The 48,174-nt window shown below is 44.8% G+C and carries 36 protein-coding genes, 1 pseudogene and 1 riboswitch (1 of these 38 cut by a window edge); of the genes and pseudogenes, 31 read left to right on the forward strand and 6 right to left on the reverse strand.

Going from position 1 to position 48,174, the window contains the following annotated elements; genetic code table 11:
• The 12 genes from A8O23_RS18355 to lysA all read left to right on the forward strand — a co-directional run.
• Positions 1-672: the 3' portion of a tetratricopeptide repeat protein gene (locus A8O23_RS18355; protein ID WP_066624595.1), read on the forward strand. The gene continues 240 nt to the left of window position 1, outside the view; the window shows 672 of its 912 coding nt (coding positions 241-912); its start codon lies off the left edge, out of view; the stop codon is at positions 670-672.
• 333 nt (positions 673-1,005) lie between these two features.
• Positions 1,006-2,190, forward strand: a complete 1,185-nt coding sequence (locus A8O23_RS18365) for an acetyl-CoA C-acyltransferase (RefSeq protein WP_066624600.1) — start codon at positions 1,006-1,008, stop codon at positions 2,188-2,190.
• 71 nt (positions 2,191-2,261) lie between these two features.
• On the forward strand, positions 2,262-3,596 hold the full coding sequence (locus A8O23_RS18370; protein ID WP_066624601.1) for a toxin-antitoxin system YwqK family antitoxin: 1,335 nt from the start codon (positions 2,262-2,264) through the stop codon (positions 3,594-3,596).
• A gap of 285 nt (positions 3,597-3,881) precedes the next feature.
• Entirely contained in the window at positions 3,882-4,931 is a 1,050-nt protein-coding gene (gene bioB / locus A8O23_RS18375) for a biotin synthase BioB (protein WP_066624603.1), read from the forward strand.
• Between the two features lie 9 nt (positions 4,932-4,940).
• The gene (locus A8O23_RS18380) at positions 4,941-6,101 is read left to right on the forward strand and encodes an aminotransferase class I/II-fold pyridoxal phosphate-dependent enzyme (RefSeq protein WP_066624605.1); all 1,161 of its coding nucleotides are present in this window, start codon (positions 4,941-4,943) and stop codon (positions 6,099-6,101) included.
• On the forward strand, positions 6,050-6,700 hold the full coding sequence (bioD, locus tag A8O23_RS18385) for a dethiobiotin synthase (RefSeq protein ID WP_066624611.1): 651 nt from the start codon (positions 6,050-6,052) through the stop codon (positions 6,698-6,700). Before A8O23_RS18380 ends, bioD begins: the two co-directional genes overlap by 52 nt.
• A complete protein-coding gene (bioA, locus tag A8O23_RS18390) occupies positions 6,693-7,982 on the forward strand; it encodes an adenosylmethionine--8-amino-7-oxononanoate transaminase (protein WP_066624613.1) in 1,290 nt (429 codons plus the stop codon). Before bioD ends, bioA begins: the two co-directional genes overlap by 8 nt.
• Positions 7,983-8,013: 31 nt before the next feature.
• The gene (locus tag A8O23_RS18395; protein WP_066624616.1) at positions 8,014-9,231 is read left to right on the forward strand and encodes a beta-ketoacyl synthase N-terminal-like domain-containing protein; all 1,218 of its coding nucleotides are present in this window, start codon (positions 8,014-8,016) and stop codon (positions 9,229-9,231) included.
• A gap of 587 nt (positions 9,232-9,818) precedes the next feature.
• Positions 9,819-13,757 carry a T9SS type A sorting domain-containing protein gene (locus A8O23_RS18400; RefSeq protein ID WP_153042275.1) on the forward strand — a complete coding sequence of 1,313 codons (3,939 nt, stop codon included), beginning with the start codon at positions 9,819-9,821 and terminating at the stop codon, positions 13,755-13,757.
• A 319-nt stretch (positions 13,758-14,076) separates the two neighbouring features.
• A complete protein-coding gene (locus A8O23_RS18405; protein ID WP_066624622.1) occupies positions 14,077-20,937 on the forward strand; it encodes a T9SS type A sorting domain-containing protein in 6,861 nt (2,286 codons plus the stop codon).
• Positions 20,938-21,200: 263 nt separating this feature from the next.
• Entirely contained in the window at positions 21,201-22,535 is a 1,335-nt protein-coding gene (locus tag A8O23_RS18410; protein ID WP_066624624.1) for an aspartate kinase, read from the forward strand.
• Positions 22,528-23,673: a diaminopimelate decarboxylase gene (gene lysA / locus A8O23_RS18415; RefSeq protein WP_066624628.1), complete on the forward strand. Its 1,146-nt coding sequence runs from the start codon at positions 22,528-22,530 to the stop codon at positions 23,671-23,673. The genes A8O23_RS18410 and lysA overlap by 8 nt, the downstream gene beginning before the upstream one ends.
• A 433-nt stretch (positions 23,674-24,106) precedes the next feature.
• On the opposite strand, the gene A8O23_RS18420 is transcribed toward lysA, so the two are convergent.
• The 3 genes from A8O23_RS18420 to A8O23_RS18430 are packed head-to-tail and all read right to left on the reverse strand — an operon-like array spanning position 24,107 to position 27,731.
• On the reverse strand, positions 24,107-25,354 hold the full coding sequence (locus tag A8O23_RS18420) for a homoserine dehydrogenase (RefSeq protein ID WP_066624630.1): 1,248 nt from the start codon (positions 25,352-25,354) through the stop codon (positions 24,107-24,109).
• Positions 25,333-26,388 carry a homoserine O-acetyltransferase MetX gene (gene metX, locus A8O23_RS18425; protein ID WP_066624633.1) on the reverse strand — a complete coding sequence of 352 codons (1,056 nt, stop codon included), beginning with the start codon at positions 26,386-26,388 and terminating at the stop codon, positions 25,333-25,335. The genes A8O23_RS18420 and metX overlap by 22 nt, the downstream gene beginning before the upstream one ends.
• 8 nt (positions 26,389-26,396) lie before the next feature.
• Positions 26,397-27,731 carry an O-acetylhomoserine aminocarboxypropyltransferase/cysteine synthase family protein gene (locus A8O23_RS18430; RefSeq protein WP_066624634.1) on the reverse strand — a complete coding sequence of 445 codons (1,335 nt, stop codon included), beginning with the start codon at positions 27,729-27,731 and terminating at the stop codon, positions 26,397-26,399.
• A gap of 263 nt (positions 27,732-27,994) precedes the next feature.
• Positions 27,995-28,106: riboswitch (SAM riboswitch) on the reverse strand.
• A 629-nt stretch (positions 28,107-28,735) separates the two neighbouring features.
• Here A8O23_RS18430 and A8O23_RS18435 point away from each other — a divergent pair.
• From A8O23_RS18435 to trpS, 9 genes are all read left to right on the forward strand, one after another.
• Positions 28,736-29,671 carry a phosphoribosylaminoimidazolesuccinocarboxamide synthase gene (locus A8O23_RS18435; protein WP_066624635.1) on the forward strand — a complete coding sequence of 312 codons (936 nt, stop codon included), beginning with the start codon at positions 28,736-28,738 and terminating at the stop codon, positions 29,669-29,671.
• A 68-nt stretch (positions 29,672-29,739) separates the two neighbouring features.
• Complete coding sequence (locus A8O23_RS18440; protein ID WP_066624636.1) at positions 29,740-30,117, forward strand: STAS domain-containing protein; 378 nt, start codon at positions 29,740-29,742, stop codon at positions 30,115-30,117.
• Between the two features lie 18 nt (positions 30,118-30,135).
• Positions 30,136-31,053: a ribonuclease Z gene (locus tag A8O23_RS18445; protein ID WP_066624638.1), complete on the forward strand. Its 918-nt coding sequence runs from the start codon at positions 30,136-30,138 to the stop codon at positions 31,051-31,053.
• A 157-nt stretch (positions 31,054-31,210) separates the two neighbouring features.
• Complete coding sequence (locus A8O23_RS18450) at positions 31,211-31,975, forward strand: queuosine precursor transporter (protein WP_239693446.1); 765 nt, start codon at positions 31,211-31,213, stop codon at positions 31,973-31,975.
• Between the two features lie 115 nt (positions 31,976-32,090).
• Positions 32,091-33,536: an MBOAT family O-acyltransferase gene (locus A8O23_RS18455; RefSeq protein ID WP_066624642.1), complete on the forward strand. Its 1,446-nt coding sequence runs from the start codon at positions 32,091-32,093 to the stop codon at positions 33,534-33,536.
• Position 33,537: 1 nt separating this feature from the next.
• Positions 33,538-34,506 (forward strand): hypothetical protein, encoded by a 969-nt coding sequence (locus tag A8O23_RS18460; protein ID WP_066624645.1) that lies wholly within the window; start codon positions 33,538-33,540, stop codon positions 34,504-34,506.
• Positions 34,507-34,553: 47 nt separating this feature from the next.
• A complete protein-coding gene (locus A8O23_RS18465) occupies positions 34,554-35,012 on the forward strand; it encodes a YciI family protein (RefSeq protein ID WP_066624647.1) in 459 nt (152 codons plus the stop codon).
• 5 nt (positions 35,013-35,017) lie between these two features.
• A complete protein-coding gene (locus A8O23_RS18470; protein WP_153042276.1) occupies positions 35,018-35,668 on the forward strand; it encodes an alpha/beta fold hydrolase in 651 nt (216 codons plus the stop codon).
• 247 nt (positions 35,669-35,915) lie between these two features.
• Positions 35,916-36,890, forward strand: coding sequence for a tryptophan--tRNA ligase (gene trpS / locus A8O23_RS18475; protein ID WP_066624657.1), 975 nt, complete (start codon positions 35,916-35,918; stop codon positions 36,888-36,890).
• Positions 36,891-36,950: 60 nt separating this feature from the next.
• Here trpS and A8O23_RS18480 read toward each other — a convergent pair whose 3' ends face one another.
• Both A8O23_RS18480 and A8O23_RS18485 read right to left on the reverse strand, forming a co-directional pair.
• Positions 36,951-38,111, reverse strand: coding sequence for a hypothetical protein (locus A8O23_RS18480; protein ID WP_066624665.1), 1,161 nt, complete (start codon positions 38,109-38,111; stop codon positions 36,951-36,953).
• A gap of 159 nt (positions 38,112-38,270) precedes the next feature.
• A complete protein-coding gene (locus A8O23_RS18485; RefSeq protein ID WP_066624668.1) occupies positions 38,271-38,675 on the reverse strand; it encodes a hypothetical protein in 405 nt (134 codons plus the stop codon).
• 162 nt (positions 38,676-38,837) lie between these two features.
• Here A8O23_RS18485 and hppD point away from each other — a divergent pair, with 162 nt between their 5' ends.
• The 10 genes from hppD (at position 38,838) to A8O23_RS18535 (ending at position 47,440) form a co-directional block, all read left to right on the forward strand.
• A complete protein-coding gene (gene hppD / locus A8O23_RS18490; protein ID WP_066624671.1) occupies positions 38,838-39,938 on the forward strand; it encodes a 4-hydroxyphenylpyruvate dioxygenase in 1,101 nt (366 codons plus the stop codon).
• Positions 39,939-40,145: 207 nt separating this feature from the next.
• A complete protein-coding gene (locus tag A8O23_RS18495) occupies positions 40,146-41,894 on the forward strand; it encodes a phospho-sugar mutase (protein WP_066624672.1) in 1,749 nt (582 codons plus the stop codon).
• Positions 41,895-42,336: 442 nt separating this feature from the next.
• Positions 42,337-42,870: a DUF1877 family protein gene (locus A8O23_RS18500; protein WP_066624673.1), complete on the forward strand. Its 534-nt coding sequence runs from the start codon at positions 42,337-42,339 to the stop codon at positions 42,868-42,870.
• A gap of 105 nt (positions 42,871-42,975) precedes the next feature.
• Positions 42,976-43,428: a hypothetical protein gene (locus A8O23_RS18505; RefSeq protein ID WP_153042277.1), complete on the forward strand. Its 453-nt coding sequence runs from the start codon at positions 42,976-42,978 to the stop codon at positions 43,426-43,428.
• Between the two features lie 92 nt (positions 43,429-43,520).
• A complete protein-coding gene (locus A8O23_RS18510) occupies positions 43,521-44,114 on the forward strand; it encodes a hypothetical protein (RefSeq protein ID WP_066624679.1) in 594 nt (197 codons plus the stop codon).
• 74 nt (positions 44,115-44,188) lie between these two features.
• Complete coding sequence (locus A8O23_RS18515) at positions 44,189-44,641, forward strand: hypothetical protein (protein WP_066624682.1); 453 nt, start codon at positions 44,189-44,191, stop codon at positions 44,639-44,641.
• A 97-nt stretch (positions 44,642-44,738) separates the two neighbouring features.
• A complete protein-coding gene (locus tag A8O23_RS18520) occupies positions 44,739-45,647 on the forward strand; it encodes a hypothetical protein (RefSeq protein WP_066624685.1) in 909 nt (302 codons plus the stop codon).
• A gap of 43 nt (positions 45,648-45,690) precedes the next feature.
• On the forward strand, positions 45,691-46,095 hold the full coding sequence (locus tag A8O23_RS18525) for an energy transducer TonB (protein ID WP_066624688.1): 405 nt from the start codon (positions 45,691-45,693) through the stop codon (positions 46,093-46,095).
• Between the two features lie 139 nt (positions 46,096-46,234).
• Positions 46,235-46,909, forward strand: a complete 675-nt coding sequence (locus A8O23_RS18530; protein WP_066624691.1) for a hypothetical protein — start codon at positions 46,235-46,237, stop codon at positions 46,907-46,909.
• A 33-nt stretch (positions 46,910-46,942) separates the two neighbouring features.
• On the forward strand, positions 46,943-47,440 hold the full coding sequence (locus A8O23_RS18535) for a hypothetical protein (protein ID WP_153042278.1): 498 nt from the start codon (positions 46,943-46,945) through the stop codon (positions 47,438-47,440).
• 595 nt (positions 47,441-48,035) lie between these two features.
• On the opposite strand, the pseudogene A8O23_RS21785 reads toward A8O23_RS18535, so the two are convergent.
• Positions 48,036-48,174: pseudogene (locus tag A8O23_RS21785) on the reverse strand (IS110 family transposase); the annotation flags it as partial.

Genomic DNA, 48,174 nt, shown 5'->3' on the forward strand with positions numbered 1-48,174 from the left:
CCACTTTATAGAGCCTTGCTTAAAGTCACCTCCAATAATAACACCCTTTCGGTGGTAGCAACCCAGCTTGCTTTGATTGAAGCTGAAGAAGGCAATTTTTTAAAAGCAGTTGAGCTATGTAAGCAGGCATTAAAGGCAGATGAAACAAACCAGGAAGCTCGCTATAATTATGAGCTGCTTCAGAAGTACCTGATCCTCCACCCTGAAAAGCTAAAAACACCTCCTCCCCCACCTAGAAAACCCGACCAAGGAAAAGGAGGCACCCAAAGCCCAAATCAGAAAGGCACCCCTTCCAACGGAGCATCTGGAGAGGCTGATGGATTGGGAGGAAACGGAAATATTCCGGATGGAGCCGCTTCTTCATCTAAGACTGGAGCCAATGGTCCGGAACAAGAACAGGCAAAGGGAGACAGCCCAGGCAACACCCGCAGCACTGGAGAGAATGGCTCTGGCCAGAACGCTACTGGCCAGAATGGCCGCGGGGGCAATCAGGCAGGAACAGACAGTGACGCTTTACTTCAGACCCGCTTTGAGCGACTTAAAAAACTTCAGCTTAGCCCAGAGAAAGCCCGGCAGCTTTTAGATGCTATGCGGCAGGAAGAAGCGCAGTATCTGCAACAACTGCCTCGCCGCAGAACACGAAAGGCAAATGATGACGGGCCTGATTGGTAGTTAGCGAAAGAATCTCAGCTGCCACCATAGCGGCTATTCTTTTCTATTTTAGGTGTGATTTTCGAAAAACAGCCCTAAAACAGATATAAAATGTTGTTTCATCAGTAAAACTGTATTGATGAGGCTTAGGCTGTGCTCCTAACTAGTCTGTGAAATGAGTAGAAAAGAACTTCACTATCAGTAAAAGTGGTGAACACGGTACCATCGCCTACGTACATTGGTTGTTTCAATGTTTCTCTTTTATTAGAATCAAAGTAACCCAGCTTGCTAACAACCGTTTGTTTTTCTTTTCCAGAACATATATCTTCACCTGAAAACCAGAACTGACTTACCATGCAAATCAAAGAAGTATACGTGATTTCCGCAGTGCGTACTCCAATAGGGAGCTTTGGCGGCGCACTCTCCAGCCTATCAGCCACTGAACTTGGTGCCATTGCCATTAAAGGTGCCTTAGAAAAAGCCGGTGTAGACAAAAGTCTGGTGCAGGAGGTAATCATGGGCAATGTGCTTTCCGCCAATTTAGGTCAGGCCCCGGCCCGACAGGCTGCCATCAAAGCCGGACTTGGCTATGAGGTGGAGTGTACCACCATAAATAAAGTTTGTGCCTCCGGCTCTAAGGCCATTATGTTCGCCTCTCAGGCCATAATGCTGGGTCATAAAGATGTGATAGTAGCGGGCGGAATGGAAAGCATGTCTAATGTTCCTTTTTACTTAGACAAAGCCCGTTTCGGAGCCAAGTTGGGGCACGGCCAAATGACCGACGGCCTTATTAAAGACGGCTTGTGGGATGTCTATAATGATTACCACATGGGCAGCGCCGCCGAGAATACCGCCCGTGAAATGGGTATTACCCGTGAGCAGCAAGACGAGTATGCCATTAACTCTTACAAAAAAGCAGCGGAGGCAGCCAAAGGAGGTTTCCTGAAAGATGAAATTGTTCCGGTGGAAATTCCGCAGCGGGGCAAAGACCCTATAGTTGTAACAGAAGACGAAGAATACAGCAAAGTAAACTTCGAGAAGATTCCGGGGCTGCGTCCGGTGTTTGATAAGGAAGGCACAGTTACTGCGGCCAACGCTTCTACCCTTAATGACGGTGCCGCCGCGGTGTTGCTCATGAGCAAAGAAAAAGCTGAAGAACTGGGAGTAACCCCAATTGCCAAAATACGTGGGTTCGCAGATGCCGAACAAGATCCGAAATGGTTTACCACCACTCCTGCCCTAGCCATACCAAAAGCCCTGAAAGTAGCAGGTGTAGACGCCTCTGAGGTAGATTTTTATGAGATAAACGAGGCCTTCTCTGTAGTGTCTTTGGCCAATAACCAAAAACTAGGCTTAGAAGGCGGTAATGTGAACGTGTACGGCGGGGCTGTTTCACTGGGCCACCCGCTGGGGGCATCAGGCGCCAGAATAGTGACCACGCTCATTAACGTCCTGCACAAAAAAGGCGGAAAAATAGGGGTGACCGGTATCTGCAACGGCGGTGGCGGAGCCTCTGCCATTGTGCTGGAAAGACTCTAAAAATTCTGAACTATACTAACTCAAAAAAGCCTTACGTTATATGTTAGGCTTTTTTTATTGAACTTGCGTCCATGAAAAAAATATTGTCCTCTTCTTTTTTGTTCTTGTCTTTGCTTTGCCTGCGCTTTTCTGCAGCAGGGCAAACGCAGCAGGTCATTACCTATTATGACTCGCTCCAGACAAGTATAAAAGAGGTGTACTTTATCAAAACAAATCCAGATACCCTTATTCACGGCTACTTCCGGAAGTACTACCCTACAGGTGAACTGGAAGTGTTGGTAAAAGTAGTAGATGGCAAAAGAGACAGTTTGTACACTGAGTTCTTCCCCGAGGGGAAAGCCAAACTCACGGTACCCTATAAAGACGGCAAGAAGAATGGCCCTTTTGTAGCCATTTACCCCAGCGGAAAATTGCTTCAACAGGGCTTCTATGAAAATGACCTTCGGTCTGGTCCGTACAAAACCTTTTATGAGAATGGGCAGCTGAAGCAGGAGACTAACTTTGTAGAAGGTTTTCCGGAAGGTGTGATCAAAGAGTATTTCCCAGACGGAAGGTTGAAATCAGAGATCACGTATAAGCGCAAAACCCAGAGCGGCCCAACCCGAACCTTTCATCCCAACGGTGTAGTTGAAACAGAGGCTACCTACCGCAACGGAATGCTGGAGGGAAACATAAAGACGTATTATGACAATGGCCAGCTTGAAACTGAAACCATAAGTGAAGGGCCCAAAAAGCTAGCGAAGGTAAAAACCTACTACCGCTCCGGTAAAATCATGAACGAAAGCGGCATCAAGGAAGGTAAACCGGAAGGCCCTTCAATGTCTTTTTATGAAAACGGACAGCGCCGCAGTACCCACATCTACTCTAAGGGGGTAAAAATCGGCACCGCCCAGTTCTGGGATGAGCAGGGTCGCCTGCGGGAGGAAATAAAATACTCTAACACAGAAAGAGACAGGAAAATAGTACGCTATCACGCCAATGGTGTCATTGCCGCCCAAGAAGAATGGAAGGACAATAAGCGCTACGGCACCTGGATGGAGTACCATGATAATAAACAAGTAAAGACGGTAGCACCCTATGATAAAAAGGGTAAGCTTAGCGGAGAATATCTCACCTACTACCCCAACGGACAAATCGCGTCGCAGGCCACCTATCAAAACGGCAAAATTATTAGCGCAGAGGTCACCTATTACGCCTCGGGTAAAGTGAAAAGCGAAACCCTCTACCGCGACGGACAAAAGTTCGGCACATTCAAGCAGATGTATGAGAACGGCAAAACAGAACTAGCCGGCACCTACCACTACAACCGCCCCACCGGCACCTGGAAGTATTTTGATGAAAGCGGCAAAGAACTCCGTACCGTTGAATATCTCAATGGTAAAGTAGTTGCAGACACGAAGAAATAAACCTTCTATCGTTGTTCGTTATTAGTTGTTCGTTATTCGCTACACATGTTAAGGAAGATCTTTTGGCAGTAATGTTTCTGCTTCTTACCATCCTCAACTCACGCTTAACTCTAACCTTAACTTCAATCAACAAATAACGAACAACGAATAACGACCAACATTTTCCGCCTGATTTTCAGAAAACAAGCCTAAAACAGAAAAGATATCACGTCTTAAAACTGCCTGAAAATTTTCTTCCTTGGGTGTAACCCCGTACTTTAGTAGCCCAAATAAGAAAAGCTGACTATGACGGACGCTCAATTGACTGCCTCTCTCCGCACAGATTGGACCATGGATGAAATCCGGGCCATCTACTATAAACCGGTTCTGGAACTTATTGTAGAAGCCGCACAGGTACACAAACAGCACCAGGCAACCGGCGAAGTGCAGGTATGCACTTTGCTTTCAGTAAAAACCGGCGGCTGTCCTGAAGATTGCGCCTATTGCCCGCAAGCAGCCCGTTATCATACTGATGTTCCCGTACATAAATTGCTAAGCAACGAAGTAGTGTTAGAGGCAGCCCGTCAGGCAAAAGAAGGGGGCTCTACCCGCTTCTGCATGGGCGCCGCCTGGCGCGAAGTACGTGACAACCGCGATTTTGACCGCGTGCTGGAAATGGTGGAAGGCGTGAATGAAATGGGTCTGGAAGTTTGCTGCACCTTGGGTATGGTAAACGAATATCAGGCCGAGCGTCTGAAGCAAGCGGGCCTTTATGCCTACAACCACAACCTTGACACCTCAGAGGAAAACTATAGCAATATTATCACCACCCGTACCTACGGCGACCGGCTTGACACCATTGAGAACGTGCGCAAAGCGGGTATTTCTGTGTGTAGTGGCGGTATTATTGGCTTAGGCGAAACCGACGATGACAGAATTGCCATGCTGCACGTGTTAAGCAACCTGAAGCAGCACCCTGAATCAGTGCCGGTGAACGCGCTGGTGCCGGTAGAGGGAACACCGTTGGCTGAGCAGCCACGTGTAAACGTTTGGGAAATGGTGCGCATGATTGCCACCGCCCGTATTCTAATGCCTAAAACCATGGTGCGCCTTTCAGCGGGTAGACAAGAAATGTCGGTGGCGGAGCAGGCACTTTGCTTTTTAGCTGGCGCCAACTCTATCTTCTCAGGAGACAAACTTTTGACCACGCCAAATCCGGGTTTCGCCGATGACAAGGCTATGTTTGAAATACTGGGCCTAACGCCACGTAAATCCTTCAAAACCGAAACCGCCTGCGGAGGTACCATGCCTGCCCCCGCTGAGGCTGTGCAGGCTGTTGAACTTACCGCAGAATAAGCATTTGGCATGAAGGTACCCAATAAACTGCTTAGGCAATTGGAGACCCGTGCCCAAAAAGGCATCCAGCGGCAACTAACCACCGTTGCCGCTGGCCTAATAGATTTCAGCTCGAACGATTACCTCGGCTTAGCGCAATCTAGTAGATTAGCTACTGCCGTAGCCCATGAACTGGCAGACAATCCGGCACATGGCGCAACCGGCTCTAGGCTTTTAAGCGGAAACTCAGCGTTTGCTCAGGAACTGGAAGATACCATTGCAAACGTTCATGATGCCGAAGCGGCTCTCCTTTTCAACTCTGGTTATGCCGCCAATACTGGCTTCTTCTCGTCTGTTCCGCAACGCGGCGACACCATCTTCTACGACGAGTACAGCCATGCTTCTATCAAAGATGGCATCAGGCTGAGTTTCGCGCAGAGCTATCCGTTCCGGCACAACGATGTGCAAGACCTCCGGCAAAAGCTAAGCAGAGCCCAAGGCGATGTGTACGTGGTGGTGGAGTCCCTCTATTCCATGGACGGTGACTTTGCTCCTCTGCCAGAATTAGCCGCGCTCAGCCAAGAGCAAGGGCTGTATCTGGTAGTAGATGAGGCCCACACCAATGGCTTGTTCGGCTTGAACGGATCAGGTTTGGTAACGGAGCTTGGGCTGCAACAACAGATTTTTGCCCGTACCATGACCTTCGGAAAAGCATTGGGCTGTCACGGCGCCGCCATAGTTAGCTCTAAAATATTGCAGCAATTTTTGCTCAATTTCAGCCGGCCTTTTATTTATACCACCGCCCTTCCCTTGGCCTCCCTGTCAGCTATCAAACAAGCATATAGGCTGCTACCGGAATTAGAGATGGAACGGGAGAAGGTGCAGCAGTTATCAATATTATACAGAGAGTTACAAAAAGACAGTAATGTTTTAGCTCCGTTTTCAGAAAAACAAGCCAAAAACAGCCCTATACAGGCATGGCATTTGCCAGAACCGCAGGCGCTCCGCCATTTGGCCGCTGTTCTTCAGGCCAACGGTTTAGATGTAAGGCCCGTGTTCAGCCCTACCGTTCCGGCGGGCAAAGAACGCCTCCGCATTGTGCTGCATGCTTTTAATACCCAGGAACAAGTACAACAACTATGGAATCTGCTTATCCAATTTCACCCAAAAGATATTTCGTTACAGGTATAGGCACTGATGTAGGTAAAACCGTGGCGGCCTCTGTCTTAACGGAGGCCCTGCAGGCAGATTACTGGAAACCTGTGCAGGCGGGTAGTCTGGATTTCACTGACACGAATGCTGTGCAGAGCTTGGTTTCAAATACCAAAAGCGTGTTCCACCCAGAGGCGTACCGGTTAGAGATGCCCGCTTCACCGCATACGGCAGCGGCGGCAGAAGGAATTCGTCTGTCCTTAGACGCCATTGAGGCCCCAACTACCAAAAACCATCTGATAGTGGAAGGAGCCGGAGGCGTGATGGTTCCCCTGAACGAGCAAGACCTGATCATTGACCTCATTCAGAAACTGAAGCTGGAGGTGATTTTGATTTCCCGCAATTACCTGGGCAGCATCAACCACACCTTATCAACGGTAGAGGTGCTAAAGTACCGCAAGATTCCTATTGCCGGCATCATTTTCAATGGCGTGCCGAATGATTCTACCGAGGACTTTGTGCTATACTATACAAAATTGCAACGCTTGCCCTCCATTGTCTGGGAAGATGACTTCACCCCGGAAGTGATTAGCCGCTATGCCAAATCCTTTCAATCTTTTCTGACAAACCATGCCTAAAAGTTTATCTGAACGCGACTCGGTGGTCAGCTGGCACCCGTACACCCAGATGCAGACGGCACCGCCGCCCATAGGCATTGTCAAAGGAGAAGGAGCGTTGTTATTCTCTGACGAAGGCAAAACCTACATTGATGCCGTTTCCTCTTGGTGGGTAAACATTCATGGTCACGCCCATCCGCACATTGCACAACGGGTAGCGCAACAGCTACAGACCCTGGAGCACGTGATTTTTGCCGGTTTCACCCATGAACCTGCCGTTGAACTGGCGGAACGACTTTTACGTCTGCTCCCCAACAATCAGAAAAGAGTTTTTTACACCGACAACGGATCTACTGCCGTTGAAGTAGCTATGAAAATGGCACTTCAGTACTGGTATAACCAGGGTAAGGAGCGCACAAAAATAATTGCGTTTGAAGGCAGCTACCACGGCGACACGTTTGGAGCCATGTCTGTGAGTGAGCGTTCTATCTTTACCCAACCGTTTCGGCAGTACTTGTTTGAAGTGGAATTCATACCGGTACCCATTCCTGGCAAAGAGGCAGAATCTCTTTCCGCTCTAAAAGCTTTGTTGCGGCAAAATGAATTCGCTGCTTTCATCTACGAACCCCTGGTGTTAGGTACTGCCGGCATGGTCATGTATTCTCCCGAAGTCTTAGATGAACTGATGGCGCTTTGTCAGGAGCATGAGGTGCTCACTATACAAGACGAAGTGATGACAGGCTTTGGCCGCACCGGTAAACGTTTCTCTGCTGATCACCTGACCCGGCAACCTGACTTCATGTGCTTTTCTAAGGGGTTGACCGGTGGCACCATGGCCTTAGGGGTTACCACCTCTACCCATTCCATTTATGAATCATTCCTGAGCCTAGACAAAACAAAGGCGCTTTTCCATGGTCACTCTTACACGGCTAATCCGGTGGCCTGTTCCGCGGCATTGGCCAGCTTGGATTTAGTGGAAAAACCACAATTTTCAAAGGATTTGGAGAGAATTACCCGGGCGCACGCTAATTTTGCGCTTGAGTTAAAGGGAAAAGCCGGTGTGAAGGAAGTACGGCAAACAGGAACCATTGTAGCCATAGAGTTTGCAGTGGGTGATACTTCTTATTTCCATAACCTCCGAGATCAATTATATCATTTTGCTCTGGACAATGGTGTGCTTCTTAGGCCGCTGGGGAATATTGTCTATGTTCTCCCCCCCTACTGTATTACGCAAGAGCAGCTAGATCAAGTGTACGCCACAATTGAAGGAATGCGGGAGTTAATAGAGAAAAACGGCTTTTAAGCCTCTTTTCTGAAAAACAGCATAAAAACAGATGAAACCAGCGGAACAGGAATGGATAGTGATAAGAGGCGTAGGTTCCGTCTCAGGGATAGGCTGTACTCCTGAGGAAATCCGGCAGGCATATCTACAGAACAAACCGGCTTTCACTACTCTACCTCATTTAGACGAAACAACTCCGGTTTCTCCGCTATCTCCTTCCGCAGAAATATCATTACAAGCCTTATTGCAAGAAGAGTCAGCCTATGCAACCGTAGACCGTTCAGTACAGTTGGCTATTCTGGCTGCCAGACAGGCGGTGGCAGCTGCAGGTTGGAAATCCGAGGAATTAGAAGCCACAGGTATTAATATCGGTTCTTCCAGGGGCGCAACGAGCTTATTTGAGCAGTCTCACACTGATTTTTTAGCCAATCCGCTGAAGCGTCTGCCGCCTGCTACCTCGCCTAGTACTACCTTGGGGAATGTGGCTAGTTGGGTTGCACATGATCTGCAGGCCTCAGGTCCAGTAATCAGCCATTCCGTTACCTGCAGTACCGCATTACAGGCCATAGCCAACGGATTGGCCTGGTTGAAATCTGGCATGGCAAAAAGATTTATTGTGGGCGGCACAGAAGCTCCTCTTACTCCTTTTACCATAGCGCAGATGAAAGCGCTTGGCATCTACAGTAAGTATGCGGCTGATAATTCCCCTTGCCGTCCGCTAAACCCTGAAAAGCAAAACTCTTTTGTGCTTGGTGAAGGAGCCGCATTTTTTGCACTGGAACGTATGACAAAGAGCGAAATCACCGCTCTTCCCGCTGGCTCAGTTATCACCGTGGAAGCGGTTGGCTTAGGCTTTGAGCTCAGTCCTTCAAAGACAGGAATCACACGAGAAGGCTTGCATTTTCAGAAAGCCATGCGAGAAGCTTTACGACAGGCCTCACTTTCTCCTTCTGACATTGATGCGATTGTTGTTCATGCACCAGGAACCAGAGCGGGAGACGTAGCTGAAATTAATGCTATGCGTAGCGTGTTCGGAGAATCACTTCCGCCATTGTTTTCTAACAAGCAACTAATTGGCCACACCCTAGGAGCTTCAGGAGCCCTGTCAGCAGATTTTGCTTTTACTCTTTTACAACAGGCAGAATCACTCTCCCCTCTATATAGTTCTTATCAAAACTCCACAATAACTTCTTATAGCAGAATCATAGTTAATGCAGCAGGTTTTGGTGGCAACTCAGGCTGTGTAGTATTGAATAAGCTGGTAAGGTAAATCCTGCTCTCAAATACATAGCAACACCTGCTACGGAGCTTGTTCATTAGCAGGAGAATTTGTGCACTTTTTAATATCCCATAAATTTATTCACCTGTTATTGATCTAACTCTTTCTGTTTAATTTTATATCCTTATGTTTTATTATATAGTTTATTAATATAATTCAATATTTATCAATTCTTACAATAAGTTAATATTAAATGTGATTTTATTATTAAAAATTTAACCATAGATTTTATAATTTTTCTACACTTCCAATTATACTTTATCATTCATCGACTTTTTCGCCCAGTTCATCGAAAAGTATGTATAACAGTTCATCTATATAGTTTTTAGTACATAACTTACATTTTTATAGGAAGGGATTAAGAGAACATCCTATTTATAGAAGCAGAAAAATAATTTAAGTCCTACTTTTAGTTTTTATCTTTTATAAATCAAGGAAAAACTTTTCTTATTCTTTTTTTATAGCATACATGATGCTGCTGAACCTCCCCCATGTAAAAGCAGAGTTTTAAAAGATAAAGTAACAAGCCTATCTCTCAGGCCGATTTCAGAGAGTTTTTACATTTTTTCTGCGTGAGCATGGACAAACGAATCACACAACTTACAATCCTGTCCCCCAAGAAGACATTTCTATTACTGTCAATTTTATACTTGCTCATTTCAAAAGAAGGTTTTGCGCAAACACCCGGGATGATCATTGAAAAAGCAACAGGTCCGGGGGCTGCTATTTTAGATAAAGACAACAACGGATATGTTTCTAAGACAAGAGCAGGATTTGCCCCAGGGTTAGATGTTGGACCTGCCTATAGTGAGATACCATACAAAGTGCTTCCCCAATACGCTTCACAAGAACCTTTAGTAGACTTAGGCACCGGATCTGGAGGTGGACAGACAGACCTGGCAAGTAACCCACTCTCTATGTGGTTTGATGGTATTTATGTGTATTTTAGAGTTAGGGTAGGCGGATATTCTTCTGCTTCCAAAGGATATAGTTTTGTGCTAGATACAGACGGAATATTTAACGCCCGTAAAGATGCAAACGGAAATGTTATCACCTATACCACTCCTTCTAAAGTTAAGAACCTTGGGTTTGAATATGAAGTAGTATTCGCATCCAACTTTGATGTACTTGTCTATAAACATACTGGAAGTGGTGATGACAACGATCCAGCACTTTACTCTAATTCGGTTATTTGGAAAAGCTCAAACAACGGCGGTATTTCTCAGTATTCACAAAAGTCTATGGCTGGCTCAATGGATGGGGGAAATGCTGATTATTTCTATGACTTTTATGTTCCCCTGTCAGCGTTTGGTGGCGGTATAACAGCAGATACAAATCTGCGGGTAAGTGGTTCATCTGTCACTAGTGCTCAAACTGGCCTAGAAGGCACTATCTCTGATATAGGTGGCCTCAATGACAAGAACTATGGTAATGATAAGATGCTGATTTGGAAAGATGTTGTTCCGGCATTTCCTCCTACGTCACTTAATGATATAATGAACGGTGGTTTCAATTGTGCTATTCCCCCTAGCCCCACCATTACAAATACCTTAAAAGCCTTAAGTACTACCATATCAGGATACTCAAATCAACCAAATGGCACCATCATCAACCTATATAAAGGAGGGACTATAGCGGCTGACGGTTCACTTACAAATGGTACAGCTATTGGTACCACAGGAACGGTAACCGTAGTTAACAATACTTGGACCGCCACCTTAATAACCCCTCTTGCAGTTGATGAAGTTATCAGAGCTACCGCTACATCAGCTACCGGATCTTGTGTTTCAAAATATTCTTCACCAGTTAAAGTAATTTCAGGAATATGTTCAACGCCAATTCCTGCTCAACCCGCTTCTAGCAATGGAAACAAAGGCATTACAGGGAGTTATACTGTACCCGCAGGCTATACAGGGCCGGTAACAATCCAGGCATATAAAATATTATCGACAACGCCATATTATAGTTCAGATGTGAATGTAATATTTGATAAAGCTGGTACTGCCAATTCTTTTGTGACATATGAGGTTACATCAACAAGCTCCACCTTTACCTATACTATTGTTGCTGGAACAGGACAGGCTATAAGCCCAGGTTCTTTTGTGGTTACGGCAAGATTAGGCACTGGGTGCGAATCTCCTTATTCATTACCAGTTTGTATTGGCAATCAATTAACTTCTACTCCAATTCCAAGTATTACCTCTGCCCCGAGCAACCTTAGCACAACAGCAAACAGCGCCAGTATTTCCGTTTCAGTAGCTAATAACACTAATCCAACCTTTTCTAGCATGACATTAACATTAGAGAAAAGATTTGGCGTAGCTGGTGCGTATGGTTATGTGAGAATAAAGGAAGTAGTTCTAAACCCTACACCAACACCAACTTCATACACTCATACATTTACTTTAACTGCTACAGAAATATCTACTTTAGCCCCTGGTGATGTACTGTTGGTGCGTGCATTAGGTTCAGGCACAAATGTGTGTATTTCTGAATCTGCTGCTAATACTAATATAAATATTGTTGCACCTCCTTCTACAGCACCATTGATTAGTGGGACATATTGTACCATTACAAATAACTCTATTACTTCTGTAGCTGGTACATCTACTGAAGTGGCGGGCACTACCATTCATGTATACAAGTCTGGAACAACTGCAGCTATTGCTACTACAACCGTAGCGACTGGAGGTGCATGGACGGCAACTGTTGCCAGCGGCGTACTCACACCTAGCTCAAGTTTTTTCGCAACAGCTACTGCCCCTAACAAATCTGTAAGTCCCAACTCTACACTGGTTACTGTTACAACTAAAACCACCGCTGCCGGTACCACTGTGAATTCAATAATGGAGGGAGCGAACTCGATAAGCGGCACAAAATCAAGTGGATCAACTTTAATTTTGTATGCCGATGGTTCACCGGTGATAGACCCTGTTACTAACCTACCCATTGCCTTCAACTATCCTACTGCAACAACATGGTCAATATCAAGTACAGTGCTACCAACTGTCTTAGCGGCTGGTTCTGTGGTAACGGTAAGAGTAAGCGGAGGCAATGAGTGTAGTGGAGAAAGTGCTCCAGTAACTGTTCAATGCTCGCCTCCTTCTGGTGCATTTTCTTTTCCAAATACTCCAACTCATACAGTTTGTTCAGGCACCGCCATCACTTTGTCTTTAGATGGTTCACAAGCAGGAGTTATATACCAAATATATAATAACAATGTGGCTAGTGGATATTCCGTATTAGGTACGGGCTCACCTATATCATTAACTAGCTTTGGCTTAACTGCCGCTGCTACTCTAACTGTTAGAGCTACTAAACCCAGCGGTGTTTCATGCGGAATTGTGACTATGGGAGGGTCCGCGAGCTATAATGTAAATACAGCCTGCTCTGACCAGCCTGCCGTGTATTCCGCACCTAGTGTAAGAATTAATAACACAAGTGAAAGTGGAAATATTATTAACCCAGCGGTTGATCCAAATGGAGCCATAAGTTATTCTAGTATTACAGGCTCTCCTTTACCCTCATTTATTGCATTAGACCAAACTAGTTTAGTTAAAAGAGCAGGACAACCTTTGCAGGTAGGCACTTACACTACTTTGGTTACTACCGTAGATGCTTTAGGTGGCACCACAATGGATTTGCCACTGGTAATAGAAGTCTTTCAGGATACGCCAAGAGAAAATGGGGTTATATCCTACCCTTCAGGCTATCAACTAAAACTAAATGAAAACTTAGCTGAGCCTACAGATGCAGATTTGGGAATATTTTCTGCCCAAATTTCTAACTGGGATTCGCCATCTGGTTTATCTTATAACACTTCTACTGGCCGAATCTTTGTTTCTGACCCAGATGCTATTACCACAAGAAACTATACATATAACATGCGCACTGTAGATAATACTGGTGGTATAACTGAAAAAGAAATATCTTTCAGCACAACAGCCCCCACACCTTTACCAGTTGAATTAACCTACTTCAGTGCCAATTACCAAAAGGGCATTGTGCAGATGCAATGGATCACCTCCTCTGAAAAAGACAATGACTACTTCTTGGTGCAGCGCAGCACCAACGGAAAGAGTTTTGAAACTATTGGCCAGGTAAAAGGTAACGGCTTTAGCACGGTTATCTTAAACTACTCGTTTTTAGACATGAATGCGCCAATAGGGCAGCTCTACTACCGCCTAAAGCAAGTTGATTTTGACGGAAACTCAGAATTCTCCAAAGTGGTCACTACTAGAGCTTTTGAAGCTAATGCACCAAAACCAACAGTTACAGTGGCTCCGAATCCGTTTAATCAAGACATCACTGTAAAAATAAATTGTGCATCACAGGTTGCCGCAACCTTGGAACTGGTATCCCTGCAACATAAAAAAGTATACTCTGAACAAATAAATCTTTCTCCAGGAACAAACCATTATACAAGGTCGTGGAATGATATTCCTGCCGGGTTATACCTTCTGCAAATTAATGGAGCTGATCTTCACTTAGTTGTAAAGATTATAAAAACAGACTGATACTGTCTCTGAACTAAATTAAACAAAGTCTTGTCTTACAGCCCGGGGAAGCTATTTATCATAGCTTCCCCGGGCTTTTTTCATTTTTCTACTGCGACAAATACTTAGTCTGTTTGTGAAAAAATACTTACTTAAATGCATAACAAATTTTATTATTCTTTGTTATTAAATATAATGTTACCAACACGTAACAATACAACAAAAAAGAATAGCAAACTAAAAGTCTGCCATAACAGACAAAATTTCAACTCTTATCACTTTATCAATATTTCACCCTTCAGGTAGTTATAGAATTATTTCTATATACCACTTACAAGATATGAGAAAAGATTTTTACCTTCCAGAGACCCACTTTTTCAGAACTTTTTATTTAGTAACGTTTCTTTTACTGTTTGTTTCAGTAACATCCCCTTTGTATGGTCAAACTCCAGGTCTGATTATACAGAGAGCTCAGAGTCCGGGTACAGCTATTTTAGACCCTAATGGAGACGGCTATACTTCCAGAACTTCATCAGGGTTTGTGAATGGCCAGGACATGGGTACGGCTAGCGAATTACCGTTTCGTTTCTTACCACAAATGCCAAACCCTTCTGGTCCTGAGCCTACCGGTGATTTAGTTACAGGGGCTAGTGGTGGGCATACTGATTTGGTTAATGCCCCTTTAGCAATGGGTTTTACCGGCACCCATGTTTTATTTCGAGTTAGAGTTGGGGGGAATTCTACTGCCTCTAAAGGTTATAGTTTTTTAATAGACTCTGACGGTGTATTTAATAAACAGAAACTAGCAAACGGAACCCTTGTAGACTACGCTACTCCCTCTAAGGTTAAAAACCTGGGTTTTGAATATGAGGTTGTTCTGGCGTTGAATTTTGATGTGGTGGTGTACAGGCACTCTGGGAGTGGAGATCAAAATGACCCGGTTTCCAGCAATGTTATATGGCGAGGCTCAGCCAATGGTGGGTATAACAGATACTTTCAAAAATCAGTGGCAGCCTCTACAGCTAGCGGTAACCCAGATTTCTTTTTTGACTTTTACATTCCGCTTACTGCCTTTGCTGGAGACGGAGGCTCAGGCATTAGCCCTGACTCCCCTCTAAGAATTTCAGGTTCCACGGTAACGAGTGCTCAAACAGGGTTAGAAGGCACTATTTCAGACATTGGTGGGGTAAACGATAAATTATACAACAATGATAAAATCAGAATCTGGAAAGAACTGATTCCTATCTTCCCGCCTACTTCTTTAAATCAACTGATGAATGGGGAATTTTGCTCTGCGGCACCAGTTGCCCCAGGGGTGAATTCTCCCATCACAACCGCCAGTACTTCTATTGCCGGTACGTCTACAGAAATTGGTTCTACAGTTAAAGTATACCGCAACGGTATAGAGCTAATACCGGTTACCCCTGTTACAGTTGGCAGTAACGGCACCTGGTCTTTTAATCTTTTATCAGGTATATCCCTCAATTTAGGAGATGTCATTACAGCCAGAATTTACCGGCCTGGCAGCGGATCATGCCCAGAGGTTACGTCTGTTTCTTCTAATTCCGTTACTGTTACCAATGTCATCAAAGGGCAATGTGATGCTACTCCCCCAACTTCCATGACTCTAAACAATGGGTCAAAATCAATAAATATAGTAACAGCATACAGCGGCTTAACTAGCCAAACGCTTAAAGTTTATTTAGATGGCAATCTTTTAACCGGTACGGTAGTGGCTACCTCCACGAGCACTACCTACACCTTTACGCCTAGTACCTCTAGTAATCAATTTGCCTTTGCCTATGATAACTCTAATGCCACCAGCTACGGAACTCTTACTGCAACAGTTGTAGTAGGTAGCTGCGAATCTAGACGCTCGCCAAGCTATTATCTTAGTGGGAACAGTTTCAGCACATCTCCTACGGCAAAAACAACCGCTCAACCAGCTATTTCAACCACTACTCTTTGCTCTGCCACTACAACCTTAACAGGTACATCAGCAGCAAATTCCTATATTTATTTATATGTAGATGGGGAGCCTGTTCTGCAAAGTTCGAATGGCAGTATCGTATCTTCTGCGCAGGCAAATGCCAGTGGAATGTGGTCTATTGATCTAAGGCATTTTAGCATCATGAACGGAGACGTGTTGTCTGTTAGAGCAAAAGAACCTGATGCTTCTGCCTCTACCAGTAATCCTTTTAAGGGGCTCTCCGCTCTTTCTGCAGGAGTTACTATGGGTACCTGCGCAACTGCTACACCTGTCATTACGGGTACTTATTGTCCAAGTGCAACGGTAATTAACGGTACATCTACAGAGGCTAATGGAACCTTGGTGTCCGTTTACCGGAGAGAAGGCTCAACTCCAAATCCAGCTACTGATACAAGAATCATTGAAGCAGCAACCGTTTCGGGTAATGCCTGGTCAGCTCCAGTGGCTGGCTTTGCTAATTTGCAAGGTGGGCAAGTTCTATATGCCATTGCCACGGCACCCGGTAAAACAGAGAGTGGTGCTTCTACCGCCATCACTGTTCAGTCACCTGCCACAGCTGCTTCTTATGGCCTCTCCATCAATGCACCTATAAGACAGGGGGCAACTACTATCTCAGGTACCAGCACCACAAATGGCACCATCTTCCTCTATATAGATGGAGAAAAAATTGCCAGTACGGCAACTGTCACCGGTGCCAGCGGTACTACCCCTGTGACCTGGACCATTAACCTGTCAGCTGCGAACCAGCAAAACTTATCTACGGGCGTACCAGTCTCTGCTTCCATTGCTCCTTCTGGAGGTGGGTGTGAAAGCCAGCAAACGGCGGCGACTTTCGTTAGCTGCAATACCCCGTCGACCAATCCTACTATTTCTCCTCTGAGTCAGACAATATGTAGCGGAAACCCCGCCATTATAACCGTAAACAACTCTCAAGACGGCGTCATTTATCAGATATTTAACAATAATGAAGCTAGCGGAGCTGCTACTCTAGGCAACGGGGGCACCATTACGTTACGCTCTGCCCCGCTTGTTGGCGTTGGAAGTACAGTGTCGTTAACGGTAAGAGCATACAGAGTGGAATCGAGTAGCTGTAGCGTTACCTTAAATGGGTCATCAACAGTAACCATCAGAGAAGGACTAACTGTGTACACCGCCTCTCCGGCAACTCAGGCTTTATGTAATGGCTCTACAGCCACCATATCCTTGTCGGGTTCGCAGACTGGAGTAAATTACCAATTACAGGTTTACAATACGTCTACCTCACCCTACAGCTTCACAAATGTAGGTTCAGCCGTGGCAGGTACTGGCAGTGCCCTTACCTTTACTACTCCTTCAGTTACCGCAAACACCAGATTCAAAGTAGTGGCCACAAACGGCACCTGTACAACGGATATGGGTGACCCTGTGGATGTAAATGTGACCACCATCAACCAAGGGTTAACTATCACCCCTACTAGCCAGGCGGTTTGTAGCGGTTCTGGTACTACCACCGCCTCTGTTACTATTCAAAGCTCTCAGAGCGGAATTAATTACCGTTTGTTTAATATTACAGACAATACCTTCACCGGAAATTCTGTAGCAGGTACCGGTGGAAGTATATCCCTAACATCTGGCGCCATTTCTGGTACGGTGGGCTCAACAAAGCAATTTAAAGTTGTAGCCACTCCAGCGAGCCCTACCGGATGTTCCGGCACTGACCTTACCCAGCAGTTCTCGGTAACCATTTCCAATTCAGCTCCTTCGGCCACACCGGCTGTTACAGTAGTAAGTCCTATCTGTAGCGGGAGCCCTGCTGCTGTTACCATTACTAACTCGCAGAACGGAGTTTCTTACCAAGTTCAGTTAATCTCTGGAACAGCAGAGCCTTTTACTTATACTAACTTAGGTTCACCAGTATCAGGTACGGGAGGCACCATTACTTTAAGTACCTCAGTGTTCACCTCAGGCACCTATAATCTAAGAGTGTTGGCAACCAATGGGTGCGGTAGTACTCCTTTAAGTCAAACAGCAACTGTCACCGTAAACCCTAGGCCTACTGCTTTCAACTTAAGCCCAGTAGTACAAACCGTTTGCTCTAACACTGCTGCGTCTTTTGTACTGGCAGGTTCACAAACCGGCGTTAACTACCAGTTGCAGCGATTCAATGGTACTTCCTTTGTGAATGTCGGGACCGCTGTGGCAGGTACAGGTAGTACCCTCAGCTTTACTTCAGAGAACCTTACTGCCAATTCTACTTTTAAGGTGATAGCGTCAAATGGTACTTGTTCAGTTGACATGGGTAGTTCTGTTACTGTGAACGTATTACCTGCTTCCATTACTGTAAACCCCAACAGCCAATTGGTATGTAGCGGAAACAGCACAACCGTAACGTTACTTTCCTCTCAAAATGGGGTAAGCTATCAGATATTCAATGGATCTACTGCTTTTGGCAACACTGTAACCGGAACGGGTGGCGACATTACGTTGACCACTAATAGCTTCCCTTCAGCCGGTACTTATAACCTGAGTGTACGTGCTACTATTTCAGGCTCTACCAATTGCTTTACCACCTACTCAAATGTGTTTAGTGTAACGGTGCCAAACAGTGCTCCCGCTACCTCTTTGTCAGTGACGCCAACCTCTGCTAATATATGCCTTGGGAATACAGCGTCTATCACCATAGGAAGTTCTGAGAATAATGTTTCTTACCAGTTACAGTTAGAATCAGGCACCTCACCAAACTTTACCTACACCAACCATGGTTCACCGGTGGTGGGTACTGGTGGAAACATCACCATACAGACGTTAGCATTATCAGCAGGAACATACACATTTAGAATTTTAGCTTCAAACGGCTGCACTAGCGCTGCCTTGGCTCAGAAGGTGGTGGTAACGGTAAATGCCGCTTTAAATACGGGTCTTAGTATTACGCCAGCATCGCAGACACTTTGCTCCGGCTCTACTGCTTCTGTCACCGTGGCGTCACCGCAGGCTGGAGTTTCTTACCGACTGTACAATGTTACCACTAATGCTTTCAGTGGCAATGTAGTAGTAGCCCCTACAGGTGCCAGCTCCATTACCCTTACTTCAGGTGCATTGACACAGGTTGGAACTAATACCTTCAAAATTATTACCTCTAACAGTTGCAGTACTACTGAACAAACACAAACTGTCTCAGTCAACGTATCACCTGCACCGGTGGCTCCTACCATTTCTGCTTCGGCAACTACGGTGTGCGGCAGCGGCAATGTCACCATTTCGGCTACCGGAAACCTAGTTAGTGGTGTTACTTACCAATTGTACAGAAATGGGGTTGCCGAGGGTAGCACCATCACCTATACAGGAAGTAACACTGTTTCTTTTACAGCGGCTGTCAGCAGTGGCTCCACTAACTTTACTATTGTGGCTTCTAGTACCAACTGCTCTCCTGCCACCTCAAGTGCGGCTACGGTGACAGTTTCTGCCACACCAGCCACACCTCAGATTACGGCCTCTACCTCAACTGTCTGCGAATCTGGCGAGGTAACTATTACAGTAACTGGTGGATTGGTGAGTGGTGTCACATATCAGTTATTGCAGAACAATGTAGCCACTGGCACTCCTATTACCTTTAACGGTAGTAATACCATTGCTTTCACTACCACTATAAACGAATCAACAGAATTCAAAGTGGTGGCAAGCAGCACAGGTTGCCCATCAGCCACATCAGCTGGAAGAACTGTTACTGCCACCAACTTGGCAGCTATCTCCATTTCGCCGGCTACTCAGACTATTTGCTCTGGTGCCGCCGCCGAAATTTATCTGAACGCCACTGAAACCGGAGTAACTTACCAAATACAGAAAAGTGAGAATGGGGCAGCTTATGTAAATACTGGCTCTGCCTTCACTGGAACTGGATCAGCTGCCGAACTGACGACAGGTGCGCTTACAGTTAATAACACAGTTTTGAGGGTAATTGCCACGAGCGGAAATTGTAGCAAAACTATGACAGGAACATCAACTGTCACCATAGCCACTGCCGCTGCCGTTCAAACTGTGGCTTCCTCTACCTTAAACCAAAATGTATGCAGAGGTGAGAGAGCAACCATCACGATTAATAATTCTGTGCCAGGTACTAACTACCAATTACTGATTTCTTCAAACGGAAGCACTTTCTCACCAATTGGAGAGATGATGGAAGGTACCGGCACTATGATTCACTTACAGACAACTGCTCTCAACACCAATGGCTCTTATTCTATCAAAGTTGTTGGTTACTTGTCAGGATGCTCTCAGAATCAGGTAGACATGAGTGGAACTGCCTCCATTTCAGTCATTGACTGTGCCTTCACCTATTCAGTTGAACCGGCTTACATAGTAAGTTCATACATCAAAGACGAAATCATTGCTACTCCAGAAGCCTCAGTCTTTGTGCCTGCTTCTTATGAATTAGTGGGTGGAACGTTAGTATCAGGTACTAATAAAATGATTGGCGGTGGTCTTCTGCCCGGTACAGCTTTCTCAACCAGAACAGGTCAGATTTATGTTGACGACCCAGCACAACTGGTGGCAGGTACTGCCTATATTCAGTCAAGAGGCATCAATGGGTCAGAATCGCATATAGTGCCTATGACCTACAGCATGAACGATGATCAGAATTATCTGGCACCAGCCCGAACAGGCCAACCAGAAGTACTACCCGTCACGCTTATTTCATTTAATGCAAATAAAACCAACAATGGTGTGTTATTAGCATGGGCAACTGCCACCGAAAAAGACAATGACCACTTCCTGGTGCAGCGGAGCCTAGATGCTGTGAACTTCGTAACCGTAGGCCAAGTAGCAGGCAATGGAAATAGCGTAACGGTACAGTACTATAACTTCCTTGACAAAGCAGCTCCGTCAGGTGTACTATACTACCGCCTGAAACAAGTAGATTTTAACGGCAAAGTTGAATATTCAAAAGTAATTTCCACGTTAATGTCTACCGCTGGAATAGAGCAGACCATGCGTGTTGCTCCTAACCCTTTCCAGAATAAGTTGCAGGTCAGCGTGTTCAGCAATGATTCAAGACAAGCGCAACTGGAAGTCAGATCACTGCAAAACAAAGTGGTGTTTTCGAAAATTGTGCAGCTTGCTGCCGGTGAAAACACATTTACGAATGACCTTTCACAATTGCCAAACGGAGCCTATGTAATCTCCGTTTCAGGTGCAGGCATTCATGTTGTTCAAAAAGTAATTAAGGTAGATTAACTTTGTCTTAAATAAGCTCAAAAAGCCTGTCCCAACGTAGGGCAGGCTTTTTTCTTTTCTACCGTATCTGTTTTGGACTTGTTTTTCAAAAAGTAGCCGGAAAACAGACCTCCTTTGCACCCATCTGTAAGCCAGTAATTTTCAAAACCGGTTCCTTTAGCGCCTATTCTGTAAAATTTATTTCGAGTAAGGTAAATTGATTGTGCTCATTTTCATGATTAAACCTGTTCATTTAGTAAATTCGCAGGTTTTATTTGATAAATATGAAAATCATGAAATTTGGAGGCACCTCCGTTGGCTCGGCTGAGCGAATGGGTGCTGTCTCGCAACTACTTCCCACCCAAGAACCAGTGATTGTAGTGCTGTCGGCTATGTCGGGTACTACTAACAGTTTGGTGCAGATTGGGCAGCAGCTGGCGCAAGGCGATGTGGCGCAGGCTGAATCTCTTACCTCTAATTTGGAGCAACATTACCATAAGGTAGTTGCAGAACTATATAAACAGGAAGCTTCCGTTCAAAAAGGGAAGCAGGTGATCGAGACATCTTTCAGTGAGATTAGAGAGCAGTTTGCTTCTTCTTTCACAGCTGTATCTGAAAAAATCATTCTGGCACAGGGTGAGTTGCTGTCTACGCAGTTGTTCCAAATTTTTCAGGAGGAAAAAGGAACACCTTCTGTGTTGCTTCCGGCTTTGGAATTCATGCGCATTACCGAAGACGAGGAGCCAGATCAGGCCTATATCCGGGAGAACATTCAGCAGCAATTGGCTAAATACCCTAATACGCAGCTGTTCATTACCCAAGGCTATATCTGCCGCAATGCCCGCAACCAGGTAGACAACCTGAAACGCGGCGGCAGTGACTATTCGGCCTCTTTGATTGGAGCAGCAGTGAAGGCAAGTGAAATCCAGATCTGGACGGACATTGACGGAATGCACAACAATGATCCGCGCGTAGTCAAAAACACCTACCCTATTGCTGAACTGTCATTTGACGAGGCGGCCGAGCTGGCCTATTTTGGCGCCAAAATACTTCACCCATCCAGCATTCTGCCTGCCCAACAGCATAACATTCCGGTTAGGCTGCTGAACACCATGCAGCCAGAGGCGCAGGGTACTACCATTTCGTCAAAGAAATCAGGTAACCAGATAAAAGCTGTGGCCGCCAAAGACGGCATCATAGCCATTAAAATTAAGTCTAGCCGCATGTTGTTAGCTTATGGTTTCCTGCGCAGTGTTTTTGAAGTGTTTGAACGCTTCCGTACCCCTATTGACATGATCACCACGTCTGAGGTAGCTGTATCTTTGACTATTGATAATGCTACTTATCTTCCTGAAATTACGGAAGCACTTCAACGTTTTGGGCAGGTGGAAATAGATACAGAGTTGACTATTGTATGCGTAGTAGGTGATTTTATGGAGGACAAGCCCAGAGCCGCACTACGTGTGGTACAGTCTCTGCGGGAGATACCGTTGCGCATGATTTCATATGGTGGAAGCAAGAACAACATCAGCTTTTTGGTAAACACTACCCACAAAGAAGCTGCTTTGATCGCCATCAATGAAGGGGTTTTTCTGGAAAGAGAGGGTACCAATGCTTAAGCAAAAGTTAGATCAGTTTGCGCAGCACCCTACACCTTTTTATTTGTATGACCTGGGTTTGCTCAGAACCACGCTTGATACAGCCAAAGCCGAGGCAACTAAATATGGCTACCAGGTACATTATGCCCTAAAAGCCAATGCCAACGCTCCTATTTTACAAGAGATGCTGGCTCGTGGGTTTGGAGCAGACTGCGTGAGCGGTAACGAAGTAAAGAGAGCTTTGGAGGCCGGTTTCCCGGCTGATCATATTGTATTTGCCGGAGTAGGAAAGTCAGACCTGGAAATAAACTTGGCGCTTGATGCAGATATCTTCTGTTTTAATTGTGAATCAGTGCAGGAGATTGAGGTAATTCAAGAACTGGCAGCGGCCAAAGGTAAAACCGCGCAGGTAGCACTGCGCATTAACCCTAATGTTGATGCCTATACCCATAAATACATTACCACTGGGCTAGAGGAAAATAAATTCGGCATTAATACCTGGGAGCTGGAGTCACTGCTGCCACAGTTTAGCCAATGGCCTAATGTAAAACTAATTGGGCTGCATTTCCATATTGGCTCCCAGATTACTGATTTGCGTGCTTTTGAAAATCTTTGTGGCCGTGTAAACGAAATACAGAATTGGTTTGAAGCACAGGGGCTCTCGTTTCCTCACCTGAATGTGGGTGGAGGCTTGGGGGTAGACTATCATCATCCGGAGGAAAAACCTATTGCTGATTTTGCCGCCTATTTTGCCATTTTCAATAATCTACTTGATAAACGGGAAGGACAGCAGGTACACTTTGAGTTAGGCAGAGCCTTGGTAGCTCCAAGCGGTAACCTTATCTCAAAAGTTCTTTATCTGAAGCACGGACAAAAAACAAATTTTGTCATTCTAGACGCCGGCATGACGGAGCTCATGCGTCCTGCTTTATACCAGGCATACCATAAGGTTGAGAACCTGACCAGCGAGTTACCTGCCATGCATTATGATGTGGTGGGCCCCATTTGTGAATCGTCTGACTGTTTCTCTAAAGGAATTGAGTTACCGGAAACGAAGCGCGGCGATTTAGTAGCCATCCGGACCGCTGGTGCTTACGGCGAAGTCATGGCTTCTGGATATAACCTACGTGATAGAGTGCAAGCTTTCTATTTAAATTAACTTCTGCTTTAGGGCTGTATTTCAAAAAAACAGCGCTAAATGAAGATCAGGCCACGTCTCCACTTTTTTATAAATGGTGGTGATGTGGCCTGTTACCTTCGATAAGGTTTAGAGGGTTTATTAAATAAACCCATCCTTACCCATCCGAGGAAAGGAATTTTACTTAGTAGCCGGCTAATAGGAGTTAGTAAGTGGCGACAAGATTGTCTTATGAATATGCCCTCAATTCTACTCACTCACCCTTGAAGATTCTTTTCTTTCTTTAATTAAAAGATATGGACTGTAGCATGCAATAAAATGAAGTCATGTTTTAGCTCAATTTTTTAAAAAACAGCCCGAAAACGAAAACGCCCAACTTGCATGTTGGGCGCCTTGCGAACTAAACAAACTATTAAAACAAGCTATTTTAAAAGGCTTTTCAACCTTATTTATACTAAGTCAACGCTACTGCTTCTTGTTGTTTAACGGCTTTTTTTTTAACAAAATCAGAAGACAGAGCCATAATGAAGGCGCCGGCTTCACGAATTTTATCTTGGTGCTTTATCAGACTCTCTAATGTAAGAACACCAACAACAGAATCAGAGTCGGCGGCGGCCTCAATGTTGCGCTGGTTAGAGAACTCCAACACGTCAATCAGCTTTGGATCTGCCGTTCTCAAGTATACTTCAATTTTATAATCAAGGGCTAAGGCTGGCTGAGTTTGGCTTCTCTTCAGTTTCTTGTAGCCATACTGGTACCCCTGACCTATAGAGATTACATCAGACAATACTGCCGCTCCGGTTGGGTGCCCTCCGGCTCCTTTTCCCTTGAACAACTGCGGGCCAGAATAAGTACCCTCCGCAATCACTCCGTTAAATTCCTGCTCTACTACTTTCAGGTCATCGGTTTCATTTACCAAAGCAGGAATCACTAGTGGTACTATCTGACCACTTTCGTTTAAATGAACAGAAGCAATCAGTTTAATTCCACAGCCGTTTAGCCTGGCGAACTCCAGGTCACGTGCGCCCAGGTAATCAATACCAAAGAAAGCTACTTCCTGCGGCGCTAGCGGACGACCAAAGGCATGTGCCGCTAAAATGCAGAGTTTGTGTCTTGAATCGGCACCGGCAACGTCTAACCATGGGTCGAGTTCGGCAAAGCCTTTGTCCTGAGCCTCTTTTAGAGCCTCGGCATAGGGCTTTTTCTGCAGAAATATTTGGCTCAGGATATAATTTGAAGAACCGTTCAAGATACCATGCACCCGGACCAATGGCTCGTTAGAGAAAAACTCTTCAACAGCTCTTATTATTGGTATTCCACCAGCTACGGCAGCTTCATATAGTAAAACACCGCCAAACTCTTGCTGTAGAGCAATCAACTCCGGCAGGTGATAGGCGACTAGCTTTTTGTTTGCCGTCACCACTCGCTTTCCTTTGCGTAGGGCGGCAGAAACAATATCATACGCTTCGTCAGCATCAGAAATGGCCTCTACAAAGAGGTCAAGTTCGTCGTTATTAATCAACTCCTCAGGGTTAAAGCTGAAATGCTCACTTGAAAGCGGACGCACCTTATTAGGGTCTTTCACGCAAATCTTCTCAATCTGATAAGGTAAGTTTTTCTCACGCGCCAGAATATCGTAAAGCCCCTGCCCCACGCATCCAAACCCAAAAAGGCCTATTTTTAGAAGACGGTTGGAATCCATGTTTTTCTCTGCTGTTTCTTTTGTAAAAAATTGTCAAGTATATCTTTTAACTGGTCAGTTTCCAGTAAAAATCCGTCGTGTCCGAATACTGACCTGATCACCTGAAAATTTGAATCAGGTATGCTCCGCGCCATAAAACGCTGCTCAGTGATTGGGAACAGTATATCAGAATCCACGCCTACCACTAGCGTCTCAGCCTTTAATCTCTGTAAAGCGGCCTCTACACTACCAAAGCCTCTGCCCACGTTGTGCGAGTCCATCATTTTGGTCAGGTGCCAGTAAGAGAAAGCATTAAAACGCTGCGCCAGTTTTTCACCTTGGTGCTTCTGGTAAGAGGCTGCCCTGAATTGATCTATCCTCTCCAGTGACTTTTCCCTTTGCGAACGGTTATACGCTGAGTAGCTGCGGTAAGACAGCAGCGCAATGGCTCTGGCGGTTTTCATTCCGCTAATACCGGCGGCATCGGTGTTTAATTGCCAGGTTACGTCTTGCTCAATGGCCATTCGCTGGGTTTCATTCAATGCCACTCCCCAAGGTGTTTGTCTGGCGTTTGATGCCACCAACACTAATTGTCTCGTTACTCCCGGATGCTGCACGGCCCACTCCAGCGCCTGCTGCCCGCCTAATGAACCACCAACCAACACTTTGAACTGGTTTATTTCCAGATGCTCACGCAAAAGATCAAAAGCCCGCACCACATCGCGGTTGGTAAGGGTTGGGAAGGCATGGTAATATGGTTTGCCTGAATCTGGGTTAAGCGACAGCGGACCAGTGGAACCGTAGCAGCCACCCAAGGTGTTGGCGCAAACAATAAAATCTTTGCTGGGGTCAAAGGTTTTCCCTTCCCCAAATAGGCCATCCCACCAATCTTTTACAAAGGCATTGCCGGTAAGGGCATGGCATACCCACACCACGTTGCTTTTATCAGCGTTCAGAGTGCCCCAGGTAGTATAAAAAAGCTGGAACCCGGGCAAATATTGCCCGGACTCCAGTTGGAATTCGTTGTAGTGTTCAAAGACTCTTCCCTTCAACATGGCGTGGCTTAGTTTAAAGAAGCCTCTAGCTTAGGCTCACGAACTTTTACTTTGGCAAAAGCCTGCTCAAAATCTGCTTTTATGTCATCCAGGTGCTCAATGCCCAATGACACCCGCAGCAAGGTTGGGTCAACGCCTGCTGAACGCTGCTCTTCTTCGTTCAGCTGCTGGTGGGTGGTGGAGGCCGGATGGATGATCAGCGTTTTGGCATCACCTACGTTGGCAAGGTGGCTTACCAGTTCAAGACTGTTCACAAATACTTCAGCTTCTTCTTTGCCGCCTTTCAGGTTGAAGCTTAATACTCCCCCGAAGCCGCGCTTCAGATACTTTTTGGCTAGTTCATGATACTTGCTGGACTTGAGGCCCGGATAGTTTACGCTATCTACCAACGGGTGCTGCTCCAGCCACTCTGCCAATGCCTGCGCATTTTGCACGGTGCGGTCTACGCGCAGCGAAAGTGTTTCTAAACCTTGAATCAGTTGGAAGGAGTTGAAAGGACTCAGCGCCGGACCGAAATCACGCAGTCCCTCTACCCTGGCTCTAATGGCAAAAGCAATATTTCCGAACGGACCGTCAGCCCCGAACACATCCCAGAAAACCAAGCCATGGTACCCTTCAGAAGGTTGGCTGAACTGCGGAAATTTACCGTTGCCCCAGTTAAAGTTACCGCCGTCTACAATCACGCCGCCCACACTGGTGCCGTGGCCACCAATCCATTTGGTTGCCGAGGCAGTCACCACATTGGCACCGTGCTCCAACGGACGGAACAGATATCCGCCGGCACCAAAGGTATTGTCTACCACCAACGGAATGTCGTTTCTTTTGGCCACTTCGGCAATAGCCTCAAAATCAGGAATGTTAAAACGAGGGTTACCAATGGTTTCTAAATATACTGCCTTGGTGTTCTCATCTATGAGTGCCTCGTAAGTCTCTGGGGCGTCGTCTTTGGCAAAGCGTACTTCAATGCCTAGGCGCTTGAAAGCCACTTTAAATTGGTTGTATGAACCGCCGTACAGGTTGCTGGTGGCAACAAAATTATCGCCGGCCTGCAGGATATTGTTTAGCGCAATAAATTGGGCCGCCTGACCAGAGCCCACCGCCAAAGCGGCTACTCCTCCCTCTAATGCCGCCACGCGTTTCTCAAACACGTCGGTAGTAGGGTTCATGATGCGGGTGTAAATATTCCCGAATTGCTTCAGGGCGAATAGATTAGCACCGTGTTCGGCATTTTCAAACACATAAGATGTAGTTTGGTAAATAGGCACGGCACGTGAACGGGTGGTAGGATCTATTTCTTGGCCAGCGTGTAGCTGAAGAGTTTCAAAACGATATGAATTAGACATGGTAGTAACAGGTTACAATTGATGAAATTGAACAAAAACAAGACCCCAGGAAAATCAAGCATGCGCGTTTACCGTCGCTTTTAGCGCTCTAACCTGGAAAACAAGAAAAAAATGGAGTTTAACTAAAGACAACAGCAACAACAGCCGCACATTCGCATGGAAATGGAATCCATAGCAATAGAGGGTGTTACATAAGTTGCCATACGTTTGTACGGCTTTGAATTGTCAGAAGTGGGTTGGATTTGTTTTTCCATCTTCGTATCAATTTATATTCCCCAGGGCAATATGTCCGCTGGGATCAGGAATTAGCACCTTACCACCTAGTAGGTTGCTAGAGTTTCATTGAGCCTGTCTCTCCACTCTTCTTTATAAATCAACTACCGGAATAATTGACTTGATATTGCAAATGTATAGCCCAGAGCTTAAACTCCAAACTATTTCTAAAATTTTTATCGAATAATTTTTACGAAGACTTTAATAAGTAGTTATGCATTTTAAAAATATTCTAGCAAAAGCTAACAATCATTAGCAAGTTTATAAATAAATTCATAACCAAAGCTACTCCCTCAGATAAAATCCAAAATTTACCCTTAAAATTTTTAGGATTTTAGCAATACACCAACAGAGATCTGTTTCTTGCTTACTTTACCAAAAACAGCCGAAAAACAGCTACCCACTATAGTCCTGTTTATTTTAGAAGAGAGAAAAAAAGTAGCTTAGCCTTTATAAGAGTTACCAACAACAGGCTCTATGGCAGCAGCTATTCCTTTTGTCATGTCATTACAAACAAGGGTAAGGTGCTTTAGCACCGTTTTCTATTAAGGTTCTTACATACATACCTATTCATTAGGAAGTGAATGATTGATGATCGGTTTTCATTTATCTCTCTACTTATAATAGCACTAACAAATGCATTTGACAATAGGGGTTCTTCACAAACTATCATCTGTAGCACTTGCCGCTTGCACAACCTTTTCTAACTTTGCCGCCGTTAGCTATCACTTATGCAAGCCTTAAAAGAAACCAATTTCCAGTTCCCGCAGCAAACCGGCTTTTACCGGGGCAAAGTGCGGGACGTTTATTATTTCAAAGACACATTGGCCATGGTGGCCACTGACCGTATTTCGGCATTTGACGTGGTGCTCCCGCGGGCTATACCATATAAAGGCCAGGTGCTGAACCAAATTGCCGCAAGTTTTCTGGAAGCCACCAAAGACGTGGTGCCTAACTGGGTTATTAGTCAGCCGGCGCCTAATGTGACCATTGGCCGCCAGTGCGAAACATTTAAGGTAGAAATGGTTATCAGAGGTTATTTAGCAGGCCACGCCTGGCGCGAGTACAGCGCTGGCAAGCGTACTCTTTGCGGAGTAACGCTCCCAGAAGGGCTGCGTGAAAACGATCCTTTTCCTGAACCTATCATCACCCCCACTACTAAAGCCTCTGAAGGCCATGATGAAGATATTTCAAGAGAAGAAATATTAAAACAGGGTATTGTTTCAGAAGAAGACTACCTGCAGTTAGAGGCTTACACCAGAGCCTTGTTTAAGCGTGGCAGCGAGTTGGCGGCTGAGCGTGGGCTCATTCTAGTAGACACTAAATATGAATTCGGCAAAGCTGACGGTCAGATTTTAGTGATTGATGAAATACATACACCCGACTCCTCAAGATTCTTTTATTCAGAAGGTTACGAAGACAGGCAACAGAAAGGTGAGCCGCAACGGCAACTTTCTAAGGAGTTTGTACGTCAATGGTTGATTGAGAATGGATTTCAGGGAAAAGACGGGCAGCAGGTACCAGAAATGACCGACGCTAAAATATCTGAAATTTCTCAGCGTTACATAGAATTGTATGAGCAACTGTTAGGCAAGAAGTTCTCCCCCCAAGACTACGCCAGCCAACCAGCAATGCTAGAGAAGAGTATTGCCTCAAACATTTTTTAAGTGACTTTGTTACTGTTATTCAACCAATTTTTGGTAAATTCGCATTCTAACCCTTTTTGCTGTTACTTATGAAGTACACAATTGATAAAAAAGAGAATTACACTATCATCACCATAGATGAGAAGAAACTGGACACCACGATCGCACCAGATCTGAAGTCTGAGTTTGTGAAGTTGAATGCAGAAGGAATCACCAACTTGATCTTAGACCTTACCAACGTTAAATATACTGATTCTTCTGGGCTTAGCTCCATTTTGATTGCCAACCGCTTGTGCAACTCTTCCGGAGGAGTTCTTATTTTAACTGGTCTGCAAGAGCACGTTACCAAGTTGATCACTATCTCTAAGCTTGAGTCTGTGTTGAACATTCTGCCAACCGTTGAGGAAGGCATAGACAGAGTGTTCCTGCACGAGATTGAGAGTGACCTTACAAACAAAGAGGAATAGTCTGAAGGGGGCCGCAGTTTGGACTTTGAGCTGAAAATTCTTGGTAGCTCCTCTGCCACACCCTCTTTTGACCGTCACCATACCGCCCAGGTTCTCACCATAGGCAACCAAATCAATCTGCTTGATTGCGGAGAAGGTACACAAATGCAGCTGATGCGTTACAAAGTAAAGCATCAGCGCATTTGTAACATCTTCATAAGTCACCTCCACGGTGACCATTACTTTGGCTTAGCAGGCTTGCTTTCTACCATGCACCTGCAGCAGCGGACCACTCCTATCAATCTTTTTGGACCAAAGGGACTCGCTGAGATTCTCACGCTCCAGTTCAAGTACGGGGGTACACAGTTACCTTATAAAGTAAATTTCTTTGAAGTAGATACTACTGTTTCTCGCAAGATCTACGAAGACAAAACCATGACAGTACACACGCTGCCCATGCTGCACCGTGTTCCCTGCTGTGGCTACCTGTTTCGGGAAAAAGAAAAGCCCCGCCATCTGCTTAAAAACAAGCTCCCCTCTTTCTTAACTCCTGCCCAACTGGTAAGGCTTAAGTGGGGAGAAGACATATATAATGAAGCCGGTGAGGTAGTGGTACAGAACGCTGACGTGACTACTGACCCCAAGCGCAGCCGAAGCTACGCCTATTGCGCCGACACCCGCTACAAAGAAGATATTTTACCGCTGGTACAAGGTGTTGACCTGCTGTACCACGAGGCTACTTTTGACAATAGTCTGCTACACCGCGCCGACTTCACCTTTCATAGCACAGCTGAACAGGCCGCTACTTTAGCTCATAAAGCGCAGGTTAAACGCCTGTTAATTGGCCATTTTTCCGCCAGATACAAAGAGTTGAACCTTCTGCTAGAAGAAGCTCAGGCTGTTTTCCCCAATACCATGTTGGCCACTGAAGGTAAAACCATTAGTGTGTTAGAATAAACGTTGCTGTTTTTGCCCTGTTTTTAAAAAAAAGCTCCTAAAACAGAAGAGTGGTTTCCTGAGCCACACTACTACATGTTTATTTCCAAGGTTTCCTCATCTTTGTAGGGTATAAATCTTTTCATTGATGACTGTTCCAGCTTCTTCGCTGCACCACATGGGATCTAAAAAACGGCAGCTGTTCATGGTGCTTTGTGGTATAGTAGTGACCAATGCCCTTCTGGCCGAAATGATTGGTGTGAAAATTTTCTCTGGCGAAGGAATCTTTGGCCTGCCCGGTGCCCAGGTTCCGGTGCTGGGGGCAAAACTAGACTTCAACCTTACCGCCGGGGTGATCATTTGGCCGGTAGTATTCATTGCCACCGACATTATAAATGAATATTTTGGGAAAGAGGGGGTGAAGAAAATAAGTTACCTCACGGCTGCGCTCATTGCCTATGCTTTTTTAGTGATAACGATAGCTACGGCCTTACCACCAGCTCAGTTTTGGTTAGATGTAAATGCTGAAGGGTTCAATGGCTCCAGCTTTGACATAAACTTTGCCTTTAACAAAGTCTTCAGGCAGGGGCTGGGTATCATTGTGGGTTCGCTAGTGGCGTTTCTGGTAGGGCAATTATTGGATGCGTATGTTTTCCACTGGCTCAAGAGCGTGACCGGCAGTAAAATGATCTGGCTCAGGGCTACCGGCTCAACTTTGGTCTCCCAGTTAGTGGACACGGTGGTAGTGCTTTTCATTGCCTTTTACCTATTTGATAACTGGACCCTGAAAGATGTGCTTTCTGTTTCAGTGATCAACTACCTCTATAAATTTACCATTGCTGTGCTGCTTACCCCTTTGCTGTATTTGGCTCATGCCCTTATAGATCGTTATTTAGCCGGAGACACAGAACTAAAACATGAAGCCTTACTCTCTGAGGATTAATTTTCTATTTTAGGCTTATTTTAAAAAAACAAGCCTAAAACAGGTTCTCCATACTAGGAACTCCATTTTCTGGAATGCTGTGTCTGCATTGTAGTAGTGGGTTTATCTCCAAATCATGCTCTTTAACTCCATAGATTTTGCGCTGTTCTTACCAATAGTCTTCCTGCTTTATTGGTTTGTTACTAACAAGAGCATATGGTGGCAGAATCTGCTGATAGTGGGCGCCAGTTATTTGTTTTACGGCTGGTGGGACTGGCGTTTTCTTTTCTTGATTTTCTTCAGCACCCTCGTGGATTACGGCATCGGTTTGGCGTTGGGCAATGAGGCGCACGCAGGTAAACGAAAAGCATTGCTGTGGGTAAGCGTGCTGGTCAATTTAGGGCTACTGGGCTTTTTTAAGTACTACAACTTCTTCCTTGAAAACTTCGTCTCTGCTTTCACTTTGTTGGGCAGGCCTATTTCAGGAGATGCGCTCCATATTGTGCTGCCGGTGGGCATTAGTTTCTATACCTTCCAGACCCTTAGTTACACCATTGATGTGTACCGAAAAAAGTTAGCGCCTACCAAAGACTTTGTTTCCTTTATGGCGTTTGTCAGCTTTTTTCCGCAGCTGGTGGCTGGGCCGATTGAGCGGGCTACTCATTTACTACCGCAGTTTCACCAACCCCGCAAGTTCCAATACCGAAGTGCGGTAGACGGAATGCGCCAGATTTTATGGGGATTATCCAAAAAAGTAGTGGTAGCCGACAACTGTGCCGAGTTTGCCAACTTGACTTTTAACCACACCTCAGATTATGCCGGCAGTACGCTGTGGCTCGGGGCGGTGTTTTTCGCTTTTCAAATCTACTGCGACTTCTCTGGTTATTCTGACATAGCTATTGGCACCGCGCGGCTGTTCGGCTTCGACCTGATGCGGAACTTCGCGTTCCCCTATTTTTCAAGAGATGTGGCCGAATTCTGGCGCCGCTGGCATATCTCTCTTTCAACCTGGTTTAGAGATTACCTGTACATCCCGTTAGGAGGAAGCAGAGGCGGCACCATGCTAAACATCAGAAACATCTTTATAATATTCATTGTCAGTGGGTTATGGCATGGTGCCAATTGGACGTTTATAGTTTGGGGGCTTCTCCATGCTTTGTATTTTCTGCCCCTGCTCTTACTCAAACGCAACAGGCAACATGTAGGAACTGTGGCAGAGGCCAGTTTCTTTCCCTCTGCAAAAGAAGCGACCCAAATCATCTTCACTTTTGGCTTAGTAGTACTGGGCTGGGTGTTTTTCAGGGCGCATGATATGTCTCATGCGGTGCAATATCTTACAGGTATGTTTTCTTCTTCCATTCTTGCCCCTATAGAAATTGAAGCTCAAATTACCCTGCCACTCCTGCTTATTCTGGCAGTGTTTATCTCGGTTGAGTGGTGCACCAAACATAAGCTGCACCCCCTGGAAAAACTGGAGCAAAAATGGAAAAGGCCCATGCGCCTGACCATTTACTATATGCTGGCCGCTGCCATTTTTGTGCTAGAGGGCCAACCGCAGGCATTTATATATTTCCAGTTCTAACATGAAGCGCTTCCTCAAAAATTTAAGCTATTTCCTGTTACCTGTGCTGGTCTTAGCGTATCCGCTGGATATTTTTCTGTCCAATAACCTGAAGAAGTCAAAAGCTTACGGACAAGACGAATATTCGGTGTACAATGACATGTACAGCGGCAACTTACGGGCAGAGGTGGTGGTTTATGGTTCTTCACGGGCCTGGACCCACTTAAACCCAATCCTTCTGGAGAAAGGGCTGCACCGCAGCGTGTACAATTTAGGGTTAGACGGGCATACTTTTCAGCTGCAGTACCTACGGCACCTTGAGTACTTAAAATATAACCCAAAGCCCAGGTATATTCTTTACTCCTTAGATGTCTTTACGCTGGAAAGGCTGCCCGACCTGTACAATGTGCAGCAGTTCTTGCCTTACATGCTCTATAATGAAAACATAAAAAATTTCACCCTTCCCTACGGGCACTTTTCTTTTTTAGACTACTACTTGCCACTGCTGCGCTACTCTGGTAAAAAGTGGGCAGTGCTACATGCGGTAAAGAATGCGGTGGTGCCTGTAGACCAAAGTGCTGGAAGAGTGAAAGGCTACAGAGCTAAAGATGAAACCTGGAACGGTGACTTTGAAAAAGCTCAGGAAAAACTACAGTACTATAAAGCCATACCCGACCCAGAATTAACAAAACTGTTCCACCAGTTTCTGCAAAATTGTGCCCGCCAAAACATTGAGGTGATTTTCGTTTACTCTCCGGAGTACATAGAGGGGCAAAAATTCGTGCAAAACAGGGAAGAAATTTTACAACTCTACCGGAACATGGCAGCACAACACCGGCTGCTTTTTCTAGACTACTCCCAAGACAAAATTAGCCAAGAGAAAAAGTTCTTTTACAACGTCACGCACCTGAATAAAACCGGTTCAGAAGCTTTTACCAATACATTACTACAAGATCTGAAACGCTTGAAACCAGCTATGGCATTGCCATAACGCCTGAACCTTTCTACCTTGTATTCCTTATCTACAACTAAACCAACATGAAAAGCTTTTTTCTTCTTCTTTTGCTACTGGTGATGGGTCAAACGCTGCAGGCGCAAACACAGAACCCCACGTACAACAAAGCATTGGCTGACTCTTTAGGAGCCGATGATTATGGCATGAAGAAGTACGTTTTTGTTATTCTGAAGACGGGGCCGAACAAAATACAGGATAAAGAGAGAGTTAGTCAGCTGTTCAGGGGACACATGGAGAACATAAACCGGTTGGCAAGCCAGAACAAGCTTGTGGTTGCCGGTCCCTTCATGAAAAACGACAAAGCCTACCGTGGGCTTTTTATTTTGAACGTAGAAACCATTGCCGAAGCAAACGCTCTCTTGCAAACCGACCCTGCCGTGAAAGAAAAGTTGCTGGAGGCGGAATTGTTTGAATGGTATGGTTCGGCGGCATTGCCTGTTTACCTCCCGGTAAGCGAGAGCATCACCAAAATTAAACCGTAGACCTATTGACACCTTCGCCATTATACTTGTTTAGTGGGCTTGGAGCCGATGAACGCATGTTCCAGAACTTGGTTTTCCGCCACCGTAACCCAAAATTCATCTCATGGATTCCGGCACATAAAGGCGAGTCACTCCAGTCTTACGCCCAGCGGTTATTAGCCCAAATTGAACCCTCTGAACAGCCTCCTATTCTAGTTGGGGTAAGCTTTGGCGGTATTGTAGCGCAGGAGGTAGCAAAGCTTAAACCGGTTAATAAGGTAATTCTCATTTCTAGCTTAGCCAGTTCAAAAGATTTGCAGTGGCACTACCGCATAGGTGGTGCTCTAAAGTTACAGCGGTGGCTGCCGTTCCGGCTCATAAGACTTTGGGAAGCGCCTGCTAATTGGGTTTTCGGAGCAAAGACCTCAGAAGAAAAAAAGCTGCTGAAAGCAGTAGTCATGGACACTGATATTGCCTATTTACGCTGGGCTCTGCAGCAGATCTTGAACTGGAGACAATCCTCCCCCGCTCCCACCACCGTCATCATTCATGGTGATGAAGACAAAGTGCTTCCGTTCCCACCTTACCCTCACACGAAAATCATAAAAGGCGGAGAACATTTAATGCTGCTCAGCAGAGCTCCAGAGGTTAGTAAATTCATTAACAAGGAGCTATAACAATTCTATTTAACATATATTATTAAATAAAAACACACTTTCCCATCTACCTGAATTAATTCACCTAAAGCCATGCAAGAGGCTGGCAAAGCCATATAACCGCTCTTTGTTTTAGCCTTGGTTTTTGAAAAACAGGTCAAAAACAGTTAATAAAGAAGTTCTTCCTCCAGAAAAAGCAGCACAGCACGGGTTTCGTTTTCCGGTTTGCCTAGCAATCGCTTTCTTTGCACAAATTACAGTACAAACCATGGCACGAATTCTTACGGGCATCCAAAGCAGTGGCCGACCACATCTGGGCAACTTGTTGGGTGCTATCCTTCCGGCAATTGAGCTCTCTAATAAAGCAGAGAATAATTCACTTTACTTTATTGCTGATTTACATTCTTTAACCACCATTCGGGAGGCTGATGTACGCCGAATGAATACGTATGCCGTAGCAGCGGCCTGGTTAGCGTTTGGACTTGACACAGACAAGCATATTTTCTACCGTCAGTCTGATGTGCCGGAGGTAACTGAATTAACCTGGTACCTGAGCTGCTTTGCGCCCTACCCTATGTTGGCCAACGCACATTCTTTCAAAGACAAATCGGCCCGCCGCCAACTGTCTGACGTAAACTCAGGTTTGTTTACGTATCCGGTGCTCATGGCTGCCGACATTCTGCTGTATGATGCGGAGTTTGTGCCGGTAGGCAAAGACCAGATACAGCACCTGGAAATCACCCGTGACCTGGCCAGCTCTTTCAACCACATCTACGGCGAAACCTTTGTGCTGCCCCAAGCCAAGGTTGATGAGAACGTGATGACGGTACCTGGCATAGATGGCGAGAAAATGAGCAAATCATACGGTAACACCATTGACATCTTTTTACCTGAGAAAGAGCTGCGGAAGCGTATCATGAGCATTGTTTCTGACAGCAAAACCCTTGAGGAGCCCAAAGACCCTGAAACAGATCTTACCTTTAAGCTCTATTCACTTATTGCTTCTGAAGAAGAAACAGAATCTCTGCGCCAGAGCTACTTGGCGGGTGGTTACGGCTACGGTCACGCCAAACAGGCGCTGTATGAACTCATGCTGAAGAAATATGCTGAGCCCCGCGAGCGGTTCAACTATTACATGAACAACCTTTCTGAGTTAGATGCCAAATTGGCCGAAGGTGCCGCCAAGGCCCGTGCCATTGGAGCCCCGGTGCTTCAGAAAGTGCGGGAGAAATTAGGATTTTAAGCAGCACCACAACCTTTTCCGTAAAACAAAAGCCGAAGCTATTAAGCTTCGGCTTTTGTTTTATTCTTCGTAAGAAGTAGAAGCGTAATATTTAATTCCGTTTGGAGTAAAATAGAAATAATAGTATTCCTGTGGCGTGTACAGTTTTATTTCATTTACGGTCTTGTCTTTTACTCTTTTGTCTAATCTCTCCAGTTCATGCAAGTATGTCGTTTTGTTTTGAAGTGGATCAGCAATATCTATTATAAACAAAGATTCTCCTTTTCCATCTAATAAAACGAAACTGGAATCAACTTTGGCCACAGGCGCGGTATAGCCTAGCTCTTCAAAAAAACCGTCATACCTATAGCCGGCCAGAGATTTCCCGTTCACGTGGTAAAAGATGAGATTCTTAGATTTCCTATCTCGCTCCTCATGGTACTCCCGCACCCCCTTCTCTGTTCTGTAACCTCTTGAAATAATATAATCATAAATTACTACAAAGGTGGTGTCGGTTAAGAAGGAGCTGTAGACCACATCACTTATCCCAAAATCAAAAATGTATCCGGCGGGTCCATACAAAGAGGAGCAATTCAGATAATATTTACGGTCATTAGTAAGCTGCAGCTCACTGTCACAGCCACCACCACCGGTATGGCTGTAATTTTGAAGGCGCAGGGGGGTGCCTTTCAGGTCGGTTACCAGCATGGCAACGCCTCCCACATCGCTATCAGGCAGCCCAAACACTATATCGAAAAGCACTTTATCATCAGCAGTCACACCTCTGAACACAGGAGGAATAGGGGCGCTTTCCCCAATGTATCCGTTTTCTTTTTCAAGCTTCATAAAGTCCTCCTTCCTGAATGCCTTCTGAAACAGCACTTTCCCGTTCTTCTGCAACCTGACCTGATAATGGGTATCATGGTTATATGATTTATGAGGCACCGGTTTCTCACCGCTATCCCACTCATATACCTCCACCACTGAGCTGTCGTTAAGGCTATATGCTTGTGTGATGGCTTTGTACACATCAGAACCCACTATTACCTCAGTGGTGTCATATCTTCTCTCTGTATCTGGGTAGGCATATTGATATACTGTATCGTTTTTAGGAGAAGCTTCGGGGAGAGTGGTGGTGCCGGCATTGGCGGAACCAGCTTTTTCCTGCGCTGGCTTTTCTTTCTGGCAGCTGCCAAATGCAATTATGACCAAAAGGAAAAGGTAAGTACATTCTTTTTTCATGCCACAGGTTACAAGTATTCTTTAAATTTCACAACAAGCGCATAAGACAGTATATCTGTTTTCGGCCTCTTTTCAGCAAAACACCCCAAAAACAGCAAAGCTCCCGCCAAAGCTTTCACTTCAGCGGGAGCTGCTAATAATGTAAGAAGAGGAAAAGATTTACGCCTCTTCTGAGTTCCAGACTACCTGTGCGGTTTTACCTGATGTCAGGATGAAGCGCACCGGATTTGGCACCAGTACCAGACGGGCCTCTTTGTTAGGATAGACTTCCGTCTCTACCCAAACCCCCTGCTTGCCTGTAAGCGTCACCTGGCCATCTTCATTCAGGGCTTCTGGCAGGTAGGCGGTGGGCAAAAGCACATCGGTGTCGGAGTTTATTTTATGGTGAATATCACCTAAAACGTCTTCCAGGTATTCGCCGTAATTATCATTGAAATCGTCTTCCAGGTCGTGCAGTTCCTCTTCCACGTCATCGTAGCGCTCGTCGTTGTAAGAGAGCTTGCCTAATTCCTGCTTTTTCTGGATAAGGGAAACCAGCGAAGTATTCAAATCTTGGATATTCATGCTTTGGTGTATTTTTCACAAATTTTATAACATCTGACGCTATTTCCAAGTAGATGGGGCAAAACCCTTCGGAAAGAGTTTATTTTCTTTCCGGCCCAATTCTTCTATTTTTACCGGCAAAGCCTTCCGCTGGGAGCCTTTCCACCTCATAAAGAACCTACTATGGCTACAAATTCAGATTTTCTGCCGTTAAATGGCACAGATTACATTGAGTTCTATGTAGGGAACGCCAAACAAAGCGCCTATTATTACCAAAGCGCCTTCGGGTTTGAGTTGGTAGCCTACGCCGGACCCGAAACAGGAGTACGTGACCGGGCTTCTTATGTTTTACAGCAAGGCAAGGTACGGTTTGTCCTCACCACCTCCCTTCTACCTGATTCAGAAATATCAGAGCATGTCCGCAAGCATGGTGACGGCGTGAAAGTGATGGCTCTGTGGGTAGATGATGCCAAGAAATCTTACCAGGAGACCATAAGCCGGGGCGCCAAATCGGCAGGTGAGCCAAAAACACTCACCGATGAATTTGGCGAGGTGAAAGTTTCGTCTATTTACACCTATGGCGAAACAGTGCACACGTTTGTGGAGCGTAAGAACTACAGCGGCGCCTTTATGCCCGGGTACGTGGCCAGAAAGAGTAGCTTTCCGGTTTCTCCGGTTGGGTTCAAGCACGTGGACCACTGCGTAGGCAATGTGGGCTGGGGCGAAATGAACACTTGGGTAGACTTTTACGCCAAAGTCATGGGCTTTCAGCTGTTGCTCACGTTTGACGACGAAGACATCTCCACAGAATATTCTGCCCTTATGAGTAAGGTCATGAGCAACGGAAACGGCTACGTCAAATTCCCCATAAACGAACCAGCCGAGGGCAAGAAGAAATCGCAGATTGAAGAGTACTTAGATTTCTACGGCGGACCAGGCGTACAGCACATTGCCATTGCCACGGATGACATTGTAGACACCGTGGCCGAACTGCGCCGACGGGGCGTAGAGTTTCTGACGGTGCCCAGCTCTTATTATGAGGACCTGCTAGACCGCGTTGGCAAAATAGACGAAGACCTTCAGCCCCTCAAAGACCTGAACATTTTGGTAGACCGCGACAACGAGGGCTACCTGCTCCAGATTTTCACCAAACCCGTGGAAGACCGCCCTACGGTGTTCTATGAAATTATACAGCGCAAAGGAGCCAAGTCTTTCGGGAAAGGCAACTTTAAAGCTTTGTTTGAGGCCATAGAACGCGAGCAGGCGCTGCGGGGGAATCTTTAATAATTGAGAATGTGTGAAGGAGTGATTGAGTGAATAAAGTTATATTGAGTAGCTGATTTTGTGAGAGTTTGAATGACTGAGATAAAGCATTTACAGAAACTAAAATCTACTGATCAATCATTAATTTTTTATTCACCACTCCTTCACACATTCTCCCCTAAATTCACTCATTCACACATTCTGTCCATCACTCATTAATACATAACTATGGAAAACAACTTATCACTGGAACCGGAAATTCTGAACAAAATAAATACATGGCTCGAGGGCAGCTACGACGCCGACACCAAGGCTGAGTTACAGCGTCTGGTTGACGCCAAAGACACGGATACCCTCACCGACTCATTTTACAAAGAACTGGAGTTTGGCACGGGTGGCTTGCGGGGCATTATGGGCGTGGGCAGTAACCGTATGAACCGGTACACCATTGGCATGGCCACCCAAGGCCTCAGCAACTATCTTCTCAAGTCGTTCCCAGACCAGCGGGTGAGCGTAGCCATAGCGCATGACAGCCGTAATAACTCTGATGTTTTTGCGCGCGTGGTAGCCGATGTGTTCAGCGCCAACGGTATAAAAGTATACTTCTTCAAAGAACTGCGTCCCACACCAATTTTGTCTTTCGCCATACGGCATCTGGGTTGCCAGAGCGGCGTGGTACTCACGGCTTCCCACAACCCCAAAGAGTACAACGGTTACAAGGCCTACTGGAACGACGGTGGCCAAGTAACGGCTCCGCACGATAAGAACATCATTGCCGAGGTAAACAAGATCCAGAGCGTGGACCAGGTGAAGTTTGATCGCAACGAAGCCAACATTGAATACATTCTGGAGGAAGTAGACCAGGCCTACTTAGACAAAGTGGCGACCCTGAGCGTGGACCCAGAAATGATTAAGCGGCAGCAAGATCTTAAAATTGTCTTCACCCCTATTCACGGTACCGGCGTGACCTTGGTGCCCCGTGCACTGGAGCGTTTCGGATTTACCAATGTGCACGTGCTGGAGGCGCAGGCCACGCCAGACGGCAACTTCCCAACCGTGGTGTACCCTAACCCTGAAGAGAAAGACGCCATGGATCTGGCCATGCAGAAAGCGAAGGAACTGGATGCCGATTTAGTCATGGCCACCGACCCTGACGCTGACCGCGTGGGCATGGCCGTAAAAGACCAGCACGGGCAGTGGGTACTCTTGAACGGTAACCAAACTGCCGCCCTGCTTACCTACTACATTCTACAAGCCTGGAAAAAAGCGGGCAAGCTTACCGGTAAAGAATACGTGGTGAACACCATTGTCACCACCGACCTTATTAACCGCGTAGCCGAAGGCTTTGGTGTAGACTGCTACGAAACCCTGACCGGCTTCAAGTACATTGCCACCATCATGCGCGAGAAAGAGGGCGAGGCCCAGTACATCTGCGGTGGCGAGGAAAGCTATGGTTTCTTGGTGGGTGACTTCGTGCGTGACAAAGACGCCGTATCTGCCTGCGCCATGATAGCTGAAATGGTAGCCTCTGCCAAAGACCAGGGCAAGAGCATCTTTGAACTCATGATTCAAATGTACACGGAGTTCGGGTACTTCAAAGAAGACTTGATCTCCCTTACCAAAAAAGGCCACCGTGGTGCCCTGGAAATTCAGGAGATGATGCAGGAGCTGCGCGAGAACCCGCCGCAAACCATTGCCGGTTCTCCGGTTACTACTCTCATTGACTATAAAACTGGCTTCAGCCGCAACTTACAGTCTGGCGAGGAGAAAGCCACTGGCCTGGAAAGCTCAAACGTGCTGCAGTTCCTGACCGAAGACGGCACCAAAGTGTCTGCCAGGCCTTCTGGTACAGAACCTAAAATAAAGTTCTACTTCAGCGTGCGTGAGCCCCTAAACTCAGCTGAAGAGTTTGAGCAGGTAGGCAAAAAGCTGGACGAGAAAATACAGCGTATTATTTCTGACCTTAAGCTAACCTAACAGGTTAAATATATTTTACCATTTATGAATCCTTTCTGGCCTGGTGCTGGAAGGGATTTGTGTTTTGGGGCTGTTTTCATGAAAAATGCCTTAAACTGCAGATGCCTTTGGTAAGCTCCCGGAGCCTGATAATTAACCGTAATATATACGTATAATACGTTTATATACGTATATATTACGGCTTTGCCTCGCCCTCTCCTACTCAATTTTATGCGCTTTTATAGGGCTATAACCAGTTTGAAACCTCTTATAAAAGCTCTAAAAGGCAGTTTTCCGAATTTAGTTGCGAACATGCTGCCTAATATGTAAATTGTATAAGTAAAGGCGGAACGCCTTTGAAAAAGAAACCGGAACATAGCGGGTGGTACCACCTCCACATATAGTGCCGATAAGTATACCTGGTGTTTTTATACAATAGTTAGGTGTAATTTATAATATAAATATGGGTCAATCAGCTACGCTATATAGAATATCAAAAACTGACTTTGAGGATAACAGAAGCGACCAGCAGCAATTGATTTCTCTAGCAAAGGGATTTGCCACCTTCGAAAAATTCTTCATGGGCTTAGACTTCATCCTTAAGAAAGGAGAAGACGACAGCACTCAAGTAGTTTTGGATGAAATATTCAATCCTGTATGCTATGATGAGAATGGTATAGAACCTGACTTCAGTAAATTGAGCGATGAAGAACTACACGACCTCTTCTTTAATGGAAGCTTACTTAGTTACTTACCGTCAGAGAAAATTAGAGCAGTTAATTCAAAGCTGGAAAGGCTAACCAAACAAGAAGTTGCCTCTCGCTTTAACGCAGAAGAATTGAATGAGAATGATATATACCCAAATGTTTGGCATTCTGACAACTCCCCTGAACAAGCCTTCAACTTGAATCATATTTTAGAGGACTTTGAGAAGTTAAAGAACCTATTTAGCCAAGCTAGTAAAGAAGAAGAATATATTCTCCAGTTTATTGGTTAAGAAGAAAAAAAAACAACACCTAACAAGGTGCATAAGTCATGCTTCGGCCGACGGCCTTGCACGCCTCATGCACTAGACGTTGGGCAGAATTAATAAAAAATAAAAATGAGAGCAGCCAATTTCTTATTAGTCCTTGTAATGCCACTTTTGGCTTTTAAGTGTATAGATAAGAAAATGCGAAACAACTTTATTGAAGTATCTAATGGCTTTTCTCAAAACGTTTATTGTGTACCAAGTTTTAATTACCCTGATACAACACTTTCCTTTCTTAGTAAAAACCAGATTCTAGGAAACGACTCTATTTATTTTTTGCCTTCTTTAGGTAAAAAGGAATTGTTCTACATACCGCTTTGTGAAGAAGCAACATGGAAAAGGCTTAACCCAAATGACACTTTGCAAATATTTGTTTTTGATGAGAAAATGATAAAAGGTAAATCTTGGGATTATATTGTTAAAAATAGGATGTATGTAAAAAGGCTTTCATTCACTTTTAAAGAAATTCAACAAAATGAGTGCAAGATTATGTTGAACCCTAACTGTTTGGGTAAAGAAAAATAACTCATGCCCAACAACACCTAAACGTCAGCCTTCGGCCGACGGCCTCGCCCGTCGTTTAGCCAAGTACGTTAGGTGCCATAAGAATTAAAACAATGAAAATTTATGTATTGGCATTTCTGTTATTGGCAAGCCTTAACTCGCTTGGACAGATTCCTGAGATTATTTCCAATACAAATCATCAAGAGAAAAAAGCGTCATTAGTATACCATGCATTCAATGGACAGTATGATTTTGTGCTTGCCTTTACTGAGGATAGCTACTGGGGCAGAGATAGACAACAGTACCAAATATTAGCCTTAAAAGATGGACAGTGGTACTTTATTAATTTAAAATCCAAGAAGAGAAAGAACGGAGACTATTCAAAGCCAAAGATTAATATTAAAAAAATTGCTCGTGACGAACCTGATAAACTTGTGAGGCAACTTGGGGAAATTGGTTTCTGGGGATTGAGCAGTTCGACTATAAACACGACTAGGATTAAATTGAATGATTCAACCGAAACTTACTATCATACTAGCGACGGGATAAGTTATAAGTTTGAAATCTTCAACAGAAACGATTACAGAATCATTGAAGCTGAAAATCCTGATAGGCTGTTAGAGAGAATGCCAGAGATTAAGCAAAGGCAAACATTCGTCCGCGGCAGAGACACGTTTAAAAAATTAATAAAAAATTACGGCACCTAACATTGTGCATAAGCCATGCTACGGCCGATGGCCTTGCACGCCTCATGCACTAGCCGTTGTGCGTAAGTTAAAATATGAAAGAGGAGATTCAGAAGTTTAAAGTTAGCGGAAAGGTCTTTCTCTGGAAGTATAAAGACAACCAAAGAAATTATCCAGGTTGGAACCTTACAGTCGACAAAGCCGCTAGCCAGAATCTAGTTGACTTGTTGGATTTGATGGACAGCTGTGAATGGTCAACAAAGAAAACCCTGACAACCGAAGAACCGACACAAGCGCAACTAAATGTTCCCAACAACCAACGCGGACAAGCTGGTTGGAAAAGTGCCCAGCAATTGACATTAAACTCAAGAAAGCTTGAATCAGATGACTTTTGGACGGTTATTGAGAATAATGGAGATGTAGAAATCCAGTTCTGGAAAGGTAAACTAAAAAAGCTACGGACTGCAATAGCCGAAATACCATTGGGCAAAGGAGACTTTGCAATATCAGACACCAAAGAAGAAAATATATTATACTTCTGGTGGTAATTGAAAGAAAACCTACGCACAACATTGTGTAAAAATTATGCGTCGGCCGACGGCCTCGCACACTTTTTACACGAGTCCGTTGTGGGTAATTTATAAAATGAAAAAGCCTTGGTATATACTAATCTTATTTGTTGCCTGGGGCTGTTCCTTACAAAGGACTAATCCCAGTAGCAACTTGCAGACGGATGAGGGAGAGTTAGCTTTCTCCAAACTTTTAGAACTTGCTGGAAGTGATACGGCAAATGTGAGTGGAACCAATGCAGTAAAGATTTACCGATATAGAGTTTCTGGAAAAGGAAAAATAAAGGACAGTACTCTCATAATTCAACGGAATCTCGACTTCTTCTCAAATTTCTCCGAACCCATTGCCTATGACATAACCTATGATAGCCTAGGTAGGGAGTTCGAACGTTACGCCACCAGAGTTGCGACTGGAGAAAGGCATTTGAATTATCGCAAAATTTATGATGAGCTGTCAAGACTCGACCAGTGGGTCGTATACAATGACGACGGTAAAATCAATTCGGCTACTTACTATCATTATGATGCGGATAACAATCTGATTAGGAAGGAAAGATTCTATGGCCATTTTATTTATGGCACTCCCAGATTAGAGAATTTGACCACATACGAATTTCAGGATGGCGCGCTGGTTAAGTCGGTTGAACGGATGAGCCAGTCCACAACGACAGGATTCGAAACTATACTCACTCAAGAATTTGACCCAATGAACAGGATTATAAATTATAGAAGTGAGTCGTTTCAGAGTGATAGCCTAGTCAGTACCTGGGGGTTTAGACCTATTTACAACCAAGAGGGGAAACTTGCAGCAAAAGAATACTACAGTTCAAACACCGCCGACACAAGGGAGGAATATCGATACGACACAAGAGGATTACCAACTGAATCATTCTCTTACGAAATCAAAACCAAAGAGCCTAAGAGCTTATTAAAGTATTTCTACCAGAAAGAAAAACTACCCACAACAATAGCTAAAAAGCATTAAAACGCTTTTTAGCCAAACCGTTGACACAAATACAAAAAATGATATGAGACAGCTTATTTTAGTTATGTTAGTGGTGTCTCTGGCTATAAGTGCAAATGGACAAAATAAAACGTGCGACTTCAGAATTGATTCCCTATCTAAAGAAAAAATTTATACGAGATTCGATAAATCTCCGACATATGGGGAATCTGTAAGTACGACTTATGAATATATAAGTAAAAATTTTAGGTTTCCTAACCATTATTCTGGAAATGAAACTATTGTAGCGTCATTTATAATTAATCAATGCGGAGAAATAATGGATATTAAATTGGTTGAGAAGTCTAAGAATCCATTAGTAAATGAAAACTTTGTTCAAACATTGACTTCAATGAGGAAATGGAATCCTGCTATTTGCAATGGCAAGCAAGTTAAGGCAGAAATAATTTTGCCTTTCAAGTTCCAGTGATAAAAGTACTTGTGTCAACAACGTGTAAACGCCAGCATCGGCCGACGGCCTTCGCCGCCGTTTACACAAGTACGTTATGTCTAATTTATAAAATGAAAATTTGTAGCTGAAAACCTGCAAGTGGATAAGGAACTGTAACATGCTCGATTTCATCAAGAATTTCCAAAGCGAGGATATCAGTTTAAAAAAGGTCAGAAACCCAGATATTTCAGTATTCAAAGAACTTACAGGAAAAGAAGGATTTAAACATTTGGCCACCTATGAAGTCTCAAGTAAAAGGAACAGGCTTTACTTATGTGTTGCTCAATACCAAGTCTACTTTCCTAATCGGTACAAATTAGAAAGTCCCTATAAAACTGATTATTATCTATATGGCTTCCTAAGACTCGACGATAGCATTGGGAAGGTTTTTATGCGACCTGAAACCACGGCGGATAAAATCACTGAACTCTTTAAGAAGCAGGAACTTGATTTCAGTAATCATAAAATTTTTAGTAGAAAATATTACCTTCTTGCAAGCGACCACAGGAAGGTTAGTGAGAAGTTCTCAACAAGGGTTTTAGATGCACTTTCAAGTATTGATACTGTTCTACTTGAATGTAACCTTAAAAGGTTCCTCTTTAGTATAGATGAAAAACCAGCGACAGAAGAAAGCTTCTTCAAACTTATTGAGCTGGGATTAGTGCTAGATAAGTCCTTGAATAAGCCACAAATCATGTGGGTTGAAAAATATATCAGCTATATTCAGAAAGAAAAACAAGACATAACACTGTATAAACGCCAGCTTCTGCCGACGGCCTTCGCCGCCGCTTAAACTAAACGTTGGTAAAAATTATAAATATGAAGAATGAGTAAATCCCTTTTCATAATGACTTTGCTTGTTCTTGGTTCTATAATTTCATATAGTCAGAATGCTGATTTGGAAAATATCCACCCGTCAATCAGAAAAGTAGTGACTACATTGGAATCTGAAGGAGTGGATACTATGATGGTCTACTATCAATATTGTGTTGGCTGCCATAGCCTAAATAGCTCTAAAGAATGTAACGACTTCCTTACTGCAAGAATCATTTGGAAGAAAAGCGGAAAAGACTTTACCCAACGGGTTAATTGTTCCAAAGCGGATTCAGAAACATCGCAAACGGACTCTGAAGCTTTCAAATATTTTCTCGAAAACCGTCTGATATTGGCTGGACGTAAACCGTTAGCTAAAGGCAAGTTTTACCCGCCTCTCCCGCTTCACTATTTCGGAGAGGATTTTTACTTGAAAATAGGCAAAGGGTGGTATGCGACCAATCTGCATGAAGACCAAATGGAAAGTAAGGAATGGGAAAAGTATAGCTGAGTTTTACCGACCATTAAGCTTTCAGAATTAAATAAACAGGAAATGGTCAAAAAATAACTTTTACCAACAACGCCTAAACGTCAGTCTCGGCCGACGGCCTCGCCCGTCGCTTACACTAGACGTTGGCGGTAATTTTAAATTGACTGTTGCCGATAGCTTACGAATTTTATTTGCAACTTACTCTCGCCAGCCTTACGAATGGATTGGAAAGACAATTTCAAAAAATATAAATGAGGTCGCTTATCCTAGAATTTATAGGAGTAACAGCACGATGGATAGCTTTATCATTGTATGCTATATTTACAAAGAAAAAAGCTCCGACATTTAAAGAAATTTGGAATGGTGATACTAGTGCGCCACCAGCCGACCAACTCTCCTATGGGTGTATGCATATAATTATTGGATTCTTTTTGTTAGGACTTGCTCTGCATTTAATTTATTACTTTTCTCACAACGGATAAGCTGAGGGCTCTTTTTAGATTCTCAATACAGTTTGTAATCAACTTCTATCTTACCTGAAGTTTAAGAAGCAAAGAAGATAAGGACTTAAAAGAAAAACTCCCGCCAACATGAACTCTGTTAAAAGTCAAGGGAATTAGGCGGAAATTCTGTTAAAATCCGGTTGGTAGGGAATACCGGAATTTACAATGGCAAAAGCCTGCTTGAGCAGCTTGTTACACACGGCTATCAAAGCCAGCTTTCGGTTCTTTCCTTTGGCCACGAGCCGCTGGTAC

The organism is Rufibacter roseus (assembly GCF_001647285.1).
Classification (GTDB): domain Bacteria; phylum Bacteroidota; class Bacteroidia; order Cytophagales; family Hymenobacteraceae; genus Nibribacter; species Nibribacter roseus.

Excerpts from the sequence above, each read along its gene's own strand:
- A8O23_RS18365 (WP_066624600.1), top strand. The coding sequence starts at position 1,006 with ATGCAAATCAAAGAAGTATACGTGATTTCCGCAGTGCGTACTCCAATA.
- A8O23_RS18370 (WP_066624601.1), top strand. The coding sequence starts at position 2,262 with ATGAAAAAAATATTGTCCTCTTCTTTTTTGTTCTTGTCTTTGCTTTGC.
- bioB (WP_066624603.1), top strand. The coding sequence starts at position 3,882 with ATGACGGACGCTCAATTGACTGCCTCTCTCCGCACAGATTGGACCATG.
- A8O23_RS18380 (WP_066624605.1), top strand. The coding sequence starts at position 4,941 with ATGAAGGTACCCAATAAACTGCTTAGGCAATTGGAGACCCGTGCCCAA.
- bioD (WP_066624611.1), top strand. The coding sequence starts at position 6,050 with ATGGAATCTGCTTATCCAATTTCACCCAAAAGATATTTCGTTACAGGT.
- bioA (WP_066624613.1), top strand. The coding sequence starts at position 6,693 with ATGCCTAAAAGTTTATCTGAACGCGACTCGGTGGTCAGCTGGCACCCG.
- A8O23_RS18395 (WP_066624616.1), top strand. The coding sequence starts at position 8,014 with ATGAAACCAGCGGAACAGGAATGGATAGTGATAAGAGGCGTAGGTTCC.
- A8O23_RS18400 (WP_153042275.1), top strand. The coding sequence starts at position 9,819 with ATGGACAAACGAATCACACAACTTACAATCCTGTCCCCCAAGAAGACA.
- A8O23_RS18405 (WP_066624622.1), top strand. The coding sequence starts at position 14,077 with ATGAGAAAAGATTTTTACCTTCCAGAGACCCACTTTTTCAGAACTTTT.
- A8O23_RS18410 (WP_066624624.1), top strand. The coding sequence starts at position 21,201 with ATGAAAATCATGAAATTTGGAGGCACCTCCGTTGGCTCGGCTGAGCGA.
- lysA (WP_066624628.1), top strand. The coding sequence starts at position 22,528 with ATGCTTAAGCAAAAGTTAGATCAGTTTGCGCAGCACCCTACACCTTTT.
- A8O23_RS18420 (WP_066624630.1), bottom strand. The coding sequence starts at position 25,354 with ATGGATTCCAACCGTCTTCTAAAAATAGGCCTTTTTGGGTTTGGATGC.
- metX (WP_066624633.1), bottom strand. The coding sequence starts at position 26,388 with ATGTTGAAGGGAAGAGTCTTTGAACACTACAACGAATTCCAACTGGAG.
- A8O23_RS18430 (WP_066624634.1), bottom strand. The coding sequence starts at position 27,731 with ATGTCTAATTCATATCGTTTTGAAACTCTTCAGCTACACGCTGGCCAA.
- A8O23_RS18435 (WP_066624635.1), top strand. The coding sequence starts at position 28,736 with ATGCAAGCCTTAAAAGAAACCAATTTCCAGTTCCCGCAGCAAACCGGC.
- A8O23_RS18440 (WP_066624636.1), top strand. The coding sequence starts at position 29,740 with ATGAAGTACACAATTGATAAAAAAGAGAATTACACTATCATCACCATA.
- A8O23_RS18450 (WP_239693446.1), top strand. The coding sequence starts at position 31,211 with ATGGGATCTAAAAAACGGCAGCTGTTCATGGTGCTTTGTGGTATAGTA.
- A8O23_RS18455 (WP_066624642.1), top strand. The coding sequence starts at position 32,091 with ATGCTCTTTAACTCCATAGATTTTGCGCTGTTCTTACCAATAGTCTTC.
- A8O23_RS18460 (WP_066624645.1), top strand. The coding sequence starts at position 33,538 with ATGAAGCGCTTCCTCAAAAATTTAAGCTATTTCCTGTTACCTGTGCTG.
- A8O23_RS18465 (WP_066624647.1), top strand. The coding sequence starts at position 34,554 with ATGAAAAGCTTTTTTCTTCTTCTTTTGCTACTGGTGATGGGTCAAACG.
- trpS (WP_066624657.1), top strand. The coding sequence starts at position 35,916 with ATGGCACGAATTCTTACGGGCATCCAAAGCAGTGGCCGACCACATCTG.
- A8O23_RS18480 (WP_066624665.1), bottom strand. The coding sequence starts at position 38,111 with ATGAAAAAAGAATGTACTTACCTTTTCCTTTTGGTCATAATTGCATTT.
- A8O23_RS18485 (WP_066624668.1), bottom strand. The coding sequence starts at position 38,675 with ATGAATATCCAAGATTTGAATACTTCGCTGGTTTCCCTTATCCAGAAA.
- hppD (WP_066624671.1), top strand. The coding sequence starts at position 38,838 with ATGGCTACAAATTCAGATTTTCTGCCGTTAAATGGCACAGATTACATT.
- A8O23_RS18495 (WP_066624672.1), top strand. The coding sequence starts at position 40,146 with ATGGAAAACAACTTATCACTGGAACCGGAAATTCTGAACAAAATAAAT.
- A8O23_RS18500 (WP_066624673.1), top strand. The coding sequence starts at position 42,337 with ATGGGTCAATCAGCTACGCTATATAGAATATCAAAAACTGACTTTGAG.
- A8O23_RS18505 (WP_153042277.1), top strand. The coding sequence starts at position 42,976 with ATGAGAGCAGCCAATTTCTTATTAGTCCTTGTAATGCCACTTTTGGCT.
- A8O23_RS18510 (WP_066624679.1), top strand. The coding sequence starts at position 43,521 with ATGAAAATTTATGTATTGGCATTTCTGTTATTGGCAAGCCTTAACTCG.
- A8O23_RS18515 (WP_066624682.1), top strand. The coding sequence starts at position 44,189 with ATGAAAGAGGAGATTCAGAAGTTTAAAGTTAGCGGAAAGGTCTTTCTC.
- A8O23_RS18520 (WP_066624685.1), top strand. The coding sequence starts at position 44,739 with ATGAAAAAGCCTTGGTATATACTAATCTTATTTGTTGCCTGGGGCTGT.
- A8O23_RS18525 (WP_066624688.1), top strand. The coding sequence starts at position 45,691 with ATGAGACAGCTTATTTTAGTTATGTTAGTGGTGTCTCTGGCTATAAGT.
- A8O23_RS18530 (WP_066624691.1), top strand. The coding sequence starts at position 46,235 with ATGCTCGATTTCATCAAGAATTTCCAAAGCGAGGATATCAGTTTAAAA.
- A8O23_RS18535 (WP_153042278.1), top strand. The coding sequence starts at position 46,943 with ATGAGTAAATCCCTTTTCATAATGACTTTGCTTGTTCTTGGTTCTATA.